This window comes from Streptomyces sp. NPDC047061 (genome assembly GCF_040643955.1).
GTDB lineage: Bacteria > Actinomycetota > Actinomycetes > Streptomycetales > Streptomycetaceae > Streptomyces.
The window spans coordinates 566872-621754 of sequence record NZ_JBEYVI010000001.1 but is presented as its reverse complement, the minus strand read 5'-3'; the positions used below and the strand labels follow the sequence as shown (position 1 = coordinate 621754).

54 protein-coding genes, 1 tRNA gene and 2 pseudogenes (2 of these 57 running past the window's edge) are annotated in these 54883 nt (G+C 71.6%); 21 read left to right on the top strand and 36 right to left on the bottom strand.

Annotation, left to right across the window (positions count from 1 at the left end; genetic code table 11):
• The 4 genes from ABZ887_RS02970 to ABZ887_RS02955 all read left to right on the top strand — a co-directional run.
• Positions 1-203, top strand: partial view of an FAD-binding protein gene (locus ABZ887_RS02970; protein WP_361282214.1) — the final stretch only. The gene continues 1168 nt to the left of window position 1, outside the view; 203 of the gene's 1371 nt are visible here — the last part of the coding sequence; its start codon lies off the left edge, out of view; it ends in the stop codon at positions 201-203.
• A gap of 6 nt (positions 204-209) precedes the next feature.
• Positions 210-1166, top strand: a complete 957-nt coding sequence (locus tag ABZ887_RS02965; protein WP_361282212.1) for a fumarylacetoacetate hydrolase family protein — start codon at positions 210-212, stop codon at positions 1164-1166.
• A gap of 184 nt (positions 1167-1350) precedes the next feature.
• Positions 1351-2364: a LysR family transcriptional regulator gene (locus ABZ887_RS02960; protein WP_361282210.1), complete on the top strand. Its 1014-nt coding sequence runs from the start codon at positions 1351-1353 to the stop codon at positions 2362-2364.
• Positions 2365-2407: 43 nt separating this feature from the next.
• Positions 2408-3178, top strand: coding sequence for an SDR family oxidoreductase (locus ABZ887_RS02955; protein ID WP_361282208.1), 771 nt, complete (start codon positions 2408-2410; stop codon positions 3176-3178).
• Between the two features lie 3 nt (positions 3179-3181).
• Here the strand turns inward: ABZ887_RS02955 and ABZ887_RS02950 are convergent, their stop codons facing one another.
• The 5 genes from ABZ887_RS02950 to ABZ887_RS02930 all read right to left on the bottom strand — a co-directional run bounded on the left by ABZ887_RS02950 (position 3182) and on the right by ABZ887_RS02930 (position 8427).
• Entirely contained in the window at positions 3182-4120 is a 939-nt protein-coding gene (locus ABZ887_RS02950) for a hypothetical protein (RefSeq protein ID WP_361282206.1), read from the bottom strand.
• Between the two features lie 163 nt (positions 4121-4283).
• Complete coding sequence (locus ABZ887_RS02945; RefSeq protein WP_361282204.1) at positions 4284-5801, bottom strand: MFS transporter; 1518 nt, start codon at positions 5799-5801, stop codon at positions 4284-4286.
• A gap of 13 nt (positions 5802-5814) precedes the next feature.
• Positions 5815-6282, bottom strand: a complete 468-nt coding sequence (locus tag ABZ887_RS02940) for a VOC family protein (protein WP_361282202.1) — start codon at positions 6280-6282, stop codon at positions 5815-5817.
• A gap of 6 nt (positions 6283-6288) precedes the next feature.
• Positions 6289-7059 carry an SDR family NAD(P)-dependent oxidoreductase gene (locus ABZ887_RS02935; RefSeq protein ID WP_361282200.1) on the bottom strand — a complete coding sequence of 257 codons (771 nt, stop codon included), beginning with the start codon at positions 7057-7059 and terminating at the stop codon, positions 6289-6291.
• 123 nt (positions 7060-7182) lie between these two features.
• A complete protein-coding gene (locus ABZ887_RS02930; RefSeq protein ID WP_361282198.1) occupies positions 7183-8427 on the bottom strand; it encodes a cytochrome P450 in 1245 nt (414 codons plus the stop codon).
• A gap of 204 nt (positions 8428-8631) precedes the next feature.
• Here ABZ887_RS02930 and ABZ887_RS02925 point away from each other — a divergent pair, with 204 nt between their 5' ends.
• The 3 genes and pseudogenes from ABZ887_RS02925 to ABZ887_RS02915 all read left to right on the top strand — a co-directional run.
• Complete coding sequence (locus ABZ887_RS02925; protein ID WP_361282196.1) at positions 8632-9606, top strand: alpha/beta hydrolase; 975 nt, start codon at positions 8632-8634, stop codon at positions 9604-9606.
• Between the two features lie 270 nt (positions 9607-9876).
• The gene (gene rho / locus ABZ887_RS02920; protein WP_361282194.1) at positions 9877-11025 is read left to right on the top strand and encodes a transcription termination factor Rho; all 1149 of its coding nucleotides are present in this window, start codon (positions 9877-9879) and stop codon (positions 11023-11025) included.
• 148 nt (positions 11026-11173) lie between these two features.
• Positions 11174-12019, top strand: a pseudogene (locus ABZ887_RS02915) (serine hydrolase); the annotation flags it as partial.
• Positions 12020-12108: 89 nt separating this feature from the next.
• On the opposite strand, the gene ABZ887_RS02910 reads toward ABZ887_RS02915, so the two are convergent.
• The 6 genes from ABZ887_RS02910 to ABZ887_RS02885 form a co-directional block, all read right to left on the bottom strand.
• Entirely contained in the window at positions 12109-13461 is a 1353-nt protein-coding gene (locus ABZ887_RS02910) for a glycosyltransferase family 87 protein (protein ID WP_361282193.1), read from the bottom strand.
• Entirely contained in the window at positions 13458-14852 is a 1395-nt protein-coding gene (gene mptB, locus ABZ887_RS02905; protein WP_361282191.1) for a polyprenol phosphomannose-dependent alpha 1,6 mannosyltransferase MptB, read from the bottom strand. Before mptB ends, ABZ887_RS02910 begins: the two co-directional genes overlap by 4 nt.
• A gap of 162 nt (positions 14853-15014) precedes the next feature.
• Entirely contained in the window at positions 15015-16124 is a 1110-nt protein-coding gene (locus tag ABZ887_RS02900; protein WP_361282189.1) for a DUF475 domain-containing protein, read from the bottom strand.
• Between the two features lie 225 nt (positions 16125-16349).
• Positions 16350-16652 carry a KUP/HAK/KT family potassium transporter gene (locus ABZ887_RS02895; RefSeq protein WP_361282187.1) on the bottom strand — a complete coding sequence of 101 codons (303 nt, stop codon included), beginning with the start codon at positions 16650-16652 and terminating at the stop codon, positions 16350-16352.
• On the bottom strand, positions 16649-16750 hold the full coding sequence (locus tag ABZ887_RS02890; protein WP_361282446.1) for a hypothetical protein: 102 nt from the start codon (positions 16748-16750) through the stop codon (positions 16649-16651). The genes ABZ887_RS02895 and ABZ887_RS02890 overlap by 4 nt, the downstream gene beginning before the upstream one ends.
• A 122-nt stretch (positions 16751-16872) precedes the next feature.
• Complete coding sequence (locus ABZ887_RS02885) at positions 16873-17538, bottom strand: DUF4097 family beta strand repeat-containing protein (RefSeq protein ID WP_361282185.1); 666 nt, start codon at positions 17536-17538, stop codon at positions 16873-16875.
• Positions 17539-17770: 232 nt separating this feature from the next.
• Between ABZ887_RS02885 and ABZ887_RS02880 the strand changes: the two genes are divergently transcribed.
• Together ABZ887_RS02880 and ABZ887_RS02875 are read left to right on the top strand one after the other, a co-directional pair.
• Positions 17771-18526 (top strand): helix-turn-helix domain-containing protein, encoded by a 756-nt coding sequence (locus ABZ887_RS02880; RefSeq protein WP_361282183.1) that lies wholly within the window; start codon positions 17771-17773, stop codon positions 18524-18526.
• Positions 18527-18675: 149 nt separating this feature from the next.
• Entirely contained in the window at positions 18676-19899 is a 1224-nt protein-coding gene (locus ABZ887_RS02875) for a glycosyltransferase (protein ID WP_361282181.1), read from the top strand.
• Positions 19900-19927: 28 nt separating this feature from the next.
• Here the strand turns inward: ABZ887_RS02875 and ABZ887_RS02870 are convergent, their stop codons facing one another.
• From ABZ887_RS02870 to ABZ887_RS02810, 13 genes are all read right to left on the bottom strand, one after another.
• The gene (locus tag ABZ887_RS02870) at positions 19928-20857 is read right to left on the bottom strand and encodes a glutaminase (RefSeq protein WP_361282179.1); all 930 of its coding nucleotides are present in this window, start codon (positions 20855-20857) and stop codon (positions 19928-19930) included.
• 45 nt (positions 20858-20902) lie between these two features.
• On the bottom strand, positions 20903-22306 hold the full coding sequence (gene aspA / locus ABZ887_RS02865) for an aspartate ammonia-lyase (protein WP_361282177.1): 1404 nt from the start codon (positions 22304-22306) through the stop codon (positions 20903-20905).
• Positions 22307-22416: 110 nt separating this feature from the next.
• The gene (locus tag ABZ887_RS02860) at positions 22417-23433 is read right to left on the bottom strand and encodes an asparaginase (RefSeq protein WP_361282175.1); all 1017 of its coding nucleotides are present in this window, start codon (positions 23431-23433) and stop codon (positions 22417-22419) included.
• A 43-nt stretch (positions 23434-23476) separates the two neighbouring features.
• Positions 23477-24916, bottom strand: coding sequence for an amino acid permease (locus ABZ887_RS02855; protein ID WP_361282173.1), 1440 nt, complete (start codon positions 24914-24916; stop codon positions 23477-23479).
• Complete coding sequence (locus ABZ887_RS02850) at positions 24913-25590, bottom strand: FadR/GntR family transcriptional regulator (RefSeq protein ID WP_361282444.1); 678 nt, start codon at positions 25588-25590, stop codon at positions 24913-24915. The genes ABZ887_RS02855 and ABZ887_RS02850 overlap by 4 nt, the downstream gene beginning before the upstream one ends.
• Before the next feature lie 182 nt (positions 25591-25772).
• Entirely contained in the window at positions 25773-26609 is an 837-nt protein-coding gene (locus tag ABZ887_RS02845; protein WP_361282171.1) for an undecaprenyl-diphosphate phosphatase, read from the bottom strand.
• Between the two features lie 72 nt (positions 26610-26681).
• A complete protein-coding gene (crcB, locus tag ABZ887_RS02840) occupies positions 26682-27056 on the bottom strand; it encodes a fluoride efflux transporter CrcB (protein ID WP_361282169.1) in 375 nt (124 codons plus the stop codon).
• Positions 27053-27433, bottom strand: coding sequence for a DUF190 domain-containing protein (locus ABZ887_RS02835; protein WP_361282167.1), 381 nt, complete (start codon positions 27431-27433; stop codon positions 27053-27055). The genes crcB (ABZ887_RS02840) and ABZ887_RS02835 overlap by 4 nt, the downstream gene beginning before the upstream one ends.
• On the bottom strand, positions 27430-27891 hold the full coding sequence (gene crcB / locus ABZ887_RS02830) for a fluoride efflux transporter CrcB (RefSeq protein WP_361282165.1): 462 nt from the start codon (positions 27889-27891) through the stop codon (positions 27430-27432). The genes ABZ887_RS02835 and crcB (ABZ887_RS02830) overlap by 4 nt, the downstream gene beginning before the upstream one ends.
• A gap of 69 nt (positions 27892-27960) precedes the next feature.
• The gene (locus tag ABZ887_RS02825; protein ID WP_361282163.1) at positions 27961-28914 is read right to left on the bottom strand and encodes an SMP-30/gluconolactonase/LRE family protein; all 954 of its coding nucleotides are present in this window, start codon (positions 28912-28914) and stop codon (positions 27961-27963) included.
• Between the two features lie 29 nt (positions 28915-28943).
• On the bottom strand, positions 28944-29231 hold the full coding sequence (locus tag ABZ887_RS02820) for an ArsR family transcriptional regulator (RefSeq protein WP_361282161.1): 288 nt from the start codon (positions 29229-29231) through the stop codon (positions 28944-28946).
• Between the two features lie 247 nt (positions 29232-29478).
• Complete coding sequence (locus ABZ887_RS02815) at positions 29479-31038, bottom strand: glycosyl hydrolase 53 family protein (RefSeq protein WP_361282442.1); 1560 nt, start codon at positions 31036-31038, stop codon at positions 29479-29481.
• A gap of 209 nt (positions 31039-31247) precedes the next feature.
• Positions 31248-33275 carry a beta-galactosidase gene (locus ABZ887_RS02810; RefSeq protein ID WP_361282159.1) on the bottom strand — a complete coding sequence of 676 codons (2028 nt, stop codon included), beginning with the start codon at positions 33273-33275 and terminating at the stop codon, positions 31248-31250.
• Between the two features lie 237 nt (positions 33276-33512).
• Between ABZ887_RS02810 and ABZ887_RS02805 the strand changes: the two genes are divergently transcribed.
• The 6 genes from ABZ887_RS02805 to ABZ887_RS02780 all read left to right on the top strand — a co-directional run bounded on the left by ABZ887_RS02805 (position 33513) and on the right by ABZ887_RS02780 (position 38752).
• Positions 33513-34832, top strand: coding sequence for an extracellular solute-binding protein (locus ABZ887_RS02805; RefSeq protein WP_361282158.1), 1320 nt, complete (start codon positions 33513-33515; stop codon positions 34830-34832).
• Positions 34829-35755 carry a sugar ABC transporter permease gene (locus tag ABZ887_RS02800; protein WP_361282156.1) on the top strand — a complete coding sequence of 309 codons (927 nt, stop codon included), beginning with the start codon at positions 34829-34831 and terminating at the stop codon, positions 35753-35755. The genes ABZ887_RS02805 and ABZ887_RS02800 overlap by 4 nt, the downstream gene beginning before the upstream one ends.
• The gene (locus ABZ887_RS02795; RefSeq protein WP_361282154.1) at positions 35752-36657 is read left to right on the top strand and encodes a carbohydrate ABC transporter permease; all 906 of its coding nucleotides are present in this window, start codon (positions 35752-35754) and stop codon (positions 36655-36657) included. The genes ABZ887_RS02800 and ABZ887_RS02795 overlap by 4 nt, the downstream gene beginning before the upstream one ends.
• Positions 36654-37688: a LacI family DNA-binding transcriptional regulator gene (locus ABZ887_RS02790; protein ID WP_361282152.1), complete on the top strand. Its 1035-nt coding sequence runs from the start codon at positions 36654-36656 to the stop codon at positions 37686-37688. The genes ABZ887_RS02795 and ABZ887_RS02790 overlap by 4 nt, the downstream gene beginning before the upstream one ends.
• A gap of 241 nt (positions 37689-37929) precedes the next feature.
• Positions 37930-38280 carry a VOC family protein gene (locus tag ABZ887_RS02785; RefSeq protein ID WP_361282150.1) on the top strand — a complete coding sequence of 117 codons (351 nt, stop codon included), beginning with the start codon at positions 37930-37932 and terminating at the stop codon, positions 38278-38280.
• 73 nt (positions 38281-38353) lie between these two features.
• On the top strand, positions 38354-38752 hold the full coding sequence (locus tag ABZ887_RS02780) for a MarR family transcriptional regulator (RefSeq protein ID WP_361282148.1): 399 nt from the start codon (positions 38354-38356) through the stop codon (positions 38750-38752).
• Between the two features lie 138 nt (positions 38753-38890).
• Here the strand turns inward: ABZ887_RS02780 and ABZ887_RS02775 are convergent.
• The 4 genes from ABZ887_RS02775 to ABZ887_RS02760 form a co-directional block, all read right to left on the bottom strand.
• A tRNA-Arg gene (locus ABZ887_RS02775) sits at positions 38891-38976 on the bottom strand.
• A 68-nt stretch (positions 38977-39044) separates the two neighbouring features.
• Positions 39045-39935, bottom strand: a complete 891-nt coding sequence (gene pqqB / locus ABZ887_RS02770) for a pyrroloquinoline quinone biosynthesis protein PqqB (RefSeq protein ID WP_361282146.1) — start codon at positions 39933-39935, stop codon at positions 39045-39047.
• Between the two features lie 62 nt (positions 39936-39997).
• The gene (locus ABZ887_RS02765) at positions 39998-41110 is read right to left on the bottom strand and encodes a hypothetical protein (RefSeq protein ID WP_361282144.1); all 1113 of its coding nucleotides are present in this window, start codon (positions 41108-41110) and stop codon (positions 39998-40000) included.
• A gap of 50 nt (positions 41111-41160) precedes the next feature.
• Positions 41161-41562 (bottom strand): SseB family protein, encoded by a 402-nt coding sequence (locus ABZ887_RS02760; RefSeq protein WP_361282142.1) that lies wholly within the window; start codon positions 41560-41562, stop codon positions 41161-41163.
• Positions 41563-41876: 314 nt separating this feature from the next.
• On the opposite strand from ABZ887_RS02760, the gene ABZ887_RS02755 reads away from it, so the two are divergent.
• The gene (locus ABZ887_RS02755) at positions 41877-43292 is read left to right on the top strand and encodes a family 2B encapsulin nanocompartment shell protein (RefSeq protein WP_361282140.1); all 1416 of its coding nucleotides are present in this window, start codon (positions 41877-41879) and stop codon (positions 43290-43292) included.
• 151 nt (positions 43293-43443) lie between these two features.
• Here ABZ887_RS02755 and ABZ887_RS02750 read toward each other — a convergent pair whose 3' ends face one another.
• Positions 43444-43989: an isochorismatase family protein gene (locus ABZ887_RS02750; protein WP_361282138.1), complete on the bottom strand. Its 546-nt coding sequence runs from the start codon at positions 43987-43989 to the stop codon at positions 43444-43446.
• Positions 43986-45461, bottom strand: coding sequence for a cytosine permease (locus ABZ887_RS02745; RefSeq protein ID WP_361282136.1), 1476 nt, complete (start codon positions 45459-45461; stop codon positions 43986-43988). Before ABZ887_RS02745 ends, ABZ887_RS02750 begins: the two co-directional genes overlap by 4 nt.
• A gap of 175 nt (positions 45462-45636) precedes the next feature.
• Here ABZ887_RS02745 and ABZ887_RS02740 point away from each other — a divergent pair, with 175 nt between their 5' ends.
• Positions 45637-46596 (top strand): adenylyl-sulfate kinase, encoded by a 960-nt coding sequence (locus ABZ887_RS02740; protein ID WP_361282134.1) that lies wholly within the window; start codon positions 45637-45639, stop codon positions 46594-46596.
• Positions 46597-46690: 94 nt separating this feature from the next.
• The gene (locus tag ABZ887_RS02735; RefSeq protein WP_361282132.1) at positions 46691-47083 is read left to right on the top strand and encodes an SCO5389 family protein; all 393 of its coding nucleotides are present in this window, start codon (positions 46691-46693) and stop codon (positions 47081-47083) included.
• Positions 47084-47134: 51 nt separating this feature from the next.
• On the opposite strand, the gene ABZ887_RS02730 is transcribed toward ABZ887_RS02735, so the two are convergent.
• The gene (locus tag ABZ887_RS02730; protein ID WP_361282130.1) at positions 47135-47341 is read right to left on the bottom strand and encodes a hypothetical protein; all 207 of its coding nucleotides are present in this window, start codon (positions 47339-47341) and stop codon (positions 47135-47137) included.
• Positions 47342-47347: 6 nt separating this feature from the next.
• Between ABZ887_RS02730 and ABZ887_RS02725 the strand changes: the two genes are divergently transcribed.
• Entirely contained in the window at positions 47348-47842 is a 495-nt protein-coding gene (locus ABZ887_RS02725) for a hypothetical protein (protein ID WP_361282128.1), read from the top strand.
• Here ABZ887_RS02725 and ABZ887_RS02720 read toward each other — a convergent pair.
• A complete protein-coding gene (locus ABZ887_RS02720; protein WP_361282126.1) occupies positions 47839-48456 on the bottom strand; it encodes a MerR family transcriptional regulator in 618 nt (205 codons plus the stop codon). The genes ABZ887_RS02725 and ABZ887_RS02720 overlap by 4 nt on opposite strands.
• Before the next feature lie 137 nt (positions 48457-48593).
• Here ABZ887_RS02720 and ABZ887_RS02715 point away from each other — a divergent pair, with 137 nt between their 5' ends.
• Together ABZ887_RS02715 and ABZ887_RS02710 are read left to right on the top strand one after the other, a co-directional pair.
• Complete coding sequence (locus ABZ887_RS02715) at positions 48594-48995, top strand: DUF3291 domain-containing protein (RefSeq protein WP_361282124.1); 402 nt, start codon at positions 48594-48596, stop codon at positions 48993-48995.
• A 72-nt stretch (positions 48996-49067) separates the two neighbouring features.
• Positions 49068-50513: pseudogene (locus tag ABZ887_RS02710) on the top strand (MFS transporter).
• Between the two features lie 52 nt (positions 50514-50565).
• Here the strand turns inward: ABZ887_RS02710 and ABZ887_RS02705 are convergent.
• From ABZ887_RS02705 to ABZ887_RS02690, 4 genes are all read right to left on the bottom strand, one after another.
• Positions 50566-51534 (bottom strand): threo-3-hydroxy-L-aspartate ammonia-lyase, encoded by a 969-nt coding sequence (locus ABZ887_RS02705; protein ID WP_361282122.1) that lies wholly within the window; start codon positions 51532-51534, stop codon positions 50566-50568.
• 125 nt (positions 51535-51659) lie between these two features.
• Positions 51660-52901 carry a VWA-like domain-containing protein gene (locus ABZ887_RS02700; RefSeq protein WP_361282120.1) on the bottom strand — a complete coding sequence of 414 codons (1242 nt, stop codon included), beginning with the start codon at positions 52899-52901 and terminating at the stop codon, positions 51660-51662.
• Positions 52898-54115: a MoxR family ATPase gene (locus ABZ887_RS02695; RefSeq protein ID WP_361282118.1), complete on the bottom strand. Its 1218-nt coding sequence runs from the start codon at positions 54113-54115 to the stop codon at positions 52898-52900. Before ABZ887_RS02695 ends, ABZ887_RS02700 begins: the two co-directional genes overlap by 4 nt.
• Positions 54116-54156: 41 nt before the next feature.
• Positions 54157-54883, bottom strand: the end of a protein-coding gene (locus ABZ887_RS02690) for a hypothetical protein (protein WP_361282116.1). It continues 788 nt past the right edge of the window; 727 of the gene's 1515 nt are visible here — the last part of the coding sequence; its start codon lies beyond the right edge, outside the window — the gene reads right to left on this strand; its stop codon occupies positions 54157-54159.

Here is a 54883-nt window from a genome sequence, read left to right as displayed (position 1 = left end):
ACGAGGCGATGGCGGCGATGCAGCCGGTGACCGCGGGCCAGTACCTCGGCGACTCCGACTTCACGGTACGGCAGCTGCGGTTCATGGGGGACGAGCAGTGGCGACGGCTGAACGGGATCCGGGCCGCCCGTGACCCCAAGGGCGTGTTCGCCGGCCATCTGAGCGCCGGGACCGTCACCAACACCAACCACTGGGAGCAGTGAGCAGCCATGCGTTTCGCGACATACGAGCACGACGGCGAGGAGCGCGCCGGTGTGGTGCGGGACGAGGTGATCCACCCGCTGCCCGACGGGGTGAGCATCCTCACCCTCGTCGAGGCGGGCGTGCTGCACGCGGCCGGGGCCGAGGCCCTCGGCACACCGGGTGAGCTGACGGTGGATCAGGTCCGGCTGCTGCCGCCGCTGAAGCCGCCGTCCATCCGGGACTTCGTCGGTTTCGAGGCGCACATCGAGGGCGTGTCGAAGTCGCTGGACGGCCTGGAGCACGTCCCGGAGGAGTGGTACCGGGCGCCCAACTTCTACTTCACCAACCCGCATGCCGCCTACGGCGCCCATGACGACGTGCCGGTCCCGGCGGGCTGCTCGGTGCTGGACTTCGAGCTGGAGGTCGGCGCGGTGATCGGCCGCAGCGGCCGCGACCTCACCCCCGAGCAGGCGAGGGACCACATCGTCGGGTACCTGGTCTTCAACGACTGGTCGGCCCGTGATCTGCAGAAGCCGGAGAAGAACCTGGGCCTGGGCTTCTCCAAGGGCAAGGACTTCGCCAACACGCTCGGCCCCTGCCTGGTCACCGCCGACGAGGTCGAGGACCGGCGGGACGCGGACGGCTTCCTGGACCTGGAGATGACGGTCACCCTGAACGGCGAGCTGATCGGCCGGGACACCCTCGCCAACGTCTCCTGGACCTTCGAGGAGATGATCGCCTACGCCAGCCGGGACGCCTGGGTGCGCCCCGGTGACATCCTCGGCTCCGGCACCTGCGGCTGGGGTGCGCTGGCGGAGTTCTGGGGACGGCTCGGGGAGCGCACCCCGCCCCCGCTGCAGCCCGGCGACGAGGTGACGCTGACCGTGGAGCGGCTGGGCACGCTCGCCAACCGGATCGTGCCCGGACGGGCGGACGCGTATCTTCCGCGGGCCCGCAAGAGGGGCCGCACGCCGCGCCCCTAGCACCCGAAGCTGTGGGGGGCCTGTGGTGCGCGCAGGCCCCCCACCTGCGGGTATCCGGCGACGGCATGCCTGGCATCGCATCTTCCTGAGAGTCGCCCCGACCCCCTTCCTCGATGGCCGTCCGCTGGTTAACCTCGCGTTTCACCGAAGCTTCAAGGACGTGGCCGGCCGGAAGGGGACACTCGTGGGTCTCGGAGCGATCGATCTCAATCTTCTGGTGGCACTGGAAGCGCTCCTGGAGGAGAAGAACGTCACCCACGCGGGTGTACGACTGTCCACCAGCCAGTCCGCGATGAGCGGCTCGCTGGCCCGGCTGCGCCGGCACTTCAACGACGAGCTGCTCATCAGAGTGGGCCGGGAGTACGAGCTGACGCCGCTCGCGGAGCGGCTGCTGCCGGTCGTGCAGGGCTCGCTGCAGAAGGCCGAGGAGGCGCTGTCGCTGACCCGGCACTTCGACCCGGCCCGCAGCCGCCAGCGGTTCTCCGTGGTCATGTCGGACTACGTGATGACGGTGTTCGTGGAGCCGCTGCTGCGGGTGATCGCGGCCGAGGCGCCGGGCGTGCGGATCGACTTCCACCCGATCGTGGACGGGCAGCTGGAGACGGAGACGCACCTGCGCTGCCACGACCTGATGATCGTGCCGCTCGGCTACCAGCTGCCCGGGGTCAGCGAGGCCGTGATGCACGACCGGTTCGTGTGCATCGTCGACCCGGACAACCCGCGCCTGGTGGACGGCCGGCTCACCCTGCGCGACCTCGCGGAGATGCCGCACGCGGCCTGCGCCATCGGCAAGAGCCACACCCCCGCCGAGCGCCAGCTGGAGACCCTCGGGATCACCCCGAAGGTGCAGGTCAGCACGCCGGGCTTCAGTGTGCTGCCGTTCCTGGTGAGCGGTACGGACCTGGTGGCCATGGTCCCGGAGCGGCTGGCCCGCCGCTACGAGGGCTTCGCGCGCTGTGCGGTCGTACCGGCGCCGTTCCCGGACGTGCCGCTCGTGGAGGCCATGTACTGGCACCACAACCGGCACGCGGACCCGGCACACCGGTGGCTGCGGGACACCGTCCGCAGAGTCGGGGCGGCGCTGGGCGAGGAGGCGCTGGGCGAAGGGGCACTGGGCGAAGGGACGCCGCCGGAGATCGCCGAGGCGGATGCCACCCATTCCGAGAGCGTGTTTCCGGAGCTGTCCGCGGCTTCCTAGCGTGGACGGGAGGACCACTCCCGTACCCCTCTTGGAGGAAGCCGTGAGCCGCACGCGCCTGGCGGGCCGTACCGTCGTCGTCACCGGAGCCGCACAGGGCCAGGGGGCCGCGGAGGCGGCCGCGGCCGCCCGGGAGGGCGCGACGGTGATCGTGACCGACGTGCTGGACGAGGCCGGCGAGAAGCTCGCCGCGTCGCTGCGCGCCGACGGACTGGACGTCCGCTACGTCCACCTGGACGTCACCTCGCCGGACGACTGGGCGGCCCTTGCCGCCTCCCTGGAGACCGTGCACGGCCTCGTGAACAACGCGGGCATCCCGATGCGGGCCCGGCTCGGCCACGTCGAGCTCGCCGACTGGAACCGGGCCTTCGCCGTGAACACCACCGGCGCGCTGCTCGGCATCCAGGCCCTCGCCCCGCTGATGCCGGCCGGCTCCTCGATCGTGAACGTCGGTTCGGTGGCCGGGCTCACCGCGCATCACGCGGTGGCGTACACGACCAGCAAGTGGGCGCTGCGCGGCCTGTCCAAGGTGGCGGCGCTGGAGCTGGCGCCGCGCGGCATCCGGACGAACATCATCCACCCGGGGTACATCGAGACCCCGCTGATGGCCACCGCCAACCCGGTGTTCGTCGCCGCCCACCTCGCCATGACGCCCCAGGGCCGCCCGGGCACGGTCGACGAGGTGGCGCCGCTGGTGGTCTATCTCCTCTCCGACGAGGCCTCCTACGTCAACGGCGCGGAGATCACCGTCGACGGCGGCTACACGGCGCACGGCCCGGTGAAGGCGATCACCAACGCCCTCGACCGGGACTGAGCGTCAGTCCTTGAGCTGCTCCAGCGTGGACCTGGCGTCGGTCTTCAGCCAGCCGGTGACGTCACCGACGGTGGGCGGGTCGGTGTCGCTGTCGTACGTGGACAAGTACGCGCTGTAGGACATGGAGTACGTCATCCAGCCGTCCCGCACCGCGAGCGTGGCGTACCTCGAGCCGCTGGTGGTGGAGCCGTTGCTGGTGTCCTGGGTGACCAGGTAGGCCTCGTCGCCGATGCCCTGCACGGGCGTCACGTCGTAGTCGGTGTGGCTGTCGCCGTAGTTCTTCCAGGTGGCCGTGAACTCCGGTCCCGGGTCGGTCTTCTTGTGCAGGTCGACCTGCATGGTCAGGTAGGCGTCGCCGTAGCTGGAGCTGGTCTTCTTGAGGCTGAGACTGCAGTCGCTCTCGTCCAGCGCCGGGTCCTTCATCGCGTTCTTCGTGGGGGACGAGTCGTCCACGGGGTACTCGTCCTTGAACGACGAGTAGTCCGCGCTGGAGCAGAGGTTCGCGGGCGCCCGATAGCCGCGCAGGTCGGCGCTCGTGCCGAAGCCACCCGTCAGGAAGAGGCCGCCCGCCCAGGCGGCGGACGCGACCACCGCGCCCACGGCGGCCCACAGCACGGCTCTGCCGGCCGCGTTCGGGCCGCCTGTCGGCGGTGCGGCCGGCGGCGGGTAGCCGTAACCGGGCTGCGCGGCATAGGGGTTGGCCTGCTGCGGCGCGGCGGGCTGGCCGGCGAGGGTGGGCTGGGCGTAGGGGCTCTGCGGGGGCGGCGACTGCGGGTTCGGATACGGGTACGCGGTCGGCTGCGGCTGCTGGAACTGCTGGGGCTGCGGCGGTGTCGCCGGGGGCTGGTCCGGCTGCTGCGGTGGCGGCGAGGACTGCTGCGGAGCCGACGACGACGGCGGCTGCTGCGGGGAGGACGGCGGCTGCTGCGGTGGCGTGGACATGTCGTGAAGATACGGCATAACCGGACGTCGAGTCCCTGTCAGGACCGGGATCGTTATGGTCCGGGGACATCCGTTACCGGCCAAGGCCCTTTTGTTACAGGCCAGTTGGACTGAACGCCGGAAGGCCGGGGTGGGAGCCCCGGCCTTCTCGTCAGGTGCGCGGTCAGGCGGATGCCGGCTGCACCGGCGCCTGGGCCGTCGCCCGTGCGGTGTTCTTGCGGACCAGCAGCAGGGTGACCAGCGCGCCGAGCAGCGACGCGCAGCCGCAGATCACCACGCCCAGGGCCATGCCGTGCGCGAGGGCGTCCTGCGCGGCGGCCCGGGCGCCGTCGCTGCCCGCGTTGACCACGGCCAGGGGACCGGCCGCGGCCTCCATGCCCGCGTCGGCACCGGTCAGCTTGCCGACCAGCGCGGAGGAGGCCGCGCTCATCGCGATGGTGCTGATCACGGCCGGGCCGAGACCCTGGCCGAACTCGCGGACCAGGCTGGTCGCGCCGCTCGCCATGCCGGTCATCTCGATCGGCACCGCGTTCACGGCGGCCGACGTCAGCGAGGAGACCACGCAGATGAAGCCGATGCCGAGCAGCAGTACCGGGCCGATGAAGGCGGCCAGGGAGGTGGTGGTGATGGGCAGTGCGGCGATCCAGAACTGGCCGGCGGCCATCGGCAGCAGGCCGCCCATCAGCAGCCAGCGCGGCTCGACGCGGGTGAGCATCTTGCTGAGCACCGGCGCCAGGAGCAGCGGGATCAGCTGGAGGATCACGAACGGCATGCCGGCGCGCAGGGCGCTGAGGTGCATCACCGCGCCGAGCCGGATGGAGACGCAGTAGGCGGTGCCGATGAAGCCGAACATGCCGGTCAGCGCGACCACCGCGGCCGCCGCGAACGACGGGATCTTCAGCAGCTCCAGGTTGAACATCGGGGACGCGGCGCGCTGCTCCGCCATCACGAAGCCGACCAGGGCCACGGCGGCGAGGGCCAGCGCGAAGACGATCGAGGGGCTGCTCCAGCCGCGGTCGCCGCCCTCGATGATGCCCCACAGCAGGGCGGTGAGACCGACGGCGATGCTGATCTGGCCCGGCCAGTCGAGGGCACGGCCCTCGGGCGCCTTGGAGTCGGTGACCAGCGCCCAGCAGGCGATGCCGACCGCGATACCGAGGACGACCGGCGGCACGAACGCCCAGCGGAAGTCGGCGACCGTGGCCAGGATGCCGGAGGAGAGCGGGCCCACGGCGGAGGCGAGGGAGATGCTCAGCGCCCAGGTGGAGACCGCCTTGGCGCGGTCCTTCTCCTCGGGCGTCGCGGCCGCGATCACGGCGAGGGAACTCGGGAAGAGGGCGGCCGCACCGATGCCGGCGAGGGCCTGGCCGATCCAGAGCATGGTGATGTTCTGGGAGGTGGCGTTGAGGAGTTCCCCGATCGCCAGCACGAATCCGCCGAGGACCAGCAGCCGCTTACGGCCGAACAGGTCGCCCACCACACCGAAATTCAGTTCCAGGATCGCGGTGGGCAGAATGAACGCGGAGGTGACCCAGGCGACCTGCGATCCCGAGGCACCGAATGCGCTCTGGATTTCACCGTTGATGGGCGAGGGGACGGTAATGCACAGCTGCGCGGCGGCAACTGCCAGACAACAGGCTATGAGCGTGCCCACGTCCAGTTTCTTCACAGCGTTGGTCATTCCGCACTCCATCTCACGGGTTATCGGTGGTGCCGCGCTCTTCGGCTTCGGCGAGTTCGCCGTGCTCGCCGAGTCCGCCGCGTTCTATGAGTTCGATGAGATTTCCTTCGGGGTCCTTGACCCAGGCCATCCGCACCCCGGGTTCGGGGGACGGGCCGGGGGCGAGGACCTCGCTCGCCCCGTGTGCCACCAACGCGGCGTACACGGGGTCGAGTTCGGGGGTGGTGACCGCGAAGTGCCCGTACCCCTCGGTGAGGGCCGCGGTCATCGGGTCCGGTGCCCTGAGGCCGGGTACGGACCCGGGCCTGGCGAGCAGTTCGAGCCGCCAGCCGTGCGGGTGTTCCAGGACGACGCCGGTGAGTCCGGGGCCGTCGAGTCGGAACTCGAAGACGGTCCTCAGTCCGAAGACCGTTTGGTACCAGGCGAGTTGGGCGGGCAGGTCGCGTACGTTGACGCCGACGTGGTCGAGTCGTGCGTGCATCCGCGCTCAGCCCGCCATCGCGCTGTCGCCGCCGTCGACCATGAGGTTGGCGCCGTTGACGAAGGCCGCCTCGTCGGAGCAGAGGAAGGCCGCCGCGCGGGCGATGTCCTCGGGCTGCCCGACCCGGCCGACCGGGATCCGCGCCTCCAGCTGTGCCTTCGGACCGTCGGGGTCGTCGAGGAAGGGTGCGGTGGCCGAGGTGCGGGTCATGCCCGGGGCGATGGTGTTGACCCGGATGTGGTGCGGGGCGCCGGCCGCGCACAGGTGCTTGCTCATGGCGAGGACCCCGCCCTTGGCGGCGCCGTGCGGGACCATCGGCATGAACGGCGCGCCGCGCACGGCGGCCACGGAGGCGACGTTCAGGACGGCTCCGCCGCCGCGTGCGACGAGGTGCGGCCAGGCGGCCTGCGTGCAGAAGTAGGGGATGTCCAGCTCGTTCCTGATGGTGAAGTACCAGTCTTCGGCGGGCATTGTCTCGAAGGGGCCGTTCCGCAGGGCGGAGGCGTTGTTGTAGAGGATGTCGATCCCGCCGAATTCCGCGATCCCGGCGTCGATCCACTCCCGCGCCCCGGCCTCGGTGGAAAGGTCGACCGGCGCCAGGGAACGCATGACACCGCCGGCCTTCTCGACGAGTTCCACGGTTTCCGCGGCGTTCTTCTCGTCGATGTCGCAGCCGAATACGGTCGCGCCCTCGGCCGCGAACACCTGTGCCGCGGCCCGGCCGATTCCAGCCCCCGTTCCACTGATGAAAGCGATTTTTCCGGCCAGTCGACCCATGATTGCCAAGTCCCTTGTCCATGCCGCCGAAGTGCGGTGGTGGCAGCGTAGGTAGGGCCTATGGCCAGAACAAGAAATGCGTCAGCGAAACGCCATCGGGGGTTCGTATGGCTGGTATGCGCGTCAGGCGCCGACGCGTATCGGGAGGGTGTTCACCGTGTTGGTCGTGAAGCCGCCGTACGGGGTGAGGCGGCTCTCGGGGACCGCGAGCTCCAGCGCGGGAAAACGATCGAACAGGGCTTCGAGGGCCATCGTGGCCTCCAGCCGCGCCAGCGGAGCGCCCAGGCAGAAGTGGGCTCCGTGCCCCAGGGACAGGTGCCGTACGGCGTCCGCACGCGCCGGGCGCGTGACGTCGAACAGGTGGGCGTCCGGCCCGTGCGCGGCCGGATCACGCCCGGCGGCAGAGTACCCGGCCAGCACCGGGGTGCCCGCGGCGATCGGCGTACCGGCGACGGTCACGTCCCGCACCGGGTAACGGAACGGGAAGTAGCTGACCGGCGCGTCCCAGCGCAGTGTCTCCTCCACGACGTCCGCCCATCCCGCGCCCCCCGCCCGGACCAGGTCGAGCTGGTCGCGGTGGGCGCACAGGGCGCGGACGGCGTTGGTGATCAGGTTGAGCGTCGTCTTGTGCCCGGCGACGATCATCAGGAGCATGGTGCCGATCAGCTCTTCGTGGCTGAGCCGGTCGCCGCCCTCGTCCCGGACGGCGATCAGGGCACTGGTGAGGTCGTCCCCGGGCTGCTCGGTCCTGGCGGCGGCGATCGCGGTGAGGACGGCGATCATCTCCCGGTTGGCGGCGACGGCCTCGGCCGGTTCGATCTCGTTCGCCGTGACACGGTCGGACAGGTGGTGCAGCCGGTCCCTGAACTCCGTCTCCACGCCGAGGAGTTCGCTGATCACGCCCATGGGCAGCGGCAGCGCGAAGTACTCCCGGAGATCTGCGACACCACCGCCGTCGGCCAATGCCCGTGCCAGGCAGTCGAGTTGGAGGTCCGTCAATTCCCGGATCCTCGGCCGGAGCGCTTCGACGCGGCGCGGCGTGAAGGCGCGGCTGACCAGTCCGCGAAGCCTGCGGTGGTCCTCCCCGTCGGCGGTGAGCATGCTCGGCACCGTGACGAAGGTGATGAGCGGCCACCCCGGAGGGATGCGCCCTTCGCGCAGCTCCGTGAAGTGCCGTGCGTCCTTGGCGACTTCGGGCCGCTGCAAGAAGTCCTTGAGCACCTCGTGCGCGAGGACCGCCGCACCCTCGACCCCACCCGGCAGCACCACGGGCACCACGGCGCCGCGCGACAGGAGCACGGCGTTCTCGGCGTGAGGGCAGCCACCGGGAGGAGCGGTGCGGGGTAACGGCGCGGGCGGCAGGTCCATCGGGACTCCTGACTGATCATGTTCAAGAACCCTTGCGACGCACCCACGATCCCACCGGCTTCCCGTCGACGAGACCTCGATGCAAACGGTTGCCCGAAAAACAAACTGTCGTTCCGTCACCGACCGACACCATGATCCGGAGGGAACCACAGCGCCGCGGCGCCACGCGCTGGAGCCGCCCACCGCCTCGGAGGGGAGACCGAAGTGACCGGCCGACAGGAACTGCGCATTCCCGTCCCGTCGCCCCGAGGAGACCTCTGGCACACAGCCGCATGGCTGACCGTGCCCGACCCCGTCCGGCGGAGCGAACTGCAGATCCTGCTGCACGGCGCCACCTACGACCACCGCTACTGGGACTGGCCGCTGGAGCCGCAGACGTACTCCTACGTGCGCTTCGCGACCGAGAACAGCAGCGCCACGCTGGCGGTCGACCGCATAGGCTCCGGGTTCAGCACCCGCCCGCCGGGACGCGACAACACCGTCCGCGCCCAGGCACGCGCACTCAGCCACCTGGTCGGGGCCGCGAGAACCGGCGCCCTGGGCGGACAGGCGTTCAGCCGTGTGGTGCTCGTCGGGCACTCCCTCGGCTCGGTCCTGGCGGCCGCGGAGGCGGCCTGGTACGCGGACGTCGACGCGGTGGTGCTGACCGGACTCATGGGCATCGGCACCACGGCCGAGGACGACGATCCGCGGGCGGACCTCGGGTTCACGCCGGCGGTCCACGACCCGGTCACCGGTCACCTCACCGGGCTGGTCGACGACGCCTGTCTGACCGTACGGACCGATCTGCGCGTTCCCATGTTCTACGTCCAGGACAACGTCCACCCCGACGTCTTCTCCCTGGACGAACGGATCAAGGGCGTCATCACCCGCGGAGAGGTCTCGGACATGGGAACCGCCGCCGCGGCGGCGCGAGAGGTCCGGGCCCCGGCTCTGGTACTGATCGGTGAGCATGACGCGATGGAGATAGATCCCGCCACCGACAGTTCGGGCTACGCCGCCGTCGAACGGCTGACACCCCGGGCCCCGGGGAACTTCGAGTTCGCCGTGCTGCCGGGTGTCGGCCACAACATCAACCTGCACCGGAGCGCGCCGGACGCCTACCGGTTGATCGCGGACTGGCTGGACGCCACGACCGAACGCACCGCCGGGAATACGGGTGGCCGACGTCATGTTTGACGGAGTGGAACCGCTGGTATAGTCCGGACAGCACATGTCGCTGCCCTTTCTGGGGCGCCGGTGCCGGTTCCACTCTCAGCAGCCGCTTCACCCGTCGCCCTCCGCGACCGGCAGCGCGGCTTCTCAGCGCCACCTCGTGATCCAGGGCCTTCGAGCCGTCTCCGAGGTGTCCTTCCCCGCCGCACGGAGGCCTGCGCACCCGCGCCCTCCCGTTCGCGGCCCACTCCCCCCCTTCACTCATGTCTTCCGTCCGCGAAAGGACCACCTCTCATGACCACCACACTCGAACCCCCCGTACAGCAGCAGGACCGGCCCGCGGGCCGGTCCGTCACCGGTGTCCTCGACACCGACCAGAGCGGGAAGGGCCGGCTGCGGGCCCCGGACTGCCTGTCCACCCCCGCCGACCTCCAGGTCGCCCCGGCGCTGATCCGCCGTCACGGCCTGCGCAAGGGCGACCTCGTCGAGGGCGTCAGCACCGACCGGCGCACGCTGACCGAGATCACGCGCGTCAACGGCCGTACGCCCGACGAACTGCGCGGCCGCCGGAACTTCCGCGACCTGACGCCGCTGCACCCGCACGAGCGGATCCGCCTCGAACACCCCGCCGCCGGGCTCGCCGGACGGGTCGCCGACCTGTTCGCGCCGGTCGGCAAGGGACAGCGCGGACTGATCGTGGCCCCGCCGAAGACCGGCAAGACCGTGCTGCTCCAGCAGTTCGCGGCCGCCGTCGCCGGCAACCACCCGGAGTGCCACCTGATGGTGCTGCTGCTCGACGAGCGCCCCGAGGAGGTCACCGACATGCGGCGCTCGGTGCGCGGCGAGGTGTACGCCTCCACCTTCGACCGGCCCGCCAAGGAGCACATCGCCCTCGCCGAACTCGTCGTCGAGCGCGCCAAGCGGCTCGTCGAAGAGGGCAAGGATGTCGTCATCCTTCTTGACTCCCTGACCCGGCTGTGCCGGGCCCACAACAACGCGGCCGCCTCCAACGGCCGTACCCTCAGCGGCGGTGTCGACGCCGGTGCGCTGCTCGGCCCCAAGCGGTTCTTCGGCGCCGCCCGCAAGGCGGAGGAGGGCGGCTCGCTCACCATCCTGGCCACCGTCCTGGTGGACACCGGCTCCCGGGCCGACGGCTACTTCTTCGAGGAGCTGAAGAGCACCGGCAACATGGAGTTGCGCCTGGACCGCGAGCTGGCCTCCCGGCGGGTCTTCCCGGCCCTGGACATCGCCCCGTCCGGCACCCGCCGCGAGGAACTCCTGCTCAGTCCGGCCGAGTTGACCGCCGTCCGTGGACTGCGCCGGGCTCTGCAGAGCCGCGAGGGCACCCCGAGCGGCCTGGAGACGCTCCTGGAGCGGCTGCGGGAGACCCCGGACAACGCGACCTTCCTGCGGCGTGTGCAGCCGACCCTGCCGGCGGGCTGACACCGGGCGCCGATGCCGGCGGGCCGACAGCGGGCGCCCCTCCCGGCGGGCCGGGTCCGGGGCCGGGCGTGCGGCATCCGGGTTGCGCACGTCGTCCGACCGGCCCGTGCAGCGCGCGGGGTATCGCCACCATTCCTACGTTGATCATATGACGATCGGATTCCCTGACCGACTGCCTCGGCGAGCGGCGGTGTCGGCCTGCGCCGTCTGCCTGGCGGGCCTGCTGGCGCTGACGCCCGGCACGGCCGCGGCCGGCACCCGGGCGCGGGACCCCGCCCCGCCCCCGCGGGCGGTGGTACCCGGGCCGTCGCTGCTCTACCGGTCCGGCACCCAGGTGCGGCCGCACGCCGGGACCCCGGAGCTCCCGGACGTCTCCGCGCTCTCCTGGCTGGTCGCCGACGCGGGCACCGGCCAGGTGCTGGCGGCGAGCCACGCCCACCGCAGACTGCCGCCGGCCAGCACCCTGAAGACCCTGTTCGCGCTCACCGTGCTGCCCGTCCTGCCCGCCGACCTCCCGCACCGGGTGACGTCCCGGGAACTGGCGGACGTCCCCGAGGACAGCAGCGTGGTCGGCGTCGAGGCGGGCCACACCTACCGGGTGTCCGACCTGTGGCGCGGGGTCTTCCTCAGTTCCGGCAACGACGCCGTGCACGTCCTGGCCGCGCTCGACGGGGGCTGGGACCGCACCGCCACCCGGATGCAGGCCAACGCCCGGTCCCTGGGCGCCCTCGACACCCACGTCGAGTCCCCCGACGGCTACGACGCGCCGGGGCAGGTCTCCTCCGCGTTCGACCTCGCGGTGTTCGGCCGGGAAGGGCTGCGCAACCCCGACTTCGCGCGGTACTGCTCCACCGCCCAGGCCCGCTTCCCCGACGGCGCCGGCTGGTCCTTCGGCATCGAGAACACCAACCGCCTGCTGACCGGCGAGGACGGTGTGGGGCGGTACCCCGGCCTGATCGGGATCAAGAACGGCTACACCACCAACGCCGGCAACACCCTCGTCGCCGCCGCCCGGCGCGGCGGGCGCACCCTCCTCGTGACGGTGATGAACCCTCAGGACGGCGGCGTGTACGACGAGGCCCGTCAGCTGCTCGACTGGGGTTTCGAGGCGGCCGGACGGGTGGACCCGGTGGGCTCGCTGGACGCTCTGCGGGCCACGCCGCGGCCCCGGCCGGATCCGAGCACCGTGCCGATGGCGGCGGCCACCGCACCCGAGGACGACTCCGGCTGGTCGGACACCGCCATCGCCGCGGGCTTCGCGGTGCTCGGCGCGGGCGCCGTCACCCTGGCGATGCGGCTCAGGGGCGAGCGCTCCGGGCGGGACTGACCGACCGGCAGACCCAGCAGGAGGCCCAGCGTGATCCAGGTGTAGATGTTGCTGCCGAGGAACCCGTCGATGCCGGACGCGTCGTCGAACCACAGCCACACCACGCTGGTGCACATCACCGCGTAGAGGGCGCCCGCGATCCGCGGGCGCCCGGCGCGGGCCAGCAGCGCGAACGACGGGAGCACCCACACCAGGTGGTGCACCCAGGTGATCGGGCTGACCAGGCAGGCCGCGAGCCCGGTGAGCGCGAAGGCGGCCGTCCAGTCGTCGGCCGCCACGGCCCTGCCGGTCCGCCACGCCCACACGGCGAGCGTGAGCAGCACCACGATCGCCCACAGCGGCTTGTCCGGATGGCCGAGCCGGGCCAGTACGCCCTGCAGCGACTGGTTCGAGACGTAGTCGAGGCGGCCGACCCTGCTGGTGTCCCAGAGCGCCTGCGTCCAGTAGAAGCGGGACGCCCTCGGGTCGGCCCAGGCCGCGAACCCGGTCGCGGCGATCGCCACGACCGTGGCGACGGCGGCGGCGCGCCACTTGCGGCCGATCAGCAGCATGCCGATGAACAGCGCGGGCGTGAGCTTGATCGCGGCGGCGAGCCCGATACCGACGCCGGCCCAGCGGCCCCGCCCGCTGCGCAGCAGACAGCAGTCGACCAGCACCAGGGCGAGCAGGACCAGGTTCACCTGCCCGAAGCTGAAGGTGTCCCGCAACGGCTCGAACAGGGCCAGCCCGCACAGCGCCAGCGCCCAGCGGTACCAGCCCCAGCGCCGCCAGCCCGGCCCGGCCAGGATGCGCAGCACGAACGCCAGTGCGGCCAGGTTCAGCAGCAGCGAGGCGGCGATGGCCAGGTGCAGCCCCACCAGCGCCATGGGCAGCATGCCGACGGCGGCGAACGGCGGATACGTGAACCCGTACGTCGTCCCGGGCACCCGGTAGTCGTAGATCCGGCCGCCGTGATGCACCCAGGTGTGCACGGTGCCGTAGTACACGCGCAGGTCGAACCAGTCGCGCAGCAGCGGCACAGTGGCCGTGAACGCGGTCACGGCGGCGACGAGGACCAGGACGAGCAGCAGTCTCCCCCGGTCGGACCGCGGTCCGCTCGGGCCTCTCATGCGGTACGTCCCACGGCCGGGGCCTGCGCGGCCTGGTGGGCCTGCCACAGCACGACCACGCCGAGCACCCCGCCGGAGACGGCGAGGACCAGCTGGCCGATGTCGGCGGGACCGCCGCTGGGCAGCACGGCGAGGGCGAGCACTCCGGTGACGGCCGCGACCCGGTGCCGTACCGAGGTGCTGGGCGCCGCCGCCGCTATCAGGAACAGGCCCCAGATGGCGTACCAGGGGCGGATCGCCGGCCCGAAGGCGGCGACCGCGGCCAGGCTCAGGCCGAGGGCGTAGACCGGGCGGGGCCGCAGCCGGACCCATATCAGCAGCACGGTCACCGCGGTGAGCGCCAGCCCGAGCAGATGCCAGGCCGGGACGGCGAGCGGCGCCAGATCGCTGCCGAAGTGTTCGAGGATCCGGCCCGTGGCCCGGCCGAGCAGGCTGCTGAGCGCCCAGTTGTGCGGGGAGACGGGCGTGTCGAGCGCCCTTATCCACCCGTACCCCGTCCCGGCGACGGCGGTCGCCACCACCGTCGTCGCCCCGGAGGCGATCACCGTCGTCAGGGTGGCCCGTACGGGACTGCGGCCCTTGCGCGCCTGTACGACGATCACCGCGAGCAGACCGAGCGCCGCGGGCGCCTTCACCAGCGCCGCGAGCGTGACCAGTACGGCCCCGAGGACCGGCCAGCGGCCGAGCGCCGCGACCAGGCCGAGGCCCAGCAGACCGAGCATGATCGCGTCGTTGTGGGCGCCCGCGACCAGGTGCAGCAGCACCAGCGGGTTGAGGGCGCCGAGCCAGAGCGCGGCGGCCGGGTCGGCGCCGCTGTGCCGGGCGAGGCGGGGCAGCGCGGCCGCCATCAGGCCGACCCCGAACAGGGCGACCAGCCGCATCCCGAAGAGCCCGGCCGGGAGTTCGCCCCGGGTCAGCCCGGACAGCAGCGAGGCCACGCCCATGAACGCGGGGCCGTACGGGGCCGCGGTGTTCTGCCACACCGGCGCGACCTCGTCGGCCAGCGGGCCGCCGAGCTGGGCCGGTCCCGACGTGTAGACGTCCATGTGCGCGTCGACCATGGCGCCCTGCGCGAGGTAGCTGTACACGTCCCGGCTGAACAGCGGGGGCGCGAGCAGCAGCGGGGCCGCCCAGACGGCGAGGACCAGCAGCAGTTGCCACGGGGTGGGCGGCTCGGCGCCGCGCACGAGGCGGCCGAGCAGCAGCCACGCCGCGATCAGCAGGACGACGCCGAAGTAGACGCCGACCAGACCGAACGCCGCCTGCACCGAGGTGGGTGCGAGCAGGTCCTCCACGGGGAGGGCGCCGGCTGTCTCACCTCCCAGGGCGAGGAACGCGGTGCCGGCCAGGCCGAGTACCTGGCAGCGGCGGAGATCGACGGGGAAAGCCATGGCCAACACTGGGTCAGCGTGTCAATTGCGGGTGGCCGGAAAGCGACGGGGTGTTTTCTTGGGAGGGGCCTGGTTGTTACCTGTGGGTGGTCGACCGTCGTCGCCGGAGGGGCCGCACCCTCCGTCTCCGGCGTTCTCCCGGCTGTCCGCGTGCCGGAAGTCCTAGGGGACACGCACCGCTTCGGCGGTCTCCGACCCTGTCTCGGCCGCCTCCAGCCGCTGGTTGCGGCGGACGGAGGACCAGAACGACCAGCCGATCAGGACGACGCCGACCAGGCCGGTGACGACCTCGTTGATCTGGTACTGGATGGTGACCATGAGGATCACGGCCAGCGCGCCGATCGCGTAGTGGGCGCCGTGCTCCAGGTAGACGTAGTCGTCCAGGGTGCCCTGCCGGACCAGGTACACGGTGAGCGAGCGGACGTACATCGCGCCGATGCCGAGGCCGAGGGCCATGAGCACGATGTCGTTGGTGATGGCGAAGGCGCCGATCACGCCGTCGAAGGAGAACGACGCGTCCAGGACCTCCAGGTAGAGGAACATGAAGAACGCGGCCCGGCCGGCCAGCAGCACCGCCGGGCCCCCGCCCCGCCGTTGGCTCTCCTCGTCCTCCTCCAGCTGGTTCTCGAAGTAGCCCGACAGACCGCCCACGACCAGGTACGTGATCAGACCGGCGATGCCGGAGACCAGCACCGTCTGCGCCTTGTCGGCGTGCGCGCCGCCGTGCTGGTGGGCGTGGGCGGCGAAGGTGAACGACGTGCCGAGCAGGACGATCAGGGCGATGCAGACCGACAGCATGTCGACCTTGCCGAGCCTGGCCAGCGGGCGCTCGATCCAGCCCAGCCACTGGACGTCCCGGTCCTCGAAGACGAAGTCGAGGAAGATCATCAGCAGGAACATGCCGCCGAAGGCGGCGATCGCCGGGTGGGCGTCGGTGACCAGCTGCTCGTAGCGGTCCTTGTCGGTCAGCGCCAGGTTCACCGCGTCGTACGGATTGAGCTTGGCGGTGATGGCGACGATGACGACGGGAAAGGCGAGCCGCATGCCGAACACGGCGATGAGCACACCCACCGTGAGGAAGACGCTCTGCCAGAAGGCGTTCATCTTCTTCAGGATCCCGGCGTTGACGACAGCGTTGTCGAACGACAGGGACACCTCCAGGACGGCCAGGATCGCCACGATCCCGAGGGCGGCCCAGCCGTCGTACAGCACCCCGGCGGCCAGGCCGACCGCGGTGACCAGGAACGCCCAGCGAAAGGTCCTCAACAGCACGGCTGCACTCTCCCGTCGTTCCGCGGCCGTCGGCGGCCGACCCTCACAACGGCGTTGTCTATCACGGCCGGTTGTCCGCGAGGTGGCCCGGTCCCGGTACGGGGGCCGGCGGTCGCCTTCACGTCGATGTGCGAGCCCATGATGACCGTCCGGTCACGGGGCAGCCCGAAGTACTCGGCGGCATCGGCCGTGATGTAGGACGCCTCGTCGAGCTGCCACCGCCCCTCAGTCGTCGCCGTGTCCGAGAGCGTCGACGGCACTGCGCCGGTCGTCCGGAACCCGGGGCACGGGCTCGGTTTCGAGGGACAGGATCACCACGTGGTCGTGGCGCACGTGGTTGCGCTCCACGTTGGCCCGCATCGCCGGCGGCGCGGTCTCCTTGCCCCGGTTGAGGAAGACCGCCGTACCCGGGATCCGGATCGTCGGGACCTCACCGCTGCGAAGGTGGTCGACGAACTCGGCCAACGAGCCTTCCTGACGCGCCCGTTCGGCGGTGACGAGCTCGCGGCCGCGCTGCCAGGTGGTCATGACGTGGTGGTGATGGTGCCGGTGACCGCCACGCCGAAGGCGAAGGCCAGCGCCGCGGAGCTGCGGAACGCGAAGACCAGGGTGAGGACCGAGACCATCAGCAACCAGTTGGTCCACGGGACGTGTAGTCCGCCCGGTGCACCGGGGGCGTCGACGCGGACGGCCCCGGGCGGTGCGGCCCTCGGGTTCGGCTGTCGAGGGCCGCGCGGGTGCTGCGTGTTCAGAGGCTGCGGGCGGTGATGTCGCCCCGGGACGTGGTGGCACGGATGTCGAGTTCGGTGGTGCCGTCGTTCTTGAGGGAGTTGCTGACGCGGCCCATGCCGGTTCCGGCGTCCAGGGCGGCCGAGACGCCGCCGGCGGCGGTGACGGAGATGTCGCCGTCCTGGGTACGGAGCACGACCGTGCCGCGGCCGGCCTCGCCGATCCGGATGTCGCCCCGTGCGGTGCTGATCTCCGCGGGGCCGCCCAGCCGGCCGACCTCGACGTCGCCGTCGGTCGCGGTGAGGCGGAGGCTCGCGGCCTCGTCGATCTTGATCTGGCGGTACGCGCCCTCGAAGGCGATGTCGCCGAGGCGTCCGACACCACGGAGTTCGGCGGCGGCCGTCCTGGCCTCGACGCCGGAGCCGGCGGGCAGCCGGACGGTGACCTCCAGGGATCCGGAGGGGCCGAAGAGCTGGTTGCCGGAAGCCGGGGCCGTGACCCGCAGGACTCCGTCGGCGTAGGTGACGGTGGTCTGCTCGGCGGTCTTGATGTCGCGGCTCTTGGAGGGGTCGGCGGCCAGGACCTCGACGGTGGTGTCGGCGCGGTCCGCGGCGATGAGCTGGACGCGCCCGGCGGGGATGTCCAGGACGGCGGAGATCGGGGCGGGGGTGTCGAACTTCTGCATCGTCTTCTCCCGTGACTCGGTGTTTCCGATGAACGAAAAGCTACGTTGCATTCACCATCGCAGCAACATGCTTGTTGCAAAAAACCTAAGTCTTAGCAGTTCAAAGCCGTCAAAGTGTTGCATTGAGCTTCGAGCTAAATGCAACGACGACGACACATTCGTTGCAATGAATTGGGGATGAACGCTACGCTGGGGACAGCAGGGACCGCCATGGGGCACGAAGGAGATCGCGATGCCGGGAGGCAGACTCACCCAGCAGGAACGCCGGCAGATCGCGCTGGGGCTGGCCGACGGCCTCGCCTACGCCGAGATCGGCCGCCGTCTCGACCGTCCGACCTCCACGGTCACGCGTGAGGTGATGCGCAACGGCGGCCCCACCGCCTACCGCGCCGACCTCGCCCACCGCGCCACCGAACGCCGGGCCCACCGGCGCCGGCCGGCCGCGCCCCGGGGGGCCGAGGTGCCCTCGTCGGCCGACGGACGCGACCCCGAGGCCGTGCGGGAGTACGAGGAGACGCTGACCACCGTCATGATGGCTTCGGGCATGACCGCGATGCCGGCCAGGGTGATGGCCGCCATCACCCTCACCGACTCGGGGAGCCTCACCGCGTCCGAACTCGTCCAACGGCTCCAGGTCAGCCCGGCGTCCGTCTCCAAGGCGATCGCGTTCCTCGAGAGCCAGAGCCTCGCCCGCCGGGAACAGGGCGAGGGCCGCCGCGAGCGCTACATCGTCGACGACGACATCTGGTACCAGTCGATGATCGCCAGCGCCCGCGGCACCGCCCAGGTCGCCGACACCGCACGCCGGGGCATCACCGTCCTCGGCCCCCGGACCCCGGCCGCCAACCGCCTGGAGAACGTCGCCCGCTTCCTCGACTTCGTCAGCGAGAGCATCACCCGCGCCGCGGAACAGGCCCGCGAGGTCCTCCACACCAGACCCGGGACCACCTCGGACGACGACGCCGAGCCGAGTCGGGACCGCGCATAGACAGCCGTCCCGAAGACCGACAACGGCAAGGGGACTCCGCCTCCTTGCCGTGCTCAACGTATAGCGCACCGGGGGGCTTGCGGCAAGGCCCCCGGCAGGCCGCAGAATCGCCGACCGAGGCCAGTACCTGCGAAAACGGGAGTCGCGTAGTGCGTGTGTTGCTGTCGACGTATGGGTCGCGCGGAGATGTCGAACCGCTGGTGGCGCTCGCGGTGCGGCTGCGGGAACTCGGCGCACGGGTACGGGTCTGCGCGCCGCCCGACGAGGTGTTCGCCCGGCTGCTGGCCAGGGCCGACGTGGAAGTGGTGGCGGTCGGCAGGCCGATGGGCACCATTGCGGCACCGTCGACGGAATCGGCCGCCTCCCGGCGGGCGGCAGAGCTGGCCGCGCAGTTCGACACGGTCGTCACGGCCGCCGAGGGGTGTGACGCCCTCCTGGCGACCGGGCTCGCGCACTTCTCCTCACGGTCGGCGGCCGAGAAACTCGGCATCCCCTACGTGTACGCGACGTTCTGCCCGTTCCTGCTGCGGTCGCCGTACCAGGCGCCCCCCGCGCTGCTGCCGGGCCAGTCGTTCCCTCCGGAGGTGACCGACAACCGGGCGCTGTGGGACCTCAACGCCCGGACCTTCAACACGCTGCACGGCGAGGCCCTCAACGCCCACCGGGCCTCGGTCGGCCTGCCGCCGGTGGACGACGTCCACGGCTTCATCTTCACCGACCGGCCATGGCTGGCGTCGGACCCGGTCCTGGGCCCGTGGCGGGAGACCCCCGAACTCGGTCTCGTGCACACCGGGGCGTGGATCCTGCCGGACGAACGCCCGCTGCCGGACGACCTGCTGGCCTTCCTGGACGCGGGCGCTCCCCCGGTGTTCGTCGGGTACGGCAGCATGCGGGGCGTCTCGGCGGACATCGCCCGGGTGTCCATCGAGGCGGTCCGCGCGCACGGCCGCCGCGCACTCGTCGGCCGCGGCTGGGCCGAACTGGCCCTGATCGACGACCGGGACGACTGCTTCGTCGTCGGCGAGGTCAACCAGCAGGCGCTGTTCACCAGGGTGGCCGCCATCGTGCACCACGGCGGCGCCGGCACCACGACGACGGCGGCCCGGGCCGGAGCGCCGCAGGTGGTGGTGGCCCAGGCGGCGGACCAGCCCTACTGGGCGGGCCGGGTCGCCGCCCTGGGCATCGGCGCGGCACACGACGGGCCGGCTCCGACCACCAAGTCCCTGTCGGCCGCACTCGCCACGGCCCTCGCCCCCGAGACCGTCGCCCGCGCGCGGGCCGTGGCCGACGGCATCCGCACCGACGGAGCGGCGGTGGCCGCGGAACTGCTGCTGGACACCGTCGGCCGGGGAACACCGCCGATGCCCGCCTGAACCGGCGCCGGATCACCGGCCGAACGTCTCAGAACACCGACAGACCCGTGAGCGTCGTGAAGCGGTCGAGTGCCGCCACGCCCGCCACCGAGTTGCCGCGCTCGTCCAGGCCGGGGCTCCACACGCACAGTGCGCACCGGCCCGGCACCACGGCGATGATGCCGCCCCCGACCCCGCTCTTCCCGGGCAGGCCGACGCGGTACGCGAAGTCGCCCGCCGCGTCGTACGTCCCGCAGGTCAGCATCACCGCGTTGACCTGCTTCGCCTGGCTGCGGGTGAGGAGGCGGGTACCGTCGGCGCGGATGCCGTGGCGGGCCAGGAAGGTGGTCGCCAGGGCCAGGTCGGCGCAGGAGGCGGCTACGGAGCACTGACGGAAGTACTGGTCGAGGAGGACCGGGATCTCGTTGTCGATGTTGCCGTAGGAGGCCATGAAGTGCGCCAGCGCAGCATTGCGGTCGCCGTGCTGGGACTCGGAGGCGGCGACCCCCTTGTCGAAGTCCAGTGAGGTGTTGCCGCTCTCGGCGCGCAGGAAGGCCAGCAGCTCGCCGGCCGCGTCTCCGGTACGGGTCTGGAGACGGTCGGTGACGACGAGGGCGCCCGCGTTGATGAACGGGTTGCGCGGGATGCCCTGCTCGTACTCCAGCTGGACCAGGGAGTTGAACGGGTTGCCCGAAGGCTCGCGGCCGACGTGTTCCCAGAGCTCGTCGCCCTCGCGGGCCAGGTCGAGGGCGAGGGTGAAGACCTTGGTGAGGGACTGCGTGGAGAAGGGCTGCCGCCAGTCGCCGACGCCGTAGACCGTGCCGTCGAGCTCGGCGACGGCCATGCCGAAGCTGCGGGGGTCGCAGGCGGCGAGCGCCGGGATGTAGTCGGCGGGGCGGCCGCGGCCCGGCGTGCGCTCTATCTCCTCGGCGATGCGCTCCAGGACCGGCAGGAAGGCTTGGGACGACGTCATTGTCATGATCACTATTGTGCCTCCGGGCCGGTCCTGGCGCGTACTCGCAGGTCAGGCGAGGGGCGATCCGCTGCCGGCGACGACCTCGGGACGCAGCAGGTCGGCGAGCCGCTCGGCGGGCAGCAGGCCCTTCTCCAGGACGAGTTCGGCGACCCCGCGGCCGGTGACGAGGGCCTCCTTGGCGATGTCGGTGGCCGCCGTGTACCCGATGTACGGGTTGAGGGCGGTGACCAGGCCGATGGAGTTCTCGACCGTCGCCCGCAGCACCTCGGTGTTGGCGGTGATGCCGTCCACGCAGCGCTCGGCGAGCGTCAGGCAGGCGTTCCGCAGGTGCGTGATGCTCTTCGACAGGGAGTGCAGGATGATCGGCTCGAAGGCGTTGAGCTGGAGCTGCCCGGACTCGGCGGCCATGGTGATGGCGACGTCGTTGCCGATGACCTCGAAGGCGACCTGGTTGACGACCTCGGGGATCACCGGGTTGACCTTGCCCGGCATGATCGACGAGCCGGCCTGCACGGGCGGCAGGTTGATCTCGCCGAGCCCCGCACGCGGCCCGGACGACAGCAGCCGCAGGTCGTTGCAGCTCTTGGAGAGCTTGACCGCGATCCGCTTGAGCACGCCGGACATCTGGACGAACGCCCCGCAGTCCTGGGTCGCCTCCACCAGGTTGGCGGCGGTGACCAGGGGCAGCCCGGTGATCCCGGCGAGGTGCCGGCGGGCCGACTCGGCGTATCCGGCGGGCGCGTTGAGCCCCGTCCCGATGGCGGTCGCCCCCAGATTGATCTCATGAACCAGCTCGACGGCCTCGGCGAGCCGGCTGCGGTCCTCGTCGAGCATCACGGCGAAGGTGGAGAACTCCTGCCCGAGGGTCATCGGGACCGCGTCCTGCAACTGCGTGCGGCCCATCTTCAGCACGTCACGGAACTCGACGGCCTTGCGCCCGAAGGAGTCCTGGAGCACGGCCATCGCCTTGAGCAGCCCGCGCACCGCGAAGACCGTGGCGATCTTGACGGCGGTCGGGTAGACGTCGTTGGTCGACTGACCGAGGTTGACGTCCTCGTTGGGGTGCAGGTGCTCGTACTGCCCCTTCTCGTACCCGAGCAGCTCCAGCGCCCGGTTGGCGACGACCTCGTTGGCGTTCATGTTCGTGGACGTCCCGGCACCGCCCTGGATGACGTCGACCACGAACTGGTCGTGCAGCCTGCCGGCCCGTATCTCCCGGCAGGCGGCGACGATCGCCGCGGCCTTCTCCGGCGCCAGCAGCCCCAGCTCCTCGTTGGCAAGGGCGGCGGCCTCCTTGACGGCGGCGAGGGCGTCGATCAGGTGCGGGTAGGCGGAGATCGGCGTACCGGTGATCGGGAAGTTCTCGGTGGCCCGCAGGGTGTGCACACCCCAGTAGGCGTCGGCGGGCACGTCACGGTCGCCGAGCAGATCGTGTTCGCTGCGAACAGTCATGGGTCCTGTTTCAAGAGAGTGAGGGTGAAGCGCCCCTTTAGGGGCGCGGGGAACTGCGCGGCCAGCCACATCCGGCCCGCAGTCGCCCAACGACAACTCAGCCCGTCCCATTAGGCGCAGGCCGACACCGAAACCGGCTCCAGGGAGCGAACGGGCCGCACACGCCCGACCTCCCTGCCACCACCGAGCAGCGCCTCCCCGGCGAACTCGGTCAGCAGCTCCGGATCGACCCCGGCCCTGGCCAGCGCCGCCGCGGCGACCGGAACCCGCGCCCGGTTCGCCCCGTCGGCGATCTTCACGGCCACGGCCCGCCCGTCCGGCAGCGCCGCGACCTCGACGCCCTCGAAGCCGTCCTTGGCCAGCAGCCCCGGCACGGCCGCCATCAGCGCGGCCACGTCCCGCCCCGCGCCGGACGCCATCTCCGCGTGCTCCCGCATCGCGTCGGCGACCCGCGCCTCGGGCGTACCCGGCGCGGCGGACACGATCCGCGACACCGCACGCGCCAGCCCGTGCAGGGAGATGGAGAACAGCGGCGCCCCGCACCCGTCCACGGTCGTCGCCGCCACCCGCTGCCCGGTCAGGTCCTCGACGATCTCGGCGATCGCCTGCTGCAGCGGGTGCTCGGGCTCCAGGTAGTCCGCCAGGGACCACCCGTTGAGCTTCGCGGTCCACAGCATCGCCGCATGCTTGCCGGAGCAGTTCTGGGCGAGGCGGGACGGCTGCCGTCCCTCCCGCACCCAGGTGTCCCGCACGGCCGGGTCGTACGGCATGTCGGGGACGTTGCGCAGGTCGGCCTCGGTCAGTCCGGCGAGGTCGAGGATCCGCCGGGTCCCGGCGAGGTGCCGCTCCTCGCCGGAGTGGCTGGCGGCGGCCAGCGAGAGCAGGTCGCCGTCGAGGGGCAGCCCGGCCCGCAGCATGGCCACGGCCTGGACGGGCTTGAGGGCCGAGCGCGGGTAGAACGCGGCCTCGATGTCGCCGAGCTGGAACTGGACCTCCCCGTCGGCGCCGAGGACGACGACGGAGCCGTAGTGGATGCCCTCCACGACCCCGCCGCGGATGAGGTGGGCGACGGGGGCGTGGAGGGGTTCACGGACGATGGGTGCGTCCGCGGGGGAACTGCTCTGCATCACTGCCTGGTCTCGGGTGAGGTGGGACGGACCGGGGCGCGGTTCACGCGTCGGTTCCGGTGGGCGTGCGCGGGAGGCGACGGCGGATGGCGTACCAGCCGGCGACCAGCGCGGCGACGATCAGCGGCAGGCACAGCACGGTGGTGCGTCCGGCGCCGCCGTCGGCGTACATGAGGACCAGGACGGAGGCGAGGAACGCCAGCGTCACGATCTCGGTCCAGGGGGAGCCCGGCAGTCGGTAGCCGGGGCGGGTGAGCTCGCCGTTCTGGGTCTTCCGCCAGAAGAGCAGGTGGCAGAGCATGATCATGCCCCAGGTGCAGATGATGCCGATCGCCGCGAAGTTGAGGACGATCTCGAACGCGTCGGCGGGGACCACGAAGTTGAGGCCGACACCGAGGACGCAGATGCCGCTGGTGAGCAGGATGCCGCCGTACGGGACCTGGGTGCGGCTCATCTTGGCGGTGAACTTGGGGGCGGAGCCGTTGACGGCCATGGAGCGCAGGATGCGGCCGGTGGAGTAGAGGCCGGAGTTGAGCGAGGACATGGCCGCGGTGAGGACGACGAGGTTCATCACGCCGCCGGCCGCCGGGACACCGATGTGCGAGAGGACGGTGACGAAGGGGCTCTGTCCCGCCGTGTACTTGTTCCAGGGCAGCAGCATCGAGAGCAGGACGACCGAGCCGACGTAGAACAGGCCCACGCGCCACATGATCGAGTTGATCGCCTTGGGCATGATCTTCTCGGGGTTCTCGGTCTCACCGGCGGCGACGCCGACCAGTTCGACCGAGGCGTAGGCGAAGACGACGCCCTGGATGATCAGCAGCATGGGCAGCAGGCCGTTGGGGAAGATGCCGCCGTTGTCGGTGATCAGGGACGGGCCGGGGGTGGTGCCGTCCACGGGGTGCTGGGTGACCAGCAGGAAGATGCCGATGACCATGAAGATGACCAGGGCGCTGACCTTGACGATCGCGAACCAGAACTCCAGTTCGCCGAAGATCTTGACCGAGATCAGGTTCACGGTGAGGACCACGGCCAGGGCTATCAGGGCGATCACCCACTGGGGTATGTCGGAGAACATCCCCCAGTAGTGGGTGTAGGTGGCGACCGCGGTGATGTCGGCGATGCCGGTGGTCGCCCAGTTCAGGAAGTACATCCAGCCCGCGGTGTAGGCGCCCTTCTCGCCCAGGAACTCCCGGGCGTACGACACGAAGGCGCCGGAGGACGGGCGGTACAGGACGAGTTCGCCGAGGGCGCGTACGACGAGGAAGGCGAAGACTCCGCAGATCGCGTACGCGACGAAGAGGGAGGGTCCTGCGTCGGCGAGGCGGCCGCCCGCGCCGAGGAAGAGGCCGGTGCCGATGGCGCCGCCGATGGCGATCATGTTGACGTGCCGGTGCTTCAGCGACTTGCTGTAGCCGTGGTCCCCGGCGTCGACGTGACGGGACGAGGGGCGCGTCTCGTCTTTGAGGTGCTGTTCGCTCACGCCTCGGTTCCGCCTTCCTTGTGCTGGTCCGTGCGCGTGGGGCGCACGATGTGGGTGAGGGTGGTCTCGACGCGGTCGAGGTGGTGGCTCATGGCGTCCACGGCGTCGATCTCGGAACCGTCGGTCAGCGCTTCGACGATGGCCCGGTGCTCCCGGTTGGACTGCTCGCGGCGGCCGCCCAGTTCGTTGAGGAAGGCCGACTGACGCGCCAGCGCGTCCCGGATCTCCTCGATGACCCGGCGGAAGACCGGGTTCTGGGCGGCCTCGGCCACGGCGAGGTGGAAGAGGGTGTCCATCGCGACCCACGCGGTGGTGTCCGTCTCCCGCTCCATGCGGTCGAGCAGATGGGCCAGGTGGTCCAGGTTCTCCGGGGTGCGGCGCAGCGCCGCGTACCCGGCGACCGGGATCTCGATGTGCCGGCGCACTTCGAGCAGGTCGCTGGCGGCGTAGTCGCCGAAGGTGGGGTCCTCGACGGCGTTGGCGACCACGAAGGTGCCCTTGCCGGTCTTGGAGACGGTCAGGCCCATCGTCTGCAGGGCCCGCAGGGCCTCGCGCAGGACGGGCCTGCTGATCTCCAGGGTGCGGCAGAGCTCCGCCTCGGAGGGGAGCTTGTCGCCCACGGCGTACTCGCCGCGCTCGATGGCGGCGCGCAGGTGCGCCAGTACCGCCTCCATGGCGCTCACGCGCCGCGGGGGCTGTCCGGCTGTCGGGCTGTCTGACAGGTTCACGGGTGAGATGTTCCGGGTTGCGTGAGGACGCTGTCAAGGTTTCCGGAAAGGAAACATTCACGGGGTGTGATGCCTGAATGCAGGCATCACACCCCGTGGCGGAGCTGTGACTCGTGGGACGGCGGCCGTCAGGCGTTGATGGTGCCCGCGGCAAGGAGGCCGAAGAGCGCCAGGCCGATCACGATCCGGTAGATCACGAACGCGTTGAAGGAGTGCTTGGCGACGAACTTCAGCAGCCAGGCGATGGAGGCGTAGGCGACCACGAAGGAGACGATCGTGCCGACGGCCAGCGGGGCGGCGCCCACGCCCGCGCCGAGCGCGTCCTTGAGCTCGTAGATGCCGGCGCCGGTCAGGGCCGGGATGCCGAGGAAGAAGGAGAGGCGGGTGGCGGCGACGCGGTCCAGGTCCAGGATGAGCGCGGTGGACATGGTGGCGCCGGAGCGGGAGAAGCCGGGGAAGAGCAGGGCGAGGATCTGCGAGCAGCCGACCAGCATCGCGTCCTTGAAGGAGGTGTCGTCCTCACCGCGCTTGTGGCGGCCCATCTGGTCGGCGGCCCACATCACACCGGAGCCGACGATCAGCGAGCCGGCGACCACCCACAGGGACCCCAGCGGCCCCTCGACGAGCTTCTTGGCGGCGAGGCCGACCACGACGATCGGGATGGTCGCGGCGATCACCCACCAGGCGAACTTGTAGTCGTGGTGGTAGCGCTCGTTCTTGTTGACCAGTCCCCGGCCCCAGGCGGAGACGATCCGCTTGATGTCCTTGAAGAAGTACACGAGCACGGCGGCGATGGCGCCGACCTGGATGACGGCGGAGAACCCGACGACGGACTGGTCGTCGACGGGGATGTTCATGAGCCCCTCGGTGATCTTGAGGTGGCCGGTGGAGGACACGGGAAGGAACTCGGTCACCCCCTCGACTACCCCGAGGACGGCGGCCTGACCGACGGAGATGGCGCTCATGGGATCCAGTTCTGCAGAGTTTGGTCGACAGTGCTGTAGACAGTCTTACAACGGGCGGGTGTGAGGCAAGTCCTAGGCCCAGACGGCCTGGGCGACCGCCACCCCGGCGAAGGCCGCCCCGAGCCCCGCCACGAGGCTCGCGACGACGTTGGCGGCAGCGTAGAGCCCCGCGCCGGTCTCGGTCAGCCTCAGCGTCTCGTACGAGAACGTCGAGTACGTCGTCAGCGCCCCGCAGAGCCCGGTGCCGAGGAGCAGCTGGAGGTGCGGGCTCGCCGCTCCCGCCGATGCGGCGCCGGTCAGCAGGCCCAGGATCAGGCAGCCCGTGACGTTCACCACGAAGGTGCCCCAGGGGAAGACGGAGTCGTGCCTGGCCTGGACGGCGCGGTCGGTGAGATAGCGCAGCGGAGCACCGACGACGGCGCCGAGGACCACCAACAGCCAGTTCACAACGACTTCTTACCCTTCACGTCCGTTTTGCCGGTGTCGTCGGCCCGGCCGACGTACCTGATGACCTCGACGTCGTCCAGAGTCACGAGTCCTTCGGTCACCAGTTCGTCGAGCTGCGGCAGGAACGCCCGGACCCGCTCCTCCGTGTCCACGACGACCACCGCCACCGGCAGGTCCTCGCTCAGGGAGAGCAGCCGGGAGGTGTGGATGCGGGAGGAGGCGCCGAAGCCCTCGATGCCCCGGAAGACGCTGGCTCCGGCCAGTCCGGCCGTGTGCGCCCGGTGCACGATCTCCGTGTAGAGGGGCTTGTGGTGCCAGGTGTCGTCCTCGCCGATGTAGACGGTCAGGCGCAGGGCACGGCCGGTCAGTCTCGTCATCGCTGCCTCCGGGTGAGGACACGACGGGTCACGGTCGCGGCGCACCACACCGCCGCGAGGGCCGTGCACAGGGTCGCGGCGAGGTAGGCGAGGCCGGTGCCGGGCCGGCCGTGGTCGACCAGTTTCTGGATGTCGACGGCGTAGGTGGAGAAGGTGGTGAAGCCGCCGAGGACGCCGGTGCCGAAGAAGGGGCGGACCAGGCGGTGCGCCGGAAGTCCCTCGGTGATCAGGACCAGGAACGCGCCGATCACCGCGCAGCCGATGACGTTCGTCCAGAAGGTCGCCCAGGGGAATCCCCCGGCGGCCGTGGGCAGGGCCAGGGCGAGGGCGTACCGGGCCACGGCGCCGATCGCGCCGCCGGCCGCGACCACCGCGACGACCGGCGCCTGGGCACGCCACTCGGGCCGCCGCTGGGGGCTCGGCTGGACACGGAGGCTCTCGGCTTCCGGGGCTGTCATGGTCGTACGTCTCCTGTTCGGCACCGCCCCTGACGGGTGCCTCAGGGTACCGCCGGGCGTACCCGGCGGTCACTTCGCGGTGGGGGCCGCGCAGACCGCGACACCGGGCTCCCAGACGCTGCCGAGGACGAGGTGGCGGCCGGTCCGGCAGACGCTGGTGACCATGCGGAAGCCGGAGTTGCGGCGGGCCATGTGGTGGACGACCCGGCCGTGGTCGTCGAGCGCCAGGACGGCGACGGTGCCGACGGGGCGGTAGGGGGCGTGCACGGCGGCCCGGGCGGCCGCCCGGCGGACGGCGAGCGGGGCGCGGTGGAGGAGGTCGAGCGGGGGGTTGCGCGGGCCCGCGAGGGCGACCCAGATGAGGTCGTCCTCGCGCCAGATGTTGTCCGGCATGCCGGGAAGCTCGGCGAAGAACTCCGCACTGCCGGTCCGCGGGCCGGTGAGCCAGTAGCGGGTGAGGCGGTACCCGCCGGTCTCGGCGACGACCAGGAAGGTGCCGTCGCCGCTCACGGTCAGCCCGTTGGCGAACTGGAAGCCCTCCCAGGCCACTTCGGCCGTGCCGGCACCCGGCGCGAGGCGCAGCAGGCGGCCGGTGCCGCTGTGCTCGACGATGTCGCCGACCCACTGGTCGAGCGGGAAGCGGCGGCTGGCGGCGGTGAAGTACACGGTGCCGTCGGGCAGGGCGACCACGTTGCTCGCGAACCGCAGCGGCTCCCCCTCGACCGTGTCGGCGAGGACGTGGACCGCACCGTCGTCGAGGCCGACGCGGAGCAGGCCGCGTTCCGCGTCGCAGACCAGCAGGTCGCCGTCGGGGAGGAGGTCGAGCCCGAGCGGGCGGCCGCCGGTGCGGGCGAGCGTCCGGACCCGGGCGGTGTCCGGGTCGCCGAGTCCGTCCAGGCGCAGGATGCGGCCGTCCTCGACGCCGGTCAGGACCCCGCCGTCCGGATCGGTCACCACGTCCTCCGGGCCCCGGCCGCCGATGGCGACGTAGTGGAGGGGGACGAGGCGCGTGGGTCGGTCCATGAGTCCCATGGTGGCAGGCGGAACCGGTCTCACCAGCCCTTCTCGAACATCCGGGCCACTTCGGCGATCCGGATCTCGTCACGCCGGTAGTAGACGCGGTACCGGATGCGCTTGGTACGCAGCAGGCCGAGACGGGCCAGCAGGCCCAGATGGGAGCCGGCGACCTTCCGGGAGACCCCGAGCTTGGCGGCGACGGCCCGGACGGTGACGCCGTCCTCGGTGAGATCGGCGTGGCGCTGGGGCGGGAAGTGGGCCGCCGGATCCTTGAGCCAGTCCAGAATCTCCAGGCGGCTTGCGCTCGTGGGCTTCCTCAGCATCCGACCGGGCCTCCGTTCCTGCCTCCTCGCAGTGTGTGTTCCCACTGTCCCGCAGCCGAAGCCCCCACGTCAGGGAGTCGGGCGCGTTGTCCGAGATCGAACGGCCGTACGAGATCGGCCGGTCGGGGGCTTGCCCGCGGAGCGGGTCCCGGGCAGCCGAACCGGGCCCGGGACCGGCGGACCCCGCCCCGGACAGGACGGAGGGGCCCGACCGTCCCCTTACGGCCGGGCCCCCGTCAGGGGTGGCTCAGCGGTGGCTGAACCACGCCATGGAGGAGAGCGCCTTGTCGTCGTACCCGAACAGGGCCTGGTTCTCCCAGCCGTTGCCGGAGGTGGCGTCGGTCGGGTCCCAGCCGTTGCCGGTGACGGCGGTCCAGGTCGCCTCCCAGTAGAAGACGCCGAGGCCACGGCCGTTCGGGACGGCCTCGACGATGTTCGCGACGGAGTTCATCCAGGCCAGCTGGCCGGCGGCGGTGGCCGGGTAGCCGGTGACCAGTTCGCCGCTGGTGTCGATCTGGTTCTCCAGCGAGTCGTCCTGGGCGAGGGTGAACGGGTAGGCGGTCTCGGCGACGAAGACCGGCTTCGAGTAGCGCGAGGCCACTTCGTCCAGGGTGGTCTGGGCGGCGGCCAGCGAGCCGTGCCAGTAGCCGTAGTACGACAGCCCGATCACGTCGTAGTTGATGCCGTAGGTCTTGGCGTTGTCGAACCACCAGCGGACCGTGGCGTCGTCGCCCGCGTTGGCCAGGTGCAGGGCGACCTGGGTGGACGAGGAGACCGCCTTGGCCGCGCTGTAGCCGGAGTTGATGAGGCCGGCGAGCTGGGACCAGTTGTCGGTGGAGCCCTCGGACCAGAGCATGCCGCCGTTGATCTCGTTGCCGATCTGGACCATGTCGGCGGTGGTGCCCTGGGCCTTCAGCGCGTTCAGGACGTCGTACGTGTGGTTGTACACGTCGGTCTTCAGCTGGCTGTAGGAGTGGCCGGACCAGGCGGCGGGTTTGGTCTGCTTGCCCGGGTCGGCCCAGGTGTCCGAGTAGTGGAAGTCGACCAGCAGCTTCATGCCGGCCGCCTTGATGCGCTTGGCCATGGCGAGGACGTGCGCCTTGTCGTTGTAGCCGTCGGCCGGGTTGACCCAGACCTTCAGGCGCGCGTAGTTCATCCCGGCGTTCTTGAGGATGGTGACCGCGTCCCCGGTGGTGCCGGAACTGGTCTTGTAGACCCCGCCCTTGGCCTCGCTCTTGGCGAGTGACGAGATGTCGGCGCCCTTGATGGACAGACCGGTCGAGCCCGACGCGAAGGTCAGGTCGTCGACGTTGATCCAGTTGCCCGCGTTGGCGTCCGAGTAGACGCTGATCGTGCACTGGTTGTTGGTGACGGCGATCGAGGTGACGATCCGCACCCAGCTGCTGGTGGAGACCGGCAGGTCGGTCTTCTGGTCCGAACTCCCGCAGTTCTTCAGGGATATGTAGGCGGAGTTCTGCCCGCCGCTGGATCGGGTCCAGGCGGTGAGGGTGTAGGTGCCGTTGGTCAGCCCCGACAGGTACTGGTAGGTCTCCACCTTGTAGGCGGAGGCCGAGTAGTGGCTCAGCCGGTAACTGCCGCTGTGGCCGCCGGACTCGGTGTACGAGGCGCCCGTGTCGCCGTACTCCGACCAGCCGGTGGGCGTGGCCACGCCCGCACCGTCCGACTCGAAGCCGCCGTTGGTGAGGGTGCTCGCCGCCTGGGCGGTCTGCGCGGGGAGGGCGGTCAGGGCGAGCCCGGCCAGGAGCGGCAGCAGCAGGGCTCTGATGGTGCGTCTGGGATGGAACATCATCGTCCGTCGTCCCTTCGACGTGACTGGGGTTGGGGGTGTCCTCCGGTGCGACCGGAATCCGGTGCGGCCGGAATCCGGTGCGGCCGGAATCCGGGTACGGCCGGAGGAGCGCCCCTCCGCCCGCGGCTCTCGTGGCGCTCACGGACGGAGGGGAGTCTGGGCGGGCGCGGGCGCGGGCACGGCGGCCCGGGGGCCCGCGCCGCGGTTCAGCCGTCGAGTCGTACGACCCGCACGGCGCCCGCCGGGACCGCGAGCCGGCCCGCGGCGCGCTCGCCGGTGAGCAGTTCGGTGCCGTGCGCCTCCAGGGGCACCTTCGCGTCGGTGGCGGTGTGGTTGATCGCGAACAGGAAGGTGCACGTGCCGGACCCGCCGGTGCGGCGGACCACCTCGACGTCGCGGGGCAGTTCGGCGCGGGGCGCGATCCGGGCGTCCTCGGCGGCCCAGCCGAGCAGGGCGTCCAGGCCGTGGGCGTCCAGGCGCGTCGACACGTACCAGGCGGTGCCCTCCCCCAGCTGGTGGCGGGTGACGGCCGGGCGGCCGGCGGTGAGGCCGTCGGCGTAGGTCCAGACGGTCTCGGCGGCGCCCGGGACGACGAACTCCGTCCACACGTCGCCGGTCAGCTCGGAGCCGTCGGGGCCGGCGAGCCGCACCCGCTGGTCCTTCAGCAGGGGCGAGAACTCCTCGACCGTGAGGCCGAGGGTCTCGCGCAGGGTGCCCGGGTAGGCGCCCTCGTGCACCGCGTCGTGCTCGTCGACGATCCCGGAGAAGTACGAGACGACGAGGGTGCCCCCGTTCGCGACGTACTCGCGGAGGTTGTTCCCGGCCGCCTCCGTCATCAGGTACAGAGCCGGTACGACGACAAGGGGATAGGCCGACAAGTCGCTTTCCGGGTGGGCGAAGTCGACCGTGAGGTGGCGGTCGTAGAGGGCCTCGTAGAAGGCGTCGGCGCGTTCGCGCGGGTCGTGGTCCTCGCTGGGGCGCCACTGGAGGTTCTGCGCCCACCAGGACTGCCAGTCCCACAGGACGGCGACGTCGGCCTGGGTGCGGGTGCCCCGGATCTGGCTCAACGAGTCGAGGGAGGCGCCGAGTTCGACGACCTCGCGCCAGACCCGGGTCTCGGTGCCGCCGTGCGGGAGCATCGCGGAGTGGAACTTCTCGGCGCCGCGCCGGGACTGCCGCCACTGGAAGAACAGCGCGCCGTCGGAGCCGCGGGCCACGTGGGCCAGGGAGTTGCGGGCCATCTGGCCGGGGGCCTTGGCGGGGTTGCGGGGCTGCCAGTTGACGCCCGACGTGGAGTGTTCGAGCAGCAGCCAAGGGGCGCCGCCGGCGACGGAGCGGGTGAGGTCGGCGGCCATCGCGAGGTTCACGTGGGTGCGGCGGCCGTCGGTGATCAGGTAGTGGTCGTTGGTGACCAGGTCGACCTCGCGGCCCCAGGCCCAGTAGTCCATGGAGTCGCACTGGCTGAGGGCGGTCATGAAGTTGGTGGTCACCGGGACGCCGGGCGAGAGGCGGTGCAGGATGTCCCGCTCGGCGCGGAAGTTCTCGCGGATGGTGGCGTCGGTGAACCGCTTGTAGTCGAGGTTCTGCCCCGGGTTCCCCACCGTGGGGGTGACGCGCGGCGGGTTGATCTGCGCCAGGTCGGTGTAGTGCTGGCCCCAGAAGGCGGTGCCCCAGGCCTCGTTGACCGCGTCGACGGTGCCGTAGGTGTCGGCGAGCCAGCGGCGGAAGTGCGCGGCGCAGGAGTCGCAGTAGCAGGCCGAGACGGGGACGCCGTACTCGTTGTGGACGTGCCACAGGGCGAGGGCCGGGTGGTCGCCGTAGCGCTCGGCGAGTCGGGTGGTGATGTTCGCCGCCGCCGCGCGGTAGTCGGCGTTGGAGTGGCAGATGGCGCCGCGGGAGCCGAACTCGTAGCGCACGCCCTCCGCGGTGACCGGCAGGGCCTCGGGGTGGGCGCGGTAGAACCAGGCGGGCGGTGCCACGGTGGGGGTGCCGAGGTCGACGCGGATGCCGTTCTCGTGGAGCAGGCCGAGGACCCGGTCGAGCCAGCCGAAGTCGTGCTCCCCCGGCGCCGGTTCCAGCAGGGCCCAGGAGAAGATCCCGACGCTCACCATCGTGACCCCGGCCTCGCGCATCAGCCGGACGTCCTCCTGCCAGACGCTTTCCGGCCACTGCTCGGGGTTGTAGTCACCGCCGAAGGCGAGCCTGGTCAGGCCCCTGGGGGTGGTGTCCGGCATGGATCTCTCCCGTTTAATCGATCATTTGGGAACGTTCACACACAACGATCGTGGCGTGGGCCCAACATAACCGCACAGCAACAACCATTGACAAGTGTCCGGGATGTTTCTCTACTGTGAACGCTCACAGAGCATGACACGGACTCGCGACGGGCGATGATCCGGGTCTGAGAACGCTCACACATCTGCATGGCAGGTCCCCGCGACGGGCGGGGGCCCAGGTCAGGGGAGAGATCCATGCCGCACACGAAGCGCCGTCGCCTCGTGACAACCGCCGTCGCCATCTCGCTCGGCGCCACCGCCCTCGCCGCCTGCGGCTCGTCCGACGACGACAGCAAGGCCGACTCCGGTCCGGTCTCGCTGACGTACTGGGCCTGGGCGCCCGGTATGGACAAGGTCGTGGACCTGTGGAACAAGGGCGAGGGCAAGAAGGAGCAGATCACCGTCACGGTGAAGAAGCAGGCGTCCGGCGACACGCTGGTCACCAAGATCCTCACCGCGCACAAGGCGAAGAACGGTCCCGACCTGGTGCAGGCCGAGTACCAGGCGCTGCCCACGCTGGTCAGCAACGACGCGGTCGCCGACATAGCGAAGAGCGTCGGCGACGCCAGGTCCAAGTTCGCCGACGGGGTCTGGCAGCAGGTCACGCTGGGCACGGACGCGGTGTACGCGGTGCCGCAGGACATCGGCCCGATGATGTTCTACTACCGCGCGGACCTCTTCAAGAAGTACGGCCTCAAGGTGCCGACCACCTGGGACGAGTTCGCCCAGGACGCCCGTCAGCTGAAGAAGAAGGCACCCGACCTCGACCTGACCACCTTCTCCGCCAACGACTCCGGCCTCTTCGCGGGCCTCGCCCAGCAGGCCGGCGCCAAGTGGTGGACCACCTCCGGTGACAAGTGGAAGGTCGCCATCGACGACGCGGCCACCCAGAAGGTCGCCGGTTTCTGGGGCGGCCTGGTCAAGGAGGGCGTCATCGACAACCAGCCGATGTACACCCCGGCCTGGAACAAGGCGCTGAACACCGGCAAGCAGATCGCCTGGGTCTCCGCCGTGTGGGCGCCGGGCACGCTGACCACCGCCGCGCCCGACACCAAGGGCAAGTGGGCGATGGCCGCGCTCCCCCAGTGGTCCGCGTCCGAGAACGTCACCGGCAGCTGGGGCGGCTCCTCCACCGCCGTCACCACGGACTCCAAGCACCAGGCGGCCGCCGCCAAGTTCGCGGCCTGGCTGAACACCGACGGCGAGGCGCTCAACGCGCTGGCCAAGGAGAGCGGCATCTACCCGGCCGCCACGAACGCCCAGACCAGCGGCGCCTTCGCCACCTCGCCCGACTACTTCTCGAACCAGTCGGACTTCTACACCAAGGCCGCCGAGATCGCGAAGACCACGGCGCCCTCCGCCTGGGGCCCGAACGTGAACGTCGCCTACTCGTCCTTCAACGACGCGTTCGGCGCCGCCGCGAAGAGCAAGTCTGACTTCACCGCCGCCCTGAAGAAGATGCAGGACGACACGGTGGCCGACATGAAGAAGCAGGGCTTCGAGGTCTCTCAGTGACCAGCCCCGCCGGCCGGAGGTCGTACGGGGTCAAGGGGGCCCCGTACGCCTTCCTTCTCCCCGCCACGATCCTCTTCGCCCTGTTCTTCGCACTGCCCATCGGGTACGCGGTCTGGCTCAGCTTCCGCAAGGTGCACGTCTCCGGGCTCGGCCTGGGCGCCGGCGCCCGCAGCGAGGTCTGGGCCGGCCTGGAGAACTACAAGGACGCCCTCACCGACAACGAGTTCTACGACGGTGCGCTGCGCGTCCTCGGCTACGGCTGCATCGTCGTCCCGGTGATGCTGGGCCTCGCCCTCCTGTTCGCCCTGATGCTCGACTCCGAGCGGGTCCGGCTCGCCCCGTTCACCCGGCTCGCGATCTTCCTGCCGTACGCCATCCCCGGCGTGGTGGCCGCGCTGCTGTGGGGCTTCCTGTACCTGCCGGACGTCAGCCCCTTCTACTACGTGCTCGCCAAGCTGCATCTGCCGCAGCCGAACCTGCTGGACGGCGGCCCGCTGTACCTGGCCCTGTCCAACATCGCGGTCTGGGGCGGCACCGGCTTCAACATGATCGTCATCTACACCTCGCTCCGGGCCATCCCCGCCGAGGTCCACGAGGCGGCGAAGCTGGACGGCGCCACCCCGCTGCAGACCGCGCTCAGGATCAAGATCCCGATGGTCGCGCCCTCGCTGGTGCTGACCTTCTTCTTCTCGATCATCGCGACGCTCCAGGTCTTCAACGAGCCGATGACCATCAAGCCGTTCACCAACTCCGTCAACCTGAGCTGGAGCCCCCTGATGAAGGTGTACCAGGACGCCTTCCGCCGGGGTGACATCTACTCGGCAGCCGCCGAGGCGACCCTGATCGCCATCGCCACGCTGGTGCTGTCCTTCGGGTTCCTGCGGTCCGCGAACCGCCGCAACAAGCAGGAGGCAGCACCGTGAGTTCTCTTGCCGTCCGCAAGGCCGCCCCGGCGGCCGGCACGACGCCCGGCACCGCCCAGGGACCGCCACTGCGCCGCCGGATCGCCCTGATCCCGACGCTCACCCTCCTCCTCGGCGCGGTCTACACGCTCCTCCCGGTGGCCTGGGTGGTGATCGCGTCCACCAAGTCCGGCAGCGAACTGTTCTCCACGTTCACCTTCCTGCCCGGCTCCGGCTTCGCCGACAACCTCAAGGATCTCAACGCCTACCGTGACGGCATCTACTGGAAGTGGATGGGCAACTCCGCCCTGTACGCCGGTCTCGGTGCCGTGGTCTCGACGGGCGTGTCGGCGTTCAGCGGCTACGCCCTGGCGACCTACCGCTTCAGGGCCCGCGAGACGATCTTCAACGTGCTGCTCGCCGGCGTGCTGATGCCCCCGGTCATCCTCGCCATCCCGCAGTACCTGCTGCTCGCCAAGGCGAACCTCACGGACTCCTACCTGTCCGTGCTGCTGCCGCAGATCCTCTCCCCGTACGGCGTCTACCTCTCCCGGATCTACGCGGCCGCGGCCGTGCCGTCCGACGTGGTGGAGGCCGGGCGGATGGACGGGGCGAGCGAGTGGCGGATCTTCACGCGCATCGCACTGCCGATGATGATCCCCGGCATGGTGACGGTGTTCCTGTTCCAGTTCGTTGCCGTCTGGAACAACTTCCTGCTGCCGTACATCATGCTCAGCGACGACGAGAAGTTCCCGCTCACGGTCGGTCTGTACACCCTCCTGGAACAGGGCGCCAGCACCCCGGCCCTGTACACCCTGGTGATCACCGGCGCGTTCCTGGCCGTGCTGCCGCTGATCGCGCTCTTCCTGGTCATTCAGCGCTTCTGGAGCCTTGACCTGCTGTCCGGGGCCGTAAAGTCATGACCATGAGCAGCAGTGCGGGGGGCAGGCGCAAACCGCCGACGATCCATGACGTGGCGCGCGAGGCCGGTGTCTCACGGGGCACCGTCTCGCGGGTGCTCAACGGCGGGCACTACGTCAGCCCCGCCGCCGCGGAAGCGGTCAACGACGCCATCCGCAGGACGGGTTACGTCGTGAACCGGCACGCCCGCTCGCTGATCACCGGGCGTTCGGACTCGGTCGGCTTCCTGCTGACCGAACCCCAGGAGAGGTTCTTCGAGGACCCCAACTTCAATGTCCTGCTGAGCGGTTGCACGCAGGCGCTGGCGAGCCACGACATCCCGGTGCTGCTGATGCTGGCGGGCACGAAGGACGAGCGGCGGCGGATCACGCGGTACATCACCGCCGGGCACGTCGACGGGGTGCTGCTGGTGTCGAGTCACTCCGGTGACCCGGTCGCGCAGGAACTGCGCGAGGCGGGCGTGCCGCTGGTGGCCTGCGGCAAGCCGATCGGGCTCGGCTCGAAGGTGAGTTACGTGGCCGCCGACGACCGTGACGGCGCCCGTGACATGGTCCATCACCTGCTGTCGCTGGGGCGCCGCCGGATCGGCATGATCACCGGCCCGCTCGACACCCCGGGCGGTGTCGAGCGGCTCGCCGGGTACAAGGAGGTCCTCACCGAGGCGGGCGTCGAGATCGACGAGGCGCTCGTGGTGTCCGGGGACTACAGCAAGGCGAGCGGTGAGGCGGGGGCGGAGCGGCTGCTCGCGCAGGCCCCGGACATGGACGCCGTCTTCGTGGCCTCCGACCTGATGGCGCAGGGCGTGCTGGCGGTGCTGCAGCGGGCCGGCAAGCGGGTGCCGGATGACATCGCTGTCGGCGGCTTCGACGACTCCCCGGCGGCCACGGCAGTGACCCCGGCGCTCACCACGATCCGCCAGCCCTGGGACCGGATCAGCACCGAGATGGTCCGCGTGCTGCTCGCCCAGATAGGGGGCGAGGACCCGGCGGCGGTGATCCTGCCGACGGAGCTGGTGCGGCGCGAGTCCACTTGAGCGGCGGGCGCGGTCCGGGGTGGCGGGGCACGATGTCGGGCGGCTGCGGCCTTGTGGGGGCTGGTCGCGCAGTTCCTCCCCCAGCCTTCGGCCGGGGGTATCCCCAGCGCCCCTTCGGGGCGCTTTCGGCGAGGTTCGCAACCCGGTCAGGATTGGAGAAGCCGGGGTGGGCTGCCGCGTCCTAGCGTGGGGTCACCGGCCGGAAAGCGCCGGTTCCCTTATCGCGAGGAGCGAGAACGCCATGAGCGAAGGCGTGCAGACGATCATCTACCCCGTCAAGGACGCGGCGCAGGCCAAGGCCTTGTTCAGCGCGTTGCTGGGCGTCGAGCCGTACGCCGACGAGCCGTACTACGTCGGGTTCAAGGCTGCGGGGCAGGACGTCGGCCTCGACCCGAACGGGCACGCCCAGGGACTGACGGGGCCGACGCCGTTCTGGCACGTCATCGATCTGCGGGAGCGGCTGGCGGCCCTGCTGGCGGCGGGAGCGGAGCTGGTCCAGGACGCGCGGGACGTCGGCAACGGCCGGCTGGTCGCCTCGGTGAAGGACGCCGACGGCAACATGGTGGGCCTGATCCAGGACCCGGTGGCCTGAGGACCGGCCGACTGCTTGCACCCGCACTAGTTGCGCACTCAACAATTGGCCTGATCGGTGTTACGGTGCGGGTATGGCAGTGAAGACGGCCGAGGCCCGGCTCGAGGAACAGTGGCGGGACATCCTGTCGGTGCACGCGCGCACGATGTGCGAGATCGACCGGGCGCTGCATCCGCACGGGCTGGGCGCGAGCGACTTCGAGGTGCTCGACCTGCTCGCCACCGAGACCCCGGCCGAGGGTGACCACTGCCGGGTGCAGAACCTGGTGGGCCGGGTCCACCTGAGCCAGAGCGCGCTCTCCCGGCTGATCGGACGGCTGGAGAAGGACGGCCTGGTGGAGCGGTCGGTCTGCGTCGAGGACCGGCGGGGCGTATGGGTCGCGCTGACCGCCAAGGGCCGCGCACTGCACGCCGAGGTACGGCCGCTGCAGCGGGCGGTGCTGGGGCGGATGCTCGACGGAACGGACGCCTGAGCGGTTCGCGCCCCAAGGGGCGCGGGGCTGTAGTGCATATGCGGCTGCCGCCGCGTGGGCGCGACCGGCCCCCACCGGCCCGCGGCGAACGAACCACATGTCCCGCGGCGCGCCTGGAGTCGGCCTGAGGCGGGCCGCCGCGGGCTACCGGACTCGAACCGGCTCAGACCTCTCGGTCACAATCTCGGAGATTGAAGCGGCTTTCCCAGCACGCCTTTGCCCGCGGCAGCCGAAAACAGCCTACCCGCGGCCCACCGGCACGACAGGGCGAATTCCGGTGCCCGGCGCGGCGCTAGAGCGCGAGCTCGATCCCGTCGGGGAGGACCTCCACGCCCTCCGCGGCCACCTGGGCGCGGGCCCGGGACGTCGGGTCGAGCAGGGGGTTGGTGTTGTTGAGGTGGGTGTAGATCCGGCGGGTGCGGGGGTGGCCGGCCAGGGCCGCGAGGCTGCCGTGCGCGCCGGAGACCGGGAGGTGGCCCATCGCCGCCTGCCGGGGCCCTGAGCGGACCGTGGTGCCCATCTCGCGGGCGGTGAAGAAGGTGCCGTCCAGCAGCACGCAGTCGGCCTCCGCGCAGAGGTCGTCGAGGACGTCGCTCCACGCGCCGACGCAGGGCGCGTAGAGCAGCACTCCCCCGGTGGCCAGGTCCTCGACGCGGTACGCCGTGACCCAGCGGCCGTCGGCCTCGGCGAGCGCGGCCGGGACGTACGCCGGGACCTTGGCGCCGACCGGGTGGGCGGTGACCACCAGGCCGCCGGCCAGCACGAAGCCGCCGTCGGCCAGGCTGTCGGCCCACTCCCAGGGGGCGTAGCGGTCGAGGGCGCCCCGGGCGGGGGCCAGCACCGTCCGCACCGGCGGGGCCGCGTACACCTTGAGGTCCGGCGCCCCGCGCAGCACGGTCAGGCCGGTGACGTGGTCGGCCTCGGCGTCGGTGAGCAGCACGCCGCGCACCGGGGTGTCCCGGGGGCCCGGTCCCGGCCACAGCGCGGCCGTGACCGTGAGCTGGGCGCGGATGTCCGGGGAGGCGTTGAGCAGCCACCAGTCCCGGCCGTTGCCGGTCAGCGCGACGCACTCCTGGGTCCGGGACGGCAGCTTGCCGTCCCGGGCGGCGGCGCACAGCGCGCAGGCGCAGTTCCACTGCGGGAATCCGCCGCCTGCGGCGGTGCCCAGCAGGACGACCCTCACGACGATCCGCCCCTCTCGGTCTCCCCGGCCCCTGCTGGGATCTTCCCTCAGGACGGGCCGCGCTACCCGCGGGAGGGGGGAACTTCCGGCCGTCCTTCGGAAGGCCGCCGGTCCACCGGGCGAAGCGGCGGAATCGGCTCCGACGCGAAGTCACGGCCACCGGTCCACAGCGCGGGTACGGCGTCGCAGCGGCGGCACAGCGCGTAGGCGACCGCCTCGTAGTTGACCCGCCAGCCGTGGAAGTGCGGCCAGGCCTCCGCGGTGCCGCGTTCGGCATGGAAGCCGGTCTTCTCCAGCATGGTCACGGCCTCCTCGAACTCGCCGTACGTCAGCTCGATGGGGGCGTCCGGGGCCGGGTCGGTGTCGAAGGTCGCCCGTACGGAAGCGGCGATGTCACGGAGCGCGGTGAACCCGGCGCGCAGCACCAGCCGGGCCTCCGGCGGGGCGGTGCGCGGGGCGAGCGCCAGCTGCATGGCGGCCGCGTCCATGACGGCGATCAGGCCGACCAGCCAGCTGCGGTAGGGGCGGGGCGAGCGAAACGCCAGCAGCACCGGGTAGGTGGCGTGGCTCTCCCCCATGTCGGCGGCCAGCCGCTCCCAGGACCGGTACAGCTCGGGCAGCGCGGTCTCGGTGTCGACCAGCCACTGCCGGGCGAGGATCTCCGGGCCCCAGGCGGGTTCGCCGGCCCGGGACTGGAGGAGGGTGACCTCCAGTTCGCGGCGGTTGTAGGCGGCGTACAGCGTGGGCAGGTAGGCGATCTGGAGCGCGATGACAACGGGACCGGTGGCGGCGGCCACGAAGTCGAGCGCGGACAGCCGCAGCCGGGCGCCGCTGGCGAACCCGAGGGTGAACAGGCTGGAGCCGGCCTCCCGGAACGCGGTGCTCCAGGACAGCGGGGAGAAACCGTACAGCAGCATGCCGAAGCCGAGGAACGCCCCGCCGAGCCAGGCGGCGAGCATGCCGACCAGCATGAGCGGGGCGAGCCAGGTCTGTGCGCGGTCGATCGCACGGTAGCCGCCGCGGTGCGCGGTGAAGCAGAGCACGCGGCGCAGGCCCCACCAGAGCCGGTACACCAGCACGGAGTACAGGCCCCGGGGGACCACGAGCGTGCGCAGGATGCTGCGCAGGACCAGGATCAGTACCAGTGCCCCGGCCACCCCGGAGATCCATTCCATGGCGCCATTCTGGCCCGGACGGCGGCCTCCCGGTGACCGGAGCCCTTCGTTCAGCCCGCCGGCCGGGCCAGCAGGGTGCGCACTCCCTCCGAGGTGAGCGTCAGTGCGTGCGCGGAGCTGCCGTCTATGGCGAGCGAGAGGTTGTCCTCGGGCCACTGCGAGGCGAGCGCGCCGAGCGGCACCACGCGGTAGCGGGAGACCGTCGGCAGCAGGCCGGTCAGCTCCCCCTCCGAGGTGAACACGGGGACGACGGGGTCGCCGTCGGGGCGTTCCAGGACGGGCAGGGCGATCATCGTGGGGTCGGTGGTCTCCGCGGCGTCGTCCGGCACCGGGACCAGCACGTCACTGTGGGCCAGGGTGTCCAGCGCGGCGGGGTCCTCGGCGTTCACGGCCAGCGTGTCGAGCGCCTGCTGGGCCGGCGTCGGGAAGTCGTCGTGTGCGGGTGTCTCCATGGCAGATCCCCAGGTAGCGGTGGTGGTACGGGCCGCGGGTCCGGCAGGGTGCCGGGCGGCCACGGCACGCGTACCCGGTCGGGGCCGGGGCATGCGCCGGGACCGGCAGGACCTTCGCCCGGACCGGCAGGGCCTTCGGCGAGGGGTGGTGCGGGGCGGAGTGAGGGGTGGTGCGGAGGCAGTTCCCGGCGGCACGTGCCTCGCGCTCCGTCCCCCGGCATCACTCGCGGCGCGGGCACCGGGGTAGGGGTAGCCGCGGAAGGTGACGGTGTGTGTCCGAACCGTCACCCGTGCGACACGAGAGAAGGAATGCGATGTCGGTCGATACCGGTACGACGCCCGGGGCGGGGGCCGAGGAGCGGGAGCAGCAGAGCCTCGGTACCGCCGCGGCGCGGAATCTCACCACGACGACCAAGTCCGCACCACAGATGCAGGAGATCAGCTCCCGGTGGCTGACGCGAACGCTGCCGTGGGTGGACGTGCCCGGCGGCACCTACCGCGTCAACCGCAGACTCTCCTACCGGGTCGGCGACGGCCGGGTGACCTTCGTGCAGACCGGCGCACAGGTCGCGGTGATCCCCGCCGAGCTGGGCGAACTGCCGTTGCTGCGCGGGTTCGAGGACGGCACCGCGCTGCAGGCGCTGGCGGCCCGGTTCGAGCAGCGGGAGTTCGAGCCGGGGCAGGTGATCGCGGCGGCCGGCCGCCCGGCCGACCATGTGTATCTGATCGCGCACGGCAAGGTGGAGCAGGTCGGGTCGGGTCCCTACGGCGACGAGGCGGTCGTCGGGCTCCTCGCGGACGGCGACACCTTCGGCGGCCATGTGCTCGCCGGACTCGACGGCGGCTGGGAGTTCACGGCCCGCGCGGCGACGGCCACCACCGTGCTGGCGTTGCCGCACACGGCGTACCGGGAGGTGGCGGACCGGCACGCCGATCTGCGGGCGCACGTGGAACTGGCGGGGCTGGACGGGCACCGGGAGACGAACACCTTCGGCGAGGCGGAGATCGCGCTCAGTGCGGGCCATGCCGGCGAGCCGGACATTCCGCACACCTTCGTGGACTACGAGCCGGCGCCGCGCGAGTACGAACTGAGCGTCGCCCAGACCGTGTTGCGCGTCCACACCCGGGTGGCCGACCTCTACAGCCGGCCGATGGACCAGACCGAGCACCAGCTGAAGCTCACCGTGCAGGTGTTGCGGGAGCGCCAGGAGCACGAGCTGGTCAACAACCGGGACTTCGGCCTGCTGCACAACGCCGACCACGGCCAGCGGATCTCCACCCACGCGGGCCCGCCCACCCCCGACGACCTCGACGAACTCCTCGCCATGCGGCGCGACACCACGCACCTGTTCGCCCATCCCCGGGCGATCGCCGCGTTCGGCCGGGAGTGCAACAGGCGCGGCCTGTACTTCGGGAGCGTCGAGCTCGGCGGCCACCGTCTCCCGGCCTGGCGGGGCGTCCCGCTGCTGCCCTGCGGGAAGATCCCGGTCACCGCGGCCCGCACCTCGTCCGTCATCGCGCTGCGGGCCGGTGAGCAGAACCAGGGCGTGATCGGCCTCCTGCAGACGGGCCTGCCGGACGAGAAGGAGCCGGGCCTGAACGTCCGTTTCATGGGGATCAACGAACAGGCCGTCGCCTCCTACCTGGTCACCGCCTACTACTCGGCCGCCGTCCTGGTCCCGGACGCCCTCGGCATCCTGGAGAACGTGGAGGTGTCCCGCTGGGACTAGGCGCTCCGCTGGAAGTGCCGCATCAGGTCGTCTGGCGTCTGCGGCGCCGTCGTGGCTGGTCGCGCAGTTCCTCCCCCAGCCTTCGGCCGGGGGTACCCCCAGCGCCCCTTTCGGGGCGCTGCCGAACCGCAGTGGACTTCAATCGGCCTGCTTAGAGCAGCAGTTCGGCCGTCGTCGTCACCCGGATCAGCGGCCGGTACAGGTCCAGCAGGTGCAGCGCCCTCGCGTGCGAGTCGTCGTCCGCGCCCGCGCACGCGTCCGCGACGACCAGGACCTCGATGCCGGCATCGGCCGCCGGGAGGGCGGTGGACAGGACGCAGCAGTCGGTGCTGACGCCGGCCAGGACCAGGCGGCCGTGCGGGGCGGCCAGGGCGGCGAGTTCAGGGGTCCACTTGCCGAACGTCGGGGCGTCCAGGACGACTTCGGCCTGCTGTGCGAAGTCGTCCGTCAGGCGCCAGAGTTCGGCGTCCGGGGGCTGGAGCGCGAACGGCCACTGCTCGTAGTAGGCCTGCCAGGCTCCGGTGGGGTGTGCGGGGGCGACGAAGCGGGTGAAGACCGTGCGGTTCCCGAACGCCGGGAGCAGGCGTCGTACGCCCGCGGCCGCCTCGGCGTAGCGCGGGGCGGCCCAGGGGCTCGCGGGGTCGGCGAAGACGTGCTGCATGTCGACGACGGCCAGGAGACCGGGCGAGGTGGTCATACGGTCGTCGCCGGGGCGGTGGCCGGCAGGCTCTCCTGGGTCCGGACCCGGGCGCGGCCCAGGGCCAGGGTGCCGAGGAAGCCCAGCGCCAGGGCGGCCAGGACGCCGAGGTTGGCGTACGCCCAGGCGCCGGACTTGCCGCCGAGGCCGAACGGGTCCAGCAGATAGCCCTGCCAGGTCAGCCAGCTCGCGGCGGTGTTGGTGACCAGGCCCCAGCCGAGGGCGGTGGCGGCCACGGTGAGGAGCAGGGGCAGGAGGGGGATGTCGCCGTAGCGGCCGGCGGGGCGGTAGAGGTCGGTCTCGTCGTAGTCGCGGCGGCGCAGCGCCAGGTCGGCGAGCATGATCCCGCACCAGGCGGAGATCGGCACGCCGAGGGTGGTGAGGAAGCCCATGAACTGGCCGAGGAAGTCGTCGGCGAAGAAGACGATGTAGACCGCGCCGGCGATCATCAGGACGCCGTCGACCAGGGCGGCGAGGTAGCGGGGCACGGGCAGACCGGCGGAGAGGAGGGCCAGCCCCGAGGAGTAGATGTCCAGGACCGCGCCGCCGACCAGGCCGAGGACGGCGACGACGGCGAAGGGGACCAGGAACCAGGTGGGGAGGATGGTGGTCAGCGCGCCGATGGGATCGGCCGCGATCGCCTTGTTCAGGGTCTCGGAGGAGCCCGCCAGCAGCAGGCCGAAGACCAGCAGGAGGAGCGGGGCGACGGAGCCGCCGAAGGTGGTCCAGCCGATCACGCCCCGGCCGGAGGAGCCGCGTGGCAGGTAACGCGAGTAGTCGGCGGCCGCGTTGACCCAGCCGAGGCCGAAGCCGGTCATCATGAACACCAGCGCGCCGATGAACTCCTGGGCGGAGCCGGACGGGATCGCGCTCACCGCCGCCCAGTGGATGTGGTCGGCGACGAGGACGACGTAGACGACGGTGAGGACGCCGGTCACCACCGTGATCACGGTCTGCAGCCGCATGATCAGGTCGAAGCCCATCACGCCGCCGACCACGGTCAGCGCGCAGACCACGATCAGCGCGACCACCTCGGTCTCGGTGCCGCCGCCCCAGCCGAGCCGGGTGAAGACGGTCGCGGTGGCCATGGTGGCAAGGGCGATCAGGACGGTCTCCCAGCCGACGGTGAGCACCCAGGAGACGACCGACGGCAGCCGGTTGCCCCGGACTCCGTACGCGGCCCGGCTGAGCACCATGGTCGGTGCCGAGCCCCGCTTTCCGGCGACCGCGATGAAGCCGCAGAGCAGGAAGGAGACGAGGATGCCGAGGACGCCGGCGGCGAGCGCCTGCCAGAAGGAGATGCCGAAGCCGAGCGCGAAGGCGCCGTAACTCATCCCGAGGACGGAGACGTTCGCGCCGAACCAGGGCCAGAAGAGGGTGCGCGGGGTGCCCTTGCGGTCGGCGTCGCCGATCACGTCGAGCCCGTGGGTCTCGACCTGGAGCTGTCTGCCGGGTTCCCGTGTGTCCGCCATCGTCGGCCCATCTGTCCAGGTGTGTTGGCTGGAGGCTAGGTCGGCCGCAGTCAGGGGTCAAGGACAAATGATCAGCCGGGACCGACACGGCCGGCCCACTCCGATTTGACACCTCCCATGATCCACTCCAGTCTGTGCTCATGAAATCCATTTTCAACAAGTGGGGCGGCTAGCCATGCGAGTCGCCTTCGTCGGCAAGGGCGGCAGCGGCAAGACGACGCTGTCGGCCCTCTTCACCCGTCATCTGGCACGGTCCGGCGCGCCCGTCGTCGCGATCGACGGTGACATCAACCAGCACCTGGCCCACGCCCTCGGCCTGGACGAGGACGAGCTGTTCGCGGCGCCGCCGCTGAGCGCGCGGACCGGTGAGATCAAGGACTACCTGCGCGGCACCAACCCCCGGATCTCCTCCCGGGCGGCCATGGTCAAGACGACACCGCCGGGGCACGGCTCGCGGCTGCTGAGACTGCTGGGCGACGACGAGGTGCACTCCCGTCACGTCCAGGAGGTCGGCGGGGTGCCGCTGATGGTCACCGGGGCGTTCGCCGGGAGCGACCTCGGGGTGTCCTGCTACCACTCCAAACTCGGCGCGGTGGAGCTCTACCTCAACCACCTGGTGGACGGCCCCGGCGAGTACGTGGTCGTCGACATGACGGCAGGGGCCGACGCCTTCGCCTCCGGTCTGTTCACCCGCTTCGACATGACCTTCCTGGTGGTCGAACCGACCCGCAAGAGCCTGTCCGTGTACCACCAGTACCGGGACCACGCGGCCGAGTTCGGGATCCCGGTCGCCGTGGTCGGCAACAAGGTGACCGGCGCCGACGACCTCGCCTTCCTGCGCGAGCGGGTGGGCGCGGACCTGCTGGCCCACTGCGAGCTGTCGCCGCACGTCCGCGCCCAGGAACAGGGGCGTGGCAGCGGTGCGCTGGAGCCGCACAACTCCCGGGCCATGGACCGGCTGCGGGCCGCGGTGGACGCGCGCCACAAGGACTGGGACGCCTTCCAGCGGCACGCCGTGGAGTTCCACCTGCGCAACGCCGCCGCCTGGGCCGACGCGGCGACGGGCCAGGATCTGGCCGCCCAGGTCGATCCGGACTTCCGGCACGGCCCGGCGGCACTGCCCGCCCTCGTCTGAGCCGCCGATCCCGCGCCTCGCGGATCCCATCTGCACAGACCCTCCTGAACACCCCCTTCCCGTAACCCCATTGAAGAGAACAGGACACCGTCACATGTCGCTCGACGTCTCCCCGCAGCTGCTCGCCGAAGCCGAGAACGGCGCGGTGCGGGAGGAGGACTTCATCGCAACCGTCCGTACCTCACTGCCGTACGCGTACGACCTCGTCGCCCGGCTTGCCGCCGAACTCCGCGGCAGCACCGCCGAGTTCGCCGACAACCAGACCCCGCCGCCCTCGGAGCGGGAGCGCGGGCAGCTGCTGCGGGCGCTGTCCTCCGACGCGATCCGGGGCAGCCTGGAACGGCACTTCGGGGTGGCCCTCGCCTTCCAGAACTGCCACCGGGTCGCGGTGTTCCCGCCCGGCGCGCGGGGCGGCGAGACGCACACCCGCTTCACCTCGACCCGCGCGCAGATCCTGAACCAGTCGCCGGAGTTCCGTGACTGCTGAGGTCCCGCCGGGCGGCCCCACGAAGGCCGCCCGGCAGCGCGGTGCACCGCTTCACGCACCGACCTCGGCGGCGCGGAATCCGTCGGCCCGCAGGCTCCGGGAGACCGCGTCGGCCGCCGCCCGGACCTGCGGGGCGAGTCTGAGCGGCTGGACGGCCTCGACTCGACCGAACACGCCCACGGCGGCGATCACGGCCCCGCGGGAGTCGCGCACCGCCATCCCGAAGCCGTCGCGCTCCTCGGTGAGCGTGCCGCGCATGACGGCGTGACCCGCTCGCTGCTCGACAACCCGACCCCGGCCCAGCGCGACCTGCTGGCACCGCTGCGCTACAACGGCTCGACGGTGATCCTGCACACCGACCCGTCCGTGATGCCGGCCGGCCGGGACCGCTGGGAGGCCTGGAACTACGGCAAGGTCACCGTCGACGGGCAGCCGCGCACCTATGTGGCGTACTACATGAACAAGCTGCACGGCTTCGAGTCGGAGACGGACTACTTCGTCACCCTGGACTACCCGCTGGAGGTCGACGAGGCGGCCGTCATCTGGCGGTTCCACTACGAGCACCCGGTGATCGACATGGCGATGCGCACCGCGCAGCAGACCATCTACGCGGTCAACGAGGGCCCGCGGGTGAAGCTCTGCGGCTCCTGGTTCCACTCCAAGCAGCAGTACTGGGACCAGATCGGTTCCCACGAGGCCGCGTTCTCCTCCGGGAAGGAGGCGGCGGCCCAGCTGCTGCGCGAACTCGGTGTCGGCTAGGGCGTGTGCCGGTGTGCGGACTCGTTCTCCTGGGCCATGCGGCGCAGCGCCATCAGTGCCGGTTCCAGGAGGACGGTCAGCAGCAGGGCGCGCTCGGCGGCCTCCAACGGGTCGTCGATGCCGTCGAGTTGGTCGAGGTCGAGGGTGGCGGTGCGTTCGGCGAGGCGGGCGTAGGGCAGGAGGGTGTGCCAGTCCAACGGGACGCCGAGCGAGCGCAGCGAGGTGATCGTCTCCGCGAGCGTGGTGCGGGCGGGGGCGTTCTGGTGCACCTTCCAGTCGAGTTCCCTGAGCAGCGCGTCGACCTCGGCGGTCTCGGGGGCGTCCCCGGCGGTGTCGGCGGGCAGCCGGATGGCGCCCAGGGCGAGGCCGAGGAGCCGGTGGGTGTCGCCGTCGTGCTCGCCGAGCGCGTCCAGGACCTCGCGGGTCGCGCTCACCGAGAGGCCGCGCACGCCGGTCAGGGCGCGGATCAGCCGGAGTCGCCGCAGGTGCTGTTCGTCGTACTCGGCCTGGGTCGCGGCGGTCTGACGGCCCGTCGGGAGCAGGCCCTCGCGGAGGTAGTACTTGATCGTCGTGACGGAGACGCCGCTGCGGCGGCTCAGCTCGGACATGCGCATCGGGTTCGGCTCCGCTCTCGCGTCGGTATCGGCTCCGTTCCACCGGACGACACCTCGGCACTGGAAATTGGATACCCCTACTGTCTAACATGGATAGTAGAGGTATCCAATTTCTTCCCACGGGAGAAGGCCGCGCCATGCCCACCCTGCGCTGGACCACCGTCAACACCCCCGCACCCGACGCCGAGGCGTTCGTCATGGCGTCCCGTCTGGAGGTCCGCTCGCTCAAGGACGTGCCGCGTTTCTTCGCCAAGTCGCTGGTGGCGTGGAAGCAGGTCACCGGGGCGCCCGGCGCGTACGGCGCCTCGCTGATCGCCGAGCCCCTGAAGCGCACGTTCTGGACGCTGTCCGCCTGGGAGGACAAGGACGCCCTCTACCGGTACGCGCGGACCGAACCGCACAAGTCGGTGATGACCGGGCTGCGCCCCACCATGAAGGGCTCGGTCTTCACGTTCTGGCAGGTCCCGGCGGCCGAACTGCCCATCGACTGGACGGACGCCCGGCGCCGGCTCGCCGAGCAGGAACACGCCGACTCCTGACACCCGCACGCCCGCACTGCCCGCCCGGCACTCCCCCACGCGCCCCGTCGCTTTCGCTGGGAGCCCCCTGCCATGACCCTGTCCGAAGAGAGCCCGGTCCTCGACGAGGAGCCGGCCGCCGCGGTCGCCGCCGCGGGGCGCCGGGTGCCGCTGTGGCTCGCGATCGTCGCGTGCAGCGTGCCGGTGTTCATGGTCGCGCTCGACAACCTCGTCGTGTCGACCGCCCTGCACACCCTCGCCGTCGACCTGGAGGCGAACACCCAGGAACTCCAGTGGTTCGTCAACGCGTACGTGCTGAGCTTCGCCTGCCTGCTGATGACGGGTGCCGCGCTCGGTGACCGGTTCGGCCGCCGGACGGTGTTCGTCATCGGCATCGCCGTGTTCACGCTGGCCTCCATCGGCTGCGGACTCTCCGACACCAGCGCCCAGTTGATCACTTTCCGGGCGGTCCAGGGCTTCGGGGCGGCGGCCGTGATGCCGCTGTCGCTGACCCTGCTCTCGCAGGCGGTGCCGGAGAAGCTGCGCGGGCTGGCGCTGGGCGTCTGGTCCGGGGTGAGCGGGCTCGCCGTGGCCATGGGCCCGGTGGTCGGCGGCGCGGTGGTCGACGGCCTGGACTGGCGCTGAATCTTCTGGATCAACGTGCCGGTGTGCGTGATCGCGATACCGCTGGTGCTGTTCGCCCTGAAGGAGAGCTCGCTGCCGGGTGTCCGCCTCGACCTGGTCGGCATGGTGCTGGCCGCGGCCGGACTGTGCGCGGTGGTGTGGGCGATCGTGCACGGCGAGCCGGACGGCTGGACCTCCGCCAAGGTGCTCGGCGCGTTCGCGGGCGGCGCGGTGCTGCTCGCCGCGTTCGTGGTCCGGGAGTCCCGGACCGACGAGCCGATGCTGCCGCTGTCCTTCTACCGGGTGCGGGCCTTCACCCTCACCAACATCGTCTCGGCGACGATGTACTTCGGTGTCTTCGGCTCGCTGTTCCTGCTCGCCCAGTATCTCCAGATCGTGCCGCCGCGCTCCCCGCTGGAGGCCGGTCTCCGCACCCTCGCCTGGACGCTGATGCCGATGTTCGTGGCCCCGGTGGCCGGTCTGATCACGGACAGGGTCGGCGGCGGACGGCTGATGGCCCTCGGTCTCTTCCTGCAGGGCGTCGGCCTCGGCTGGATCAACCTGGTCGCCGGCACCGACACCGCGTACCCCTCGCTGGTCGGCCCGATGATCGTGGCCGGTATCGGCATGGGCTTCGTGTTCGCGCCGACGGCGGCGGTGGTCCTCGGCTCGGTGGCCAAGGAGCACGCGGGCAAGGTGTCCGGCGCCAACACCACGGTCCGCGAGATCGGCGGCGCGCTCGGCATCGCCGTCCTGAGCACGGTGTTCGTGACGTACGGCAGCACCGAGGGCCCGCAGCAGTTCGTCGACGGACTCCACCCGGCCGTGTGGGTCGGTGTCGCGGTCGTCTTCTTCGGCGCCCTGTGCGCGCTGGGCATCCCGCGCCGGCCGCGGCCGGCGGACGAGCAGGCCTGAGCCCCGCTCCGGGCGGAGGCACCCCTGACGAGGTGCCTGCGCCCGTTCGCGCTCAGCCGACGACGATCTCCGCGAACCGCTCCGCCCCCACGTTGCCGCCGGACAGCACGACCCCGATCCGGCGCGGCAGCGGCGTCACCCGGTGGGCGAGCAGTGCGGCCAGGCCGCTGGCACCGCTCGGCTCCAGAACGGTCTTCAGCCGCTCGAACGCGAACCGCATCGCGTCGCGGATCTGGTCGTCGGAGACCAGCGAGATGTCGTCCACCAGACGCTGGTTGAGGGAGAAGGTCAGCTCGCCGGGGATGTCCGCGGCCTGGCCGTCGGCGATGGTGCGGGGCACCGGGATCGACACCCGGTGCCCGGCCGCCAGGGACCGCCGGGTGTCGTCGCCGGCCTCCGGCTCGACCCCGACGACCCGGATCCCGGGCAGCAGTCCCTTGGCGGCGGTGGCGCTGCCCGCGATCAGCCCGCCGCCCCCGACGGGCACCACCAGGGCGTCCAACTCACCGACCTCCTCGATGAGTTCGAGCGCGGCCGTGCCCTGCCCTGCGATGACGTGCGGGTGCTCGTAGGGCGGGATGAGCGCGAGCCCGCGTTCTGCGGCCAGGGCCTCGCCGATGGCGACCCGGTCGCCGGTGTAGCGGTCGTACGTCACGATCTCCGCGCCGTATCCGGCCGTCGCCTCCAGCTTGGCGCGCGGGGTGTCCTCGGGCATCACGATGACGGCGGTGGTGCCGAGTTCGCGGGCGGCGAGGGCGACGGCCTGGGCGTGGTTGCCGGAGGAGTAGGCGGCGATGCCCTTGGCGAGCTGCTCGGCGGACAGCCGGGACGCGGCGTTGTAGGCGCCCCGGAACTTGAACGCGCCGATGCGCTGGAGGTTCTCGCACTTCAGGAAGACCTCGGCACCGACCAGCTCGTCCAGGGTGCGCGAGCGCAGCACGGGGGTGCGGTGGGCCACTCCCTTGATCCGCGCCGCCGCGTCGTGCACGTCCTGGAGGGTCACGGGCGGGGTGTCGGGCATGTTCGTCCTCCGTTCTGGGCGCCGCGGGGCGCCGGATGGGTGTCGACCACATCAAATTATCGTCCGGTCCACGCCCTCCAGCGCCCCGCACCGGCCGGCCGTCTGCCCGGAGCGGGCCGGCCGCGCTAGCCGATCTCCACGACCCGTGCCCAGGCGGGCGGTGCGTCCGGTACGTAGTCGGGGTCGTCCTCCTGCCACGACGTGTCGCTGTACTGCCGGGGGAAGAGACCCACCACCGTACGGCAGGCCGGCTGCGCCTCCGGCCAGGGCGTCTGCCCGTCGGTGAGGGCCACCACCACGTCCGGGGCCGGCCGCGCCCGCAGGGCCCTGGCGAAGCCCGCGCGCAGGTCCGTACCGCCGCCGCCGACGAGCGCGATGCCCTCCGCACGGCACAGCGGCTGCACGGTCCGGGCGGCCGCGTCGCAGGACAGCACGGAGACCAGGTCCCGGCGGCCGCCGACGGCGCGGGCGATCGCGGCCACCTCCAGGAGGGCGCTGCCCAGTTCGGCGTCGCTGACCGAGCCGGAGGTGTCGATGACGACCGAGACCCGGGGCGGGCGGCGGCGCAGGCTCGGGAGGATCACGCCGGGCAGGCCGGCCGACCGGCGCGAGGGGCGGCCGTAGCTGTAGTCGTCGCCGGCGCCCGCGGCCGAGGCGGCCGAGCGGACCGCGGCTCCCAGCAACTCCCGCCAGGGCTGCGGCCGGTGGAAGGCCTCCTCCGCCCAGCGCCGCCAGCCCTGCGGGGCGTTGCCCGGCCGGCCGCTGATGGCCTGCGCCACCCGGAACCGGACCCCGTCCCGCTCCTGCTCGCTGAGGCCGTGCGCGCCGTCCGCCCCCAGGTCCCACTCCCGGTCCCGGCCGTCGGCACCGCTGCCGCAGTCCAGCCAGGCGAGGTCCCGGGTCTGCGGCCCGAGCCGGAACTGGCGCAGGTAGTCCTCCATCAACTGGCCTTCGTCCAGCCGCAGCATGTACGGCCGTACGGCGCCCCGGGGCTGCGCCAGCCCGTTGCCGTACGCGTCGTCGTTGATCTCCAGGTCCGCCGCGATGTTCATGCGCAGCCGCTCGCCGGCCCCGGTCAGGCCGCGTTCCCGGGCGACCCGGTCGCTGCGCGCGTGGTGCTCGCGCAGCAGATGGGAGACCTCGTGCACCCACACCCCGGCGAGCTCCTCCTCCGGCATCCGGTCCACGAACGCGGGCGAGACATAGCACCGCCAGTGCTTGTCGACGCCCATCGTCGGCACCTGCCGGGACTCCACGACGTGCAGAGCGAACAGGGCCGTCGCGAGGTAGGGCCGGGCCCGGGCGGCCTGCAGCCGGGCGGCGTAGAGCTTGTCCAGGTCCAGCGCCCCGGCCGGTTCGGCCGTCATCGGCCCACCTTCGCGGCGACGCGTTCGGCCGCCCGGTCGGCACGCCGGGACACGGACACCGCTCCGGCGAGGCGTTCGATCGCCGCCGGGACGTCCCAGTCGTCCCGGCGCAGCGCGGCCAGGGTGGTGGCGGGGACCACCACCAGGTCGGGCGCCCCGGTGTCCAGCGCGCGCACCAGCAGGGCCCAGGCCGCGTCCCAACGGGCCCGGTCCGGCCGTTCGCGGACCGCCGCGACCACGCCGTCCAGCACGGCCTGGCGCAGGTCGCCGCGCTCGGGCAGGTCGGCCGCGTCCGGGTCGGCGAGCAGCGTCTCGGGGTCGGGGAGCTCCATCAGGTCGACGCTCGCCAGCAGTTCGAGCCCCGGCCCGTCCCCGACCGTGCCCCTCACCAACAGGGAGAGCACGTCCCGGGAGGAGCCGGCGGCGTGCGCGAAGGCGACCAGGCGCAGCGTCATGTCCCAGCTGCGGGGCGACGGCCAGGCGCCGCCCCGCCGCATCTCGCCGCTCGGCAGCCGGTGGACGAGGGTGGGCCGGGTGGCGAGCAGGCCGCACACCGCGCGGCGCGCGAAGTCCACGGCGGCGGGCAGCCGGTCGGGGTCGAGCCGGGGCAGGGTCGCCCGGGGCCAGGTGCCGCCGAGGCCGCGGACGACGACCTCGTGGTCGTGGGCCCACTGCAGATGCACGAACCGGTTGGCCAGCGGCGGGCTCAGCTCCCAGCCGTCGGCCGCCGAGGAACGCGGGTTGGCCGCGGCCACGATCCGTACGCCGGGCGGGAGCCGGAGGGCGCCCACGCGGCGTTCCAGGACCAGCCGGAGCAGGGCGGCCTGGACGGCCGGGGGCGCGGTGGACAGTTCGTCGAGGAACAGCAGGCCCCGGCCGGCCCGCACGAGCCGCACCGCCCAGTCCGGCGGGGCCATCGGGACGCCCTGGACGGCCGGGTCGTCGCCCACGACGGGCAGGCCGGAGAAGTCGGACGGCTCGTGCACGCTGGCGATCACCGTGGTCAGCGGCAGGTCGAGCGCCTCGGCCAGCCGGTTCAGGGCGGCGGTCTTGCCGATGCCGGGCTCGCCCCACAGGAGGACGGGCAGGTCGGCGGCGACGGCGAGGGTGAGCGCCTCCAGCTGGATGTCGGTCCGGGGTTCGGTGGCGGAGTCGCCGAGCAGACCCGACAGGGTGTCGGCGACGGCGAGTTGGTCAGAGACGTGCAGAGGCATGAGAGATCACCTGGGGGTGTGAGGAGAGAAGTGGACGGGTGTCAGCGTCGGCCGGAAAGGCGCGGGCCGAGGCGCGGGTCACGGACGGACCGGCGGCGCCGGGTGCGGACGGGGCCGGTGCGGGATCCGGTGAGGCCCGCCCGGTAGAGGCCGTAGGCGATCCGGCGTCGCGCGGCCGCCTCCAGTTCGTCCTTCAACGGGCCGTCGCGCAGGACCGCTTCGGGCCCCAGCAGTCCCTCGACGACGGCGAGCGCGCCGGCGATGTCCCCGTGGTCGAGGCGTTCGCGGACGCCGGTGAGGCAGTCGGGACGGCGGTGCGCCTCGTCGATGACCCGCAGACAGGGCAGCGGCGGGCCGCCGAACGCCACCAGCAGTTCCTCGCGCCGCAGTTCGTCCGGGGAGTGGTCCAGCGGGGACAGCACCCCGTCGACCATGCCGATCCGGTGCCGGACGCCCCGGCACTCCACGAGGCGTGCCTGCCGGGCCGGGTCGGGGTACGGGTCCCGGGCGGCCGGTGCGTGCCCGGGGACGAGGGCGCCGACGACCAGCGGGTGCAGCCGCCCGGCATCGACCAACCCGGCGCGCAGCAGCTCCAGATCGGGGAGCGTCCAGGTCGCCGCGTCGGGCAGGACCAGCGGGGCACCGGGGCCGAATTCCCAGCTTGCGGTACCCCGCCCTCCGGTACCCCGGCCGGTGGTGTCCCGGCCTGCGGTCACGGTCCCGTCGGCCGCTAGGTGCAGCGCGAGCCGCTGCCGACGGCCCAGGCGT

Excerpts from the sequence above, each read along its gene's own strand:
- ABZ887_RS02845 (WP_361282171.1), bottom strand. The coding sequence starts at position 26,609 with ATGAGCGCCATCTCCGTCGGTCAGGCCGCCGTCCTCGGGGTAGTCGAG.
- ABZ887_RS02945 (WP_361282204.1), bottom strand. The coding sequence starts at position 5,801 with ATGACCAACGCTGTGAAGAAACTGGACGTGGGCACGCTCATAGCCTGT.
- ABZ887_RS02895 (WP_361282187.1), bottom strand. The coding sequence starts at position 16,652 with ATGACCACCTGGCAGCGCGGCCGCGAGCTCGTCACCGCCGAACGGGCG.
- ABZ887_RS02715 (WP_361282124.1), top strand. The coding sequence starts at position 48,594 with ATGCCCACCCTGCGCTGGACCACCGTCAACACCCCCGCACCCGACGCC.
- ABZ887_RS02780 (WP_361282148.1), top strand. The coding sequence starts at position 38,354 with ATGGCAGTGAAGACGGCCGAGGCCCGGCTCGAGGAACAGTGGCGGGAC.
- ABZ887_RS02835 (WP_361282167.1), bottom strand. The coding sequence starts at position 27,433 with ATGACGAGACTGACCGGCCGTGCCCTGCGCCTGACCGTCTACATCGGC.
- rho (WP_361282194.1), top strand. The coding sequence starts at position 9,877 with ATGACCACCACACTCGAACCCCCCGTACAGCAGCAGGACCGGCCCGCG.
- ABZ887_RS02870 (WP_361282179.1), bottom strand. The coding sequence starts at position 20,857 with ATGACAATGACGTCGTCCCAAGCCTTCCTGCCGGTCCTGGAGCGCATC.
- mptB (WP_361282191.1), bottom strand. The coding sequence starts at position 14,852 with ATGGCTTTCCCCGTCGATCTCCGCCGCTGCCAGGTACTCGGCCTGGCC.
- ABZ887_RS02720 (WP_361282126.1), bottom strand. The coding sequence starts at position 48,456 with ATGCGCATGTCCGAGCTGAGCCGCCGCAGCGGCGTCTCCGTCACGACG.
- ABZ887_RS02750 (WP_361282138.1), bottom strand. The coding sequence starts at position 43,989 with ATGACCACCTCGCCCGGTCTCCTGGCCGTCGTCGACATGCAGCACGTC.
- ABZ887_RS02850 (WP_361282444.1), bottom strand. The coding sequence starts at position 25,590 with ATGGAGGCGGTACTGGCGCACCTGCGCGCCGCCATCGAGCGCGGCGAG.
- ABZ887_RS02790 (WP_361282152.1), top strand. The coding sequence starts at position 36,654 with ATGACCATGAGCAGCAGTGCGGGGGGCAGGCGCAAACCGCCGACGATC.
- ABZ887_RS02700 (WP_361282120.1), bottom strand. The coding sequence starts at position 52,901 with ATGACGGCCGAACCGGCCGGGGCGCTGGACCTGGACAAGCTCTACGCC.
- ABZ887_RS02820 (WP_361282161.1), bottom strand. The coding sequence starts at position 29,231 with ATGCTGAGGAAGCCCACGAGCGCAAGCCGCCTGGAGATTCTGGACTGG.
- ABZ887_RS02755 (WP_361282140.1), top strand. The coding sequence starts at position 41,877 with ATGTCGGTCGATACCGGTACGACGCCCGGGGCGGGGGCCGAGGAGCGG.
- ABZ887_RS02810 (WP_361282159.1), bottom strand. The coding sequence starts at position 33,275 with ATGCCGGACACCACCCCCAGGGGCCTGACCAGGCTCGCCTTCGGCGGT.
- ABZ887_RS02930 (WP_361282198.1), bottom strand. The coding sequence starts at position 8,427 with ATGGACCTGCCGCCCGCGCCGTTACCCCGCACCGCTCCTCCCGGTGGC.
- ABZ887_RS02950 (WP_361282206.1), bottom strand. The coding sequence starts at position 4,120 with ATGTCCACGCCACCGCAGCAGCCGCCGTCCTCCCCGCAGCAGCCGCCG.
- ABZ887_RS02740 (WP_361282134.1), top strand. The coding sequence starts at position 45,637 with ATGCGAGTCGCCTTCGTCGGCAAGGGCGGCAGCGGCAAGACGACGCTG.
- ABZ887_RS02805 (WP_361282158.1), top strand. The coding sequence starts at position 33,513 with ATGCCGCACACGAAGCGCCGTCGCCTCGTGACAACCGCCGTCGCCATC.
- ABZ887_RS02890 (WP_361282446.1), bottom strand. The coding sequence starts at position 16,750 with ATGGTCTCGGTCCTCACCCTGGTCTTCGCGTTCCGCAGCTCCGCGGCG.
- crcB (WP_361282165.1), bottom strand. The coding sequence starts at position 27,891 with ATGACAGCCCCGGAAGCCGAGAGCCTCCGTGTCCAGCCGAGCCCCCAG.
- ABZ887_RS02730 (WP_361282130.1), bottom strand. The coding sequence starts at position 47,341 with ATGCGCGGCACGCTCACCGAGGAGCGCGACGGCTTCGGGATGGCGGTG.
- ABZ887_RS02760 (WP_361282142.1), bottom strand. The coding sequence starts at position 41,562 with ATGGAGACACCCGCACACGACGACTTCCCGACGCCGGCCCAGCAGGCG.
- ABZ887_RS02705 (WP_361282122.1), bottom strand. The coding sequence starts at position 51,534 with ATGCCCGACACCCCGCCCGTGACCCTCCAGGACGTGCACGACGCGGCG.
- ABZ887_RS02935 (WP_361282200.1), bottom strand. The coding sequence starts at position 7,059 with ATGGGTCGACTGGCCGGAAAAATCGCTTTCATCAGTGGAACGGGGGCT.
- ABZ887_RS02695 (WP_361282118.1), bottom strand. The coding sequence starts at position 54,115 with ATGCCTCTGCACGTCTCTGACCAACTCGCCGTCGCCGACACCCTGTCG.
- ABZ887_RS02785 (WP_361282150.1), top strand. The coding sequence starts at position 37,930 with ATGAGCGAAGGCGTGCAGACGATCATCTACCCCGTCAAGGACGCGGCG.
- ABZ887_RS02965 (WP_361282212.1), top strand. The coding sequence starts at position 210 with ATGCGTTTCGCGACATACGAGCACGACGGCGAGGAGCGCGCCGGTGTG.
- ABZ887_RS02860 (WP_361282175.1), bottom strand. The coding sequence starts at position 23,433 with ATGCAGAGCAGTTCCCCCGCGGACGCACCCATCGTCCGTGAACCCCTC.
- ABZ887_RS02910 (WP_361282193.1), bottom strand. The coding sequence starts at position 13,461 with ATGAGAGGCCCGAGCGGACCGCGGTCCGACCGGGGGAGACTGCTGCTC.
- ABZ887_RS02880 (WP_361282183.1), top strand. The coding sequence starts at position 17,771 with ATGCCGGGAGGCAGACTCACCCAGCAGGAACGCCGGCAGATCGCGCTG.
- ABZ887_RS02765 (WP_361282144.1), bottom strand. The coding sequence starts at position 41,110 with ATGGAATGGATCTCCGGGGTGGCCGGGGCACTGGTACTGATCCTGGTC.
- ABZ887_RS02735 (WP_361282132.1), top strand. The coding sequence starts at position 46,691 with ATGTCGCTCGACGTCTCCCCGCAGCTGCTCGCCGAAGCCGAGAACGGC.
- ABZ887_RS02940 (WP_361282202.1), bottom strand. The coding sequence starts at position 6,282 with ATGCACGCACGACTCGACCACGTCGGCGTCAACGTACGCGACCTGCCC.
- ABZ887_RS02825 (WP_361282163.1), bottom strand. The coding sequence starts at position 28,914 with ATGGACCGACCCACGCGCCTCGTCCCCCTCCACTACGTCGCCATCGGC.
- aspA (WP_361282177.1), bottom strand. The coding sequence starts at position 22,306 with ATGACTGTTCGCAGCGAACACGATCTGCTCGGCGACCGTGACGTGCCC.
- ABZ887_RS02885 (WP_361282185.1), bottom strand. The coding sequence starts at position 17,538 with ATGCAGAAGTTCGACACCCCCGCCCCGATCTCCGCCGTCCTGGACATC.
- ABZ887_RS02745 (WP_361282136.1), bottom strand. The coding sequence starts at position 45,461 with ATGGCGGACACACGGGAACCCGGCAGACAGCTCCAGGTCGAGACCCAC.
- ABZ887_RS02815 (WP_361282442.1), bottom strand. The coding sequence starts at position 31,038 with ATGTTCCATCCCAGACGCACCATCAGAGCCCTGCTGCTGCCGCTCCTG.